Source organism: Streptomyces millisiae (genome assembly GCF_031845425.1).
Taxonomy (GTDB): domain Bacteria; phylum Actinomycetota; class Actinomycetes; order Streptomycetales; family Streptomycetaceae; genus Streptomyces; species Streptomyces millisiae.
Window position 1 is genome coordinate 1 of record NZ_JAVREM010000039.1, and the last position, 57,671, is coordinate 57,671.

The 57,671-nt window shown below is 72.4% G+C and carries 46 protein-coding genes (1 of these 46 running past the window's edge); 15 read left to right on the forward strand and 31 right to left on the reverse strand.

Annotated features, from left to right (window positions below; translation table 11 throughout):
• Positions 1-94: 94 nt before the first annotated feature.
• Complete coding sequence (locus tag RNC47_RS23840; protein WP_311601622.1) at positions 95-1,072, reverse strand: ABC transporter ATP-binding protein; 978 nt, start codon at positions 1,070-1,072, stop codon at positions 95-97.
• Positions 1,073-1,208: 136 nt separating this feature from the next.
• Positions 1,209-2,459, reverse strand: a complete 1,251-nt coding sequence (locus RNC47_RS23845) for an NYN domain-containing protein (RefSeq protein ID WP_311601579.1) — start codon at positions 2,457-2,459, stop codon at positions 1,209-1,211.
• A 221-nt stretch (positions 2,460-2,680) separates the two neighbouring features.
• Between RNC47_RS23845 and RNC47_RS23850 the strand changes: the two genes are divergently transcribed.
• The gene (locus RNC47_RS23850; protein WP_311601580.1) at positions 2,681-2,836 is read left to right on the forward strand and encodes a hypothetical protein; all 156 of its coding nucleotides are present in this window, start codon (positions 2,681-2,683) and stop codon (positions 2,834-2,836) included.
• Between the two features lie 96 nt (positions 2,837-2,932).
• Here RNC47_RS23850 and RNC47_RS23855 read toward each other — a convergent pair whose 3' ends face one another.
• Together RNC47_RS23855 and dnaE are read right to left on the reverse strand one after the other, a co-directional pair.
• A complete protein-coding gene (locus tag RNC47_RS23855; RefSeq protein ID WP_311601581.1) occupies positions 2,933-3,172 on the reverse strand; it encodes a hypothetical protein in 240 nt (79 codons plus the stop codon).
• A 93-nt stretch (positions 3,173-3,265) separates the two neighbouring features.
• On the reverse strand, positions 3,266-6,805 hold the full coding sequence (dnaE, locus tag RNC47_RS23860; RefSeq protein WP_311601582.1) for a DNA polymerase III subunit alpha: 3,540 nt from the start codon (positions 6,803-6,805) through the stop codon (positions 3,266-3,268).
• 267 nt (positions 6,806-7,072) lie between these two features.
• On the opposite strand from dnaE, the gene RNC47_RS23865 reads away from it, so the two are divergent.
• From RNC47_RS23865 to RNC47_RS23875, 3 genes are all read left to right on the forward strand, one after another.
• Positions 7,073-7,747, forward strand: a complete 675-nt coding sequence (locus RNC47_RS23865) for a hypothetical protein (RefSeq protein WP_311601583.1) — start codon at positions 7,073-7,075, stop codon at positions 7,745-7,747.
• 73 nt (positions 7,748-7,820) lie between these two features.
• Positions 7,821-8,663 (forward strand): DsbA family protein, encoded by an 843-nt coding sequence (locus RNC47_RS23870; RefSeq protein ID WP_311601584.1) that lies wholly within the window; start codon positions 7,821-7,823, stop codon positions 8,661-8,663.
• An 87-nt stretch (positions 8,664-8,750) separates the two neighbouring features.
• The gene (locus RNC47_RS23875; protein WP_311601585.1) at positions 8,751-10,310 is read left to right on the forward strand and encodes a serine/threonine-protein kinase; all 1,560 of its coding nucleotides are present in this window, start codon (positions 8,751-8,753) and stop codon (positions 10,308-10,310) included.
• A 14-nt stretch (positions 10,311-10,324) separates the two neighbouring features.
• Here RNC47_RS23875 and RNC47_RS23880 read toward each other — a convergent pair whose 3' ends face one another.
• Positions 10,325-10,888, reverse strand: coding sequence for a dienelactone hydrolase family protein (locus tag RNC47_RS23880; protein ID WP_311601623.1), 564 nt, complete (start codon positions 10,886-10,888; stop codon positions 10,325-10,327).
• A gap of 122 nt (positions 10,889-11,010) precedes the next feature.
• Between RNC47_RS23880 and RNC47_RS23885 the strand changes: the two genes are divergently transcribed.
• Positions 11,011-12,060 (forward strand): mechanosensitive ion channel family protein, encoded by a 1,050-nt coding sequence (locus RNC47_RS23885; RefSeq protein ID WP_311601586.1) that lies wholly within the window; start codon positions 11,011-11,013, stop codon positions 12,058-12,060.
• A 16-nt stretch (positions 12,061-12,076) separates the two neighbouring features.
• Here RNC47_RS23885 and RNC47_RS23890 read toward each other — a convergent pair whose 3' ends face one another.
• Entirely contained in the window at positions 12,077-13,096 is a 1,020-nt protein-coding gene (locus RNC47_RS23890) for a LacI family DNA-binding transcriptional regulator (protein WP_311601587.1), read from the reverse strand.
• Positions 13,097-13,332: 236 nt separating this feature from the next.
• On the opposite strand from RNC47_RS23890, the gene RNC47_RS23895 reads away from it, so the two are divergent.
• Positions 13,333-14,217: an SMP-30/gluconolactonase/LRE family protein gene (locus tag RNC47_RS23895; RefSeq protein WP_311601588.1), complete on the forward strand. Its 885-nt coding sequence runs from the start codon at positions 13,333-13,335 to the stop codon at positions 14,215-14,217.
• Between the two features lie 44 nt (positions 14,218-14,261).
• On the opposite strand, the gene RNC47_RS23900 is transcribed toward RNC47_RS23895, so the two are convergent.
• Genes RNC47_RS23900 through RNC47_RS23910 form a run of 3 tightly spaced genes read right to left on the reverse strand, consistent with a single transcriptional unit; the run spans position 14,262 to position 17,487 of the window.
• Positions 14,262-14,672, reverse strand: coding sequence for a carboxymuconolactone decarboxylase family protein (locus RNC47_RS23900; RefSeq protein WP_311601589.1), 411 nt, complete (start codon positions 14,670-14,672; stop codon positions 14,262-14,264).
• 29 nt (positions 14,673-14,701) lie between these two features.
• A complete protein-coding gene (locus tag RNC47_RS23905; RefSeq protein ID WP_311601590.1) occupies positions 14,702-15,496 on the reverse strand; it encodes an SDR family NAD(P)-dependent oxidoreductase in 795 nt (264 codons plus the stop codon).
• Positions 15,493-17,487 carry a glycoside hydrolase family 31 protein gene (locus RNC47_RS23910; protein WP_311601591.1) on the reverse strand — a complete coding sequence of 665 codons (1,995 nt, stop codon included), beginning with the start codon at positions 17,485-17,487 and terminating at the stop codon, positions 15,493-15,495. The genes RNC47_RS23905 and RNC47_RS23910 overlap by 4 nt, the downstream gene beginning before the upstream one ends.
• Before the next feature lie 257 nt (positions 17,488-17,744).
• Between RNC47_RS23910 and RNC47_RS23915 the strand changes: the two genes are divergently transcribed.
• The 3 genes from RNC47_RS23915 to RNC47_RS23925 all read left to right on the forward strand — a co-directional run bounded on the left by RNC47_RS23915 (position 17,745) and on the right by RNC47_RS23925 (position 21,049).
• On the forward strand, positions 17,745-19,052 hold the full coding sequence (locus RNC47_RS23915) for an ABC transporter substrate-binding protein (RefSeq protein WP_311601592.1): 1,308 nt from the start codon (positions 17,745-17,747) through the stop codon (positions 19,050-19,052).
• Positions 19,053-19,249: 197 nt separating this feature from the next.
• Entirely contained in the window at positions 19,250-20,131 is an 882-nt protein-coding gene (locus RNC47_RS23920; RefSeq protein WP_311601593.1) for a carbohydrate ABC transporter permease, read from the forward strand.
• 21 nt (positions 20,132-20,152) lie between these two features.
• Complete coding sequence (locus tag RNC47_RS23925) at positions 20,153-21,049, forward strand: carbohydrate ABC transporter permease (RefSeq protein ID WP_311601624.1); 897 nt, start codon at positions 20,153-20,155, stop codon at positions 21,047-21,049.
• An 87-nt stretch (positions 21,050-21,136) separates the two neighbouring features.
• On the opposite strand, the gene RNC47_RS23930 is transcribed toward RNC47_RS23925, so the two are convergent.
• Together RNC47_RS23930 and RNC47_RS23935 are read right to left on the reverse strand one after the other, a co-directional pair.
• On the reverse strand, positions 21,137-22,657 hold the full coding sequence (locus RNC47_RS23930) for a DUF5060 domain-containing protein (protein ID WP_311601594.1): 1,521 nt from the start codon (positions 22,655-22,657) through the stop codon (positions 21,137-21,139).
• A gap of 46 nt (positions 22,658-22,703) precedes the next feature.
• Positions 22,704-23,543: an NAD-dependent epimerase/dehydratase family protein gene (locus RNC47_RS23935; protein ID WP_311601595.1), complete on the reverse strand. Its 840-nt coding sequence runs from the start codon at positions 23,541-23,543 to the stop codon at positions 22,704-22,706.
• A gap of 239 nt (positions 23,544-23,782) precedes the next feature.
• Here RNC47_RS23935 and RNC47_RS23940 point away from each other — a divergent pair, with 239 nt between their 5' ends.
• Positions 23,783-26,404, forward strand: coding sequence for a family 78 glycoside hydrolase catalytic domain (locus RNC47_RS23940; RefSeq protein ID WP_311601596.1), 2,622 nt, complete (start codon positions 23,783-23,785; stop codon positions 26,402-26,404).
• A gap of 41 nt (positions 26,405-26,445) precedes the next feature.
• Here the strand turns inward: RNC47_RS23940 and RNC47_RS23945 are convergent, their stop codons facing one another.
• From RNC47_RS23945 to RNC47_RS23960, 4 genes are all read right to left on the reverse strand, one after another.
• Entirely contained in the window at positions 26,446-28,044 is a 1,599-nt protein-coding gene (locus tag RNC47_RS23945) for a Na+/H+ antiporter (protein ID WP_311601597.1), read from the reverse strand.
• 14 nt (positions 28,045-28,058) lie between these two features.
• Entirely contained in the window at positions 28,059-29,009 is a 951-nt protein-coding gene (locus RNC47_RS23950) for an RluA family pseudouridine synthase (RefSeq protein WP_311601599.1), read from the reverse strand.
• A 25-nt stretch (positions 29,010-29,034) separates the two neighbouring features.
• On the reverse strand, positions 29,035-29,664 hold the full coding sequence (lspA, locus tag RNC47_RS23955) for a signal peptidase II (protein WP_311601600.1): 630 nt from the start codon (positions 29,662-29,664) through the stop codon (positions 29,035-29,037).
• A 62-nt stretch (positions 29,665-29,726) separates the two neighbouring features.
• Positions 29,727-30,449, reverse strand: coding sequence for a TraR/DksA family transcriptional regulator (locus RNC47_RS23960; RefSeq protein WP_311601601.1), 723 nt, complete (start codon positions 30,447-30,449; stop codon positions 29,727-29,729).
• A gap of 456 nt (positions 30,450-30,905) precedes the next feature.
• Here RNC47_RS23960 and ileS point away from each other — a divergent pair, with 456 nt between their 5' ends.
• A complete protein-coding gene (gene ileS / locus RNC47_RS23965) occupies positions 30,906-34,046 on the forward strand; it encodes an isoleucine--tRNA ligase (RefSeq protein ID WP_311601602.1) in 3,141 nt (1,046 codons plus the stop codon).
• Positions 34,047-34,133: 87 nt separating this feature from the next.
• Here ileS and RNC47_RS23970 read toward each other — a convergent pair whose 3' ends face one another.
• From RNC47_RS23970 to rsmH, 16 genes are all read right to left on the reverse strand, one after another.
• Entirely contained in the window at positions 34,134-35,393 is a 1,260-nt protein-coding gene (locus RNC47_RS23970; RefSeq protein ID WP_311601603.1) for a DivIVA domain-containing protein, read from the reverse strand.
• 49 nt (positions 35,394-35,442) lie between these two features.
• Positions 35,443-35,727: a YggT family protein gene (locus RNC47_RS23975; RefSeq protein ID WP_132929912.1), complete on the reverse strand. Its 285-nt coding sequence runs from the start codon at positions 35,725-35,727 to the stop codon at positions 35,443-35,445.
• 73 nt (positions 35,728-35,800) lie between these two features.
• Positions 35,801-36,424 carry a cell division protein SepF gene (locus RNC47_RS23980; RefSeq protein ID WP_311601604.1) on the reverse strand — a complete coding sequence of 208 codons (624 nt, stop codon included), beginning with the start codon at positions 36,422-36,424 and terminating at the stop codon, positions 35,801-35,803.
• Positions 36,425-36,546: 122 nt separating this feature from the next.
• Positions 36,547-37,272 (reverse strand): YggS family pyridoxal phosphate-dependent enzyme, encoded by a 726-nt coding sequence (locus RNC47_RS23985; protein WP_311601605.1) that lies wholly within the window; start codon positions 37,270-37,272, stop codon positions 36,547-36,549.
• Positions 37,273-37,322: 50 nt separating this feature from the next.
• Positions 37,323-38,054, reverse strand: coding sequence for a peptidoglycan editing factor PgeF (pgeF, locus tag RNC47_RS23990; RefSeq protein ID WP_311601606.1), 732 nt, complete (start codon positions 38,052-38,054; stop codon positions 37,323-37,325).
• Between the two features lie 58 nt (positions 38,055-38,112).
• Positions 38,113-39,372 carry a cell division protein FtsZ gene (ftsZ, locus tag RNC47_RS23995; RefSeq protein WP_311601607.1) on the reverse strand — a complete coding sequence of 420 codons (1,260 nt, stop codon included), beginning with the start codon at positions 39,370-39,372 and terminating at the stop codon, positions 38,113-38,115.
• A gap of 304 nt (positions 39,373-39,676) precedes the next feature.
• On the reverse strand, positions 39,677-40,486 hold the full coding sequence (locus RNC47_RS24000; RefSeq protein WP_311601608.1) for a cell division protein FtsQ/DivIB: 810 nt from the start codon (positions 40,484-40,486) through the stop codon (positions 39,677-39,679).
• Between the two features lie 32 nt (positions 40,487-40,518).
• Positions 40,519-41,610: an undecaprenyldiphospho-muramoylpentapeptide beta-N-acetylglucosaminyltransferase gene (gene murG, locus RNC47_RS24005; protein ID WP_311601609.1), complete on the reverse strand. Its 1,092-nt coding sequence runs from the start codon at positions 41,608-41,610 to the stop codon at positions 40,519-40,521.
• Between the two features lie 6 nt (positions 41,611-41,616).
• Positions 41,617-43,014: a putative lipid II flippase FtsW gene (gene ftsW, locus RNC47_RS24010; protein WP_311601626.1), complete on the reverse strand. Its 1,398-nt coding sequence runs from the start codon at positions 43,012-43,014 to the stop codon at positions 41,617-41,619.
• 578 nt (positions 43,015-43,592) lie between these two features.
• The gene (gene murD / locus RNC47_RS24015; RefSeq protein ID WP_311601610.1) at positions 43,593-45,029 is read right to left on the reverse strand and encodes a UDP-N-acetylmuramoyl-L-alanine--D-glutamate ligase; all 1,437 of its coding nucleotides are present in this window, start codon (positions 45,027-45,029) and stop codon (positions 43,593-43,595) included.
• Positions 45,026-46,090 (reverse strand): phospho-N-acetylmuramoyl-pentapeptide-transferase, encoded by a 1,065-nt coding sequence (gene mraY, locus RNC47_RS24020; RefSeq protein ID WP_311601611.1) that lies wholly within the window; start codon positions 46,088-46,090, stop codon positions 45,026-45,028. The genes murD and mraY overlap by 4 nt, the downstream gene beginning before the upstream one ends.
• A complete protein-coding gene (locus tag RNC47_RS24025; RefSeq protein ID WP_311601612.1) occupies positions 46,087-47,517 on the reverse strand; it encodes a UDP-N-acetylmuramoyl-tripeptide--D-alanyl-D-alanine ligase in 1,431 nt (476 codons plus the stop codon). The genes mraY and RNC47_RS24025 overlap by 4 nt, the downstream gene beginning before the upstream one ends.
• The gene (locus RNC47_RS24030; RefSeq protein ID WP_394814856.1) at positions 47,514-49,208 is read right to left on the reverse strand and encodes a UDP-N-acetylmuramoyl-L-alanyl-D-glutamate--2,6-diaminopimelate ligase; all 1,695 of its coding nucleotides are present in this window, start codon (positions 49,206-49,208) and stop codon (positions 47,514-47,516) included. The genes RNC47_RS24025 and RNC47_RS24030 overlap by 4 nt, the downstream gene beginning before the upstream one ends.
• Before the next feature lie 71 nt (positions 49,209-49,279).
• Entirely contained in the window at positions 49,280-51,181 is a 1,902-nt protein-coding gene (locus tag RNC47_RS24035; RefSeq protein WP_394814857.1) for a peptidoglycan D,D-transpeptidase FtsI family protein, read from the reverse strand.
• Positions 51,172-51,816, reverse strand: a complete 645-nt coding sequence (locus RNC47_RS24040) for an FtsB family cell division protein (protein ID WP_311601615.1) — start codon at positions 51,814-51,816, stop codon at positions 51,172-51,174. The genes RNC47_RS24035 and RNC47_RS24040 overlap by 10 nt, the downstream gene beginning before the upstream one ends.
• Position 51,817: 1 nt before the next feature.
• Entirely contained in the window at positions 51,818-52,795 is a 978-nt protein-coding gene (rsmH, locus tag RNC47_RS24045) for a 16S rRNA (cytosine(1402)-N(4))-methyltransferase RsmH (protein WP_311601616.1), read from the reverse strand.
• Between the two features lie 232 nt (positions 52,796-53,027).
• Here rsmH and RNC47_RS24050 point away from each other — a divergent pair, with 232 nt between their 5' ends.
• The 4 genes from RNC47_RS24050 to RNC47_RS24065 all read left to right on the forward strand — a co-directional run.
• A complete protein-coding gene (locus RNC47_RS24050) occupies positions 53,028-53,543 on the forward strand; it encodes a beta-class carbonic anhydrase (RefSeq protein ID WP_311601617.1) in 516 nt (171 codons plus the stop codon).
• A 138-nt stretch (positions 53,544-53,681) separates the two neighbouring features.
• Positions 53,682-54,674, forward strand: a complete 993-nt coding sequence (locus tag RNC47_RS24055) for an AAA family ATPase (RefSeq protein WP_311601619.1) — start codon at positions 53,682-53,684, stop codon at positions 54,672-54,674.
• Positions 54,674-55,984, forward strand: coding sequence for a DUF58 domain-containing protein (locus RNC47_RS24060; protein ID WP_311601620.1), 1,311 nt, complete (start codon positions 54,674-54,676; stop codon positions 55,982-55,984). Before RNC47_RS24055 ends, RNC47_RS24060 begins: the two co-directional genes overlap by 1 nt.
• 52 nt (positions 55,985-56,036) lie before the next feature.
• Positions 56,037-57,671 carry part of the coding region annotated (locus RNC47_RS24065; RefSeq protein WP_311601621.1) for a transglutaminase TgpA family protein on the forward strand (this coding region is incomplete at its 3' end). Its footprint extends 839 nt past the window's final position, so 1,635 of the 2,474 annotated nt are shown.

Genomic DNA, 57,671 nt, shown 5'->3' on the forward strand with positions numbered 1-57,671 from the left:
GGCGGGTGGGGGAAAAAACCGCTCGGCTCGGCCGCAAGGCCACGACCGGCACGCGGCCCCCGTCCCTTCGAGGCACAAGCCGCCAGGCGCACCGTCATTCGCGGTCCAGCCCCCCACCCCGACCCCCCAGCGCGAGGTAGACGTCCTCCAGACTCGGCGTGGTCAGCGTGAAGTCGTCGAGCGCCGCGAAGGCCGGCCCCTGCGTGAGGGTGGTGACGAGGGCGCGCGCGTCCTCCGCCGGGAGGCGGAGCGTCCAGCGGCGGCCCGCGACCGTGGCCGTGGCGTGCGCCGCGGCGAGGGCCGGTACCCGTAGCGGCGGCTCGTCGCGCCAGACGAGTTCGAGCCGCACCTCGGTGCTGACCAGCGCCCGCAGTCCGGCCGGGCTGTCGCAGGCGATGACCCGGCCGGCGTCGAGCACCGCGACCCGGTCGAGGACGGTCTCGGCCTCGGTGACGTTGTGGGTGACCAGCAGCACCGTGGTGCCGTCCCGTTCGCGGCGCCGGTCGAGGGCGGCCCAGACGGCGCGCCTGGCGACGGGGTCCATGCCCGCGGTCGGCTCGTCGAGCACCAGCAGCGGCCGCTGCCCGGCCAGCGCCGCGCCCACGCAGGCGAGCCGCCGCTGGCCGCCGGAGAGCCGCTTCAGCGGGCGGCCGGCGAGCGGCCCGAGCGCCAGCTCGTCCAGCACGGCGTCCCGCTCGCGGCGGGCGGTGACCGCGTCGAGGCCGCGCAGCCTGGCGGTGGTCTCGACGGCGAGGGAGACCGTCAGCTCGTCGAGCGCCGTGGACTCCTGGCCGAGGTAGGCGAGCAGCCGGGCGGCGTTCCCGGGGTGGCGGACGAGGTCGTGGCCGAGGAGTGAGATCGTGCCGGTGTCGGGGCGGAGCAGCCCGGTGAGCTGCCGGACCAGGGTGGTCTTGCCCGCGCCGTTGGGGCCGAGGAGGCCGAAGATCTCACCGCGGGCCACGTCGAGGTCGATGCCGTCGCTGGCGACGACCGGCGGGGCGGGGGTCGCCCGGCGCCGCCCCGGGCGCCAGCCGTGGCGTCTGGCCCGGTAGGTCTTGACGAGTCCGCGCACGGTCAGCGCGGCCGGGGTGGCGGCGCGTGGCGGTGCGGGGGTTCGGGCCTCGGCCCGTGCGGTAGATGAGGCCACGGTGTACGAGCCTACGCCGCGCGGCGGGCCGGCCGGACGCCGGGGCGGGGGACAGACCGGGTCAGGAGGCGCGTTCGACGCCCGTCCTGGTGTCGACCTCGCGCCAGAAGCCGGCCCTGATCGCGTAGCGGTCCTGCTCGTCGATCTGGTCGTCCTTGTGCGCCAGCAGCCCGAACCGGGCGGCGTAGCGGAGCAGTTCGCCGTCGATGCGGTGCGGGATGCGCGGGTACTCGGTGGAGAGCCGGTCCAAGTGGTTGCCCGAGACCAGACGTTCGGCCCAGCGGCGGGCGAACACCTGGCCCACCTCGAACGGGTCGCCGCTGACGGCGGTGATGTCCTCCTCGCGGTCCGCCCACCGCTGCTCGGCGGTGGTCAGCTGGGAGAGCATCGGCAGGGCGGCGGCCTCGGCGGACTCCTCCGGCGCCCCCCGGTCGACCCAGCCGCGGTCGGAGGACCAGCGCAGGGTCGCGGTGGGCGGCGGGCCGCCGTGCGGCGCGACGGGCGCGGGGCGGCCGAGGGAGGCGAGGTCCTTGGGGGTGGGGACGCCCTTGCCCGCGGTTCCCGGGGCGCCGGCCGTGGCCGGCTCGCGGTCCGCGGGGCCGCAGCCCTCGGCGGTCTCGGGTGCCGAGCCGTTCTTGCCCGCCGTGGCCCGGGGGGTGCTGGCCGGTTCGCCGCCGGTGCCGCGGGTCTCGGGGAGCGGCGCGGCGAGGATGGCGGCGATCTCGGGGCGCGGGGTGGGGTGCCCGGGGTCGGCGGCGGGTGCCTCGTTGACGCGGACGGCGCGGGTGATCCAGGCGCGGTCGAGGACGCGGCGCTCGTCGGCCTCGGCGACCAGGTCCTCGGACTGGTTGTAGTCGCCGTCGGCGGCCTGCACGGCCCACAGGTGGACGGCGACGCCGTGTTCCTTCGCGGACATGAGGCCGGGCAGCAGGTCGCCGTCGCCGGTGACCAGGACGATGTCGGCGCAGGCGCGGTTGCGGGCCAGCTCGGTGAGCTCGGCGTGCATGGCGGCGTCGACGCCCTTCTGCGCCCAGCGGCCGTCGCTGCGGGTGAGTGCCCCGAGGCGCACGGTGACCCGCGGCATCACGCGCAACCTGCGGTGTTCCGGCTGGGGCACCCGGTCGGGCGCGCCGTCGAACCAGTAGATGCGCAGCAGCTCACGGCCCGTGTCGGCCTCGGCGCGCTCGCGAAGGGCCTGGATCAGCTCGGCGTGGTCGACGGTGATGCGTGGGCGGGCCGGTTCGCCCGCGAGCAGGCTGGCGGCGGCGCCCAGCAGATAGCCGGCATCTACCAGGACGACGCAGCGGTCCACGTTGCACCTCGCTCACCAGAACGTTCACAGAAGTGTCTTCTTCAGTCTGCCCGCCTTGAGTCTGCCCGACCGAGGCGCCGTTATCTGCGCCAACTCGATCTTCGGCGTGGCGAATCCGCCGGGCCCTCCGCCCGGAATGCGAACTATGGTGCGCCGTGCGAATCTGGTCGCGGGCCCGTGGTCTACCCCACGTTTCCGTCTGTCCCAGCCTGGAGGCGATCATGGCCAAGAACAAGAACCGCGACCGGCGGCAGCAGCAGGACGTCCGGCGAGCCGACCGGTCGAGCTCCGGTTCGGGGGCGAGTCCCTCGCCGTCCGACGCGATGACGGACCAGCCGAAGATCCGCAAGCGCGAGCGGCGGTTCGGTCACAACTGACGCGGCGGCACGGCACACGTTTCAGGGCGCACCCCGGTACGGGGTGCGCCCTGAAGCACGCGGTCGCCGCCGCGGCCGCGTTTTCCGACGCCGTTCCTAATCCGTGAAGGCGTGCCGCTCGTGCGCCGCCGCGAAATAGCGGGCGTCGGAGACCTCGGAGTGCGCCGAATAAACCGGCACCGGGGGCGCGCCGCGGTGCACGATGTCCCACGCCTCGTGCACGCAACGGATTCGGTCCTCGAATGCGGAGCCGGGGAAGTATTCCAGCAGCGCGTGCACGGCCGTCTCCCGCGAAGCGTGCGCTTCACGGACCAGGAAAACGGCCTTCTCTATCATTCGGGCATCCACGGCAGCCCACCCCTCTAACGGAGATTCGCTCATTACCGAAGGTAGACCCGCGAATGCCCCGTTCAGGTAAAGCGCTATCCATCATCCAGCCAAGCAGGTCGGCCCCAGGAGCGCTTTGAGATCGCCGAAGAGCGCCGGATCCGCCTGTACCCGGTGGCGGTCGAGCCGGAGCACGGTGGTGCTCCGTTGGCCCTGCAGCTTGACCCGCACCTCGGTGGGTCCGCGGTGCTGGCCCAGCACCTCGCCGAGCCTGGCCACCAGCGGCGGGGTGACCTTGACCGCGGGGATGGTGATGGTGACCAGCGTGTCGGCCGAGGCCTCGGAGAGGTCGGGTACCTGGAGTTCCATGGCGACGAGGCGGGGGACGTCCTCGCGTTTGTCGAGGCGTCCCTTGACGAAGACGACGGCGTCCTCGACGAGTTGGGTGGAGACGAGCTGGTAGGTGGCGGGGAAGAACATGCAGTCGAGGGAGCCGCCGAGGTCCTCGACGGTGGCGATGGCCCAGGGGTTGCCCTGCTTGGTCATCTTCCGTTGGAGCCCGGAGATGATGCCACCGATGGTGACCACGGCCCCGTCCGGGTAGTCGCCGCCGTTGAGCGCCGAGATCGCCGCGTCCGCCTTCTCGTCCAGGATGTGCTCGATCCCGAACAACGGGTGGTCCGACACGTACAGACCCAACATCTCCCGCTCCTGGGCGAGCAGGTAGGTCTTGTCCCACTCCTCCTCGGAGAACTCCACGTCGAGGCCGAAGCCGGGCCCGTCGTCGGCGCTGTCGTCGCTCATGCCGCCGAACAGGTCGAACTGGCCCTCGGCCTCCTTGCGCTTGACCTGCACCACGTTGTCGATCATGGTCTCGAAGTGGGCGGTGAGGCCCTTCCTGGTGTGGCCGAGGGCGTCGAAGGCGCCGGCCTTGATCAGCGACTCCACGGTGCGCTTGTTGCAGACCACGGCCTCGACCTTGTCGAGGAAGTCGGGGAACGAGCTGTACTTCCCCTTGCTCTTCCGGGTCGCGACGATGGAGTCGACCACGTTCTGCCCCACGTTGCGGACCGCGGTGAGGCCGAAGACGATCGTCTCGTCACCGCGCGGCGTGAAGAACGCCTCGGACTCGTTGACATCGGGCGGCAGCACCCTGATGCCCATGCGGCGACACTCGTTGAGATAGATCGCCATCTTGTCCTTGTCGTCGCGCACCGAGGTGAGCAGACCGGCCATGTACTCGGCCGGGTAATTGGCCTTGAGATATGCCGTCCAGTAGGTGACGAGGCCATATGCCGAGGAATGCGCCTTGTTGAACGCGTACCCGGAGAACGGCACCAGCACGTCCCAGACGGCCTGGATCGCCTCGTCCGAGTAGCCGCGTTCGCGCATGCCGGCCTGGAAGGGGACGAACTCCTTGTCCAGGATCTCCTTCTTCTTCTTGCCCATGGCGCGGCGGAGCAGGTCGGCCTGTCCGAGCGAGTAGCCGGCGAGCACCTGGGCGGCCTTCTGCACCTGCTCCTGGTAGACGATCAGGCCGTAGGTGACGTCGAGGACCTCCTTCAGGGGCTCCTCGAGCTCGGGGTGGATCGGGGTGATCTCCTGCTGGCCGTTCTTGCGGAGGGCGTAGTTGATGTGGCTGTTCATGCCCATCGGGCCCGGCCGGTACAGGGCGCCGACGGCGGAGATGTCCTCGAAGTTCGTCGGCTTCATCATGCGCAGCAGTGAGCGCATGGGGCCGCCGTCGAACTGGAAGACGCCCAACGTGTCGCCGCGCCCGAGGAGTTCGAAGGTCTTGGGGTCGTCGAGCGTGAGGTCGAGCAGCTTGATGTCGACGCCCTTGTTCTTCTTGATGAGCTTGAGGGCGTCGTCCATGATCGTGAGGTTGCGCAGGCCGAGGAAGTCCATCTTCAGCAGGCCGAGCGCCTCACAGGTGGGGTAGTCCCACTGGGTGACGACGACGCCGTCGTTCTTGGGCGCGAACAGCGGCACGTGGTCGACCAGCTTCTCGCTGGACATGATGACGCCGGCCGCGTGCATGCCCATCTGCCGGACCAGGCCCTCCAGGCCCTTGGCCGTGTCGATGACCTTCTTGACGTCCGGCTCGTTCTCGTACATCGACCTGACCTCGGCCGCCTCGCTGTAGCGCGGGTGGTTCTTGTCGGTGATGCCGGAGAGCGGGATGCCCTTGCCGAGGACGTCGGCGGGCATGGCCTTGGTGATGCGGTCGCCCATCGCGTACGGGTAGCCGAGCACGCGCGAGGAGTCCTTGATGGCGGCCTTGGCCTTGATGGTGCCGTAGGTGCCGATCATCGACACCTTGTCGGCGCCGTACTTCTCGGTGACGTACCGGATGACCTCGCCGCGCCTACGCTCGTCGAAGTCGATGTCGACGTCGGGCATGGAGACGCGCTCGGGGTTGAGGAACCGCTCGAAGATCAGCCCGTGGTCGAGGGGGTCGAGGTCGGTGATGCCCATCGCGTACGACACGATCGAGCCCGCCGCCGAACCACGCCCTGGACCCACCGCGATGCCCTGCGACTTGGCCCACATGATGAAGTCCGCGACCACGAGGAAGTAGCCGGGGAACCCCATCTGGATGATGATGTCCATCTCGTAGTCGGCCTGCTTCTGCCGGTCCGCCGGCACCCCGCCCGGGTAGCGGCGGGCCATGCCGCGCGCGACCTCCTCGCGGAACCAGGAGACCTCGGTGTGCCCCTCGGGCACGTCGAACCGCGGCATCAGGTCGCGGGGCTTGAACCAGTCGGTGGTGTCCACCTGCTGAGCGACCAGCATGGTGTTGGCGCAGCCTTGCTGCCAGGCGTCCGAGGAGTCGATGGCGTACATCTCCTCGGGCGACTTCAGGTAGTAGCCCGTGCCGTCGAACCGGAAACGGTCCGGGTCGGACAGGTTCTTGCCGGTCTGCACGCACAGCAGCGCGTCGTGCGCGCTCGCCTCGTGCGCGTAGGTGTAGTGCGAGTCGTTGGTGACGATCGGCGGGATGCCCAGCTTCCTCCCGATCTCCAGCAGCCCGTCCCGGACCCGGGTCTCGATGTCGAGACCGTGGTCCATCAACTCCAGGAAGTAGCGGTCCTTGCCGAAGATGTCCTGGTAGTCCGCCGCCGCCTTCAGCGCCTCCTCGGGCTGGCCGAGCCGCAGCCGCGTCTGCACCTCGCCCGAGGGGCAGCCGGTGGAGGCGACCAGGCCCTCGGAGTACTGGGAGATGGTCTCCTTGTCCATCCGGGGCCACTTGACGAAGAAGCCCTCGGTGTAGGCGTCCGAGGAGAGCCGGAACAGGTTGTGCAGGCCGGTCTTGTTGACCGCCCAGATCGTCTTGTGGGTGTAACCACCGGAACCGGAGACGTCGTCCTTCTTCTGGTGCGGCTGTCCCCACTGCACCCGCCGCTTGTGCCGCCGCGACTCCGGCGCCACATACGCCTCGATCCCGATGATCGGCGTCACCCCGGCACCCGTCGCCTGCTGGAAGAAGTCGTACGCCCCGTGCAGGTTCCCGTGGTCCGTCACGGCGATATGGGACATGCCCATGTCGTTACAGGCCTTGAACATGTCCTTGAGCCGCGCCGCACCGTCCAGCAGCGAGTACTGGGTGTGAACATGCAGGTGTGTGAACGGCTTGGTCACTCCAGGGGCCTTCCGCAGCAGGGTCAGGGGCCTTTGACCCTACCCCCACGCGGCCCCGTCGTACGCCCTCGGGGCACCCCGGCCCGCCGCGGCGTTTCCGCAGGTCAAAGGCGGCGCCTCGGACGTTTTCCAAGGTCAAGAAGGCCCCTGCGAATCCCCACCCGACACGCGCGACCCGGGTGCCGGTGGGGGCCGGCACGCCCGGGCCCCACCGGCGCCGGGGCCACCCGTTCCGTCAGCGGCCAGCGTCATGGCACACTCGGCTCGATGGGCATGTCGGCTTCCTGGATACGCGTGCTGCGCGCGGCGGTGTTCGCCGCGCTCTCCGTCACGCTCGCCACCGGGGCCCATGTGCTGCTGTCCGGCGCGCCGCTGCCGCTGCCCACCGTGGCCCTGGTCGCGGCCGGCGTCTTCGCCGTCGCGGTGCTGCTCGCCGGCGACCGCGAGCGGGGCTTCTGGCCCATCGCCGGGCTGCTCCTGCCGCTGCACCTGGCGGCCGACACCGTCTTCACCTCCGGCCAGGCCACCTGTTACGGCCCCGGCGGCGGCCCGGTCACCGGCCCGCTGCGGCTCCTCGGCCTCGACCTGATCTGCGGCGGCGGCGACCTCGGCGCCCCGCTGGCCCGGCTCACCGCGAGCGGTCCCGGGCCGCTGACCGCCAGCCCCTGGCTGCTGCTCGCCGCCCACCTGGCCGTGGGCCTGCTCGCCGCCGGCTGGCTGCGCTGCGGCGAGGCCGCGCTGGCCAGGCTGCTGCGCGCGGCCGTCGCCGCCGGCTTCCGGCCGCTGCTGCTCGCGGTGGCCGCCCGCGTCGACCGGCGGCCCGCCCGCCGGCCGCTGCCCCGCGCCACCGGCGCCGACCGCCCGGCCCCGGCGCTGCCCGCCCTCGCCCACTCCGTGCTCCGGCGCGGTCCGCCCGCCGCCCGGCGGTACGCGCCGGCGTGATCTCACGCCGCCGCGCCACCGCCCCGCGCGCGACAGCCGACCGACACACCACACACACGGAGACAACCCCACCATGAGCAAGCGCAACTCAGCCGAGGCCAAGCGGGCCGCCAGGGAAAGGCTGCGGGCCGAACGCGAGCGTCAGGAGAAGAAGGCCAGGCTGCGCCGGCGGCTGGTCGTCGGCGGCGTGGCGGTCGCCATCCTCGGCGCCGCCGGCGGCATAGGCGTCTCCGTCGCCAGCATGGGCGGCGGCGGTGACAACACCGACTGGGGCGCGGTGCGCTCCCAGCTGGAGGACGGCGCCGGCGGCGAGCAGGCCGAGTTCGCCACCGCCGCGCCCGCCAACGCGACCGGCGACGACGGTCTCACCGTCCGGATCGGCGACGAGGACGCCGCCAACACCCTCACCCTCTACGAGGACCCGCGCTGCCCGGCCTGCGCCGCCTTCGAGCAGGGCACCGGCGAGACGGTCAGGCAGGGCGTCGAGAACGGCGACTACGCCGTCGAGTACGTCTTCGGCACCTTCCTCGACGACCGGCTGACCGGCAGCGGCTCGAAGAACGCCCTCAACGCGCTGGGCGCCGCGCTCGACGTCAGCCCCGAGGCGTTCGTGGCCTACCACGACGCGCTCTACTCGGCCGAGTTCCACCCCGAGGAGTCGTCCGACGAGTTCGCCGACGACGACTACCTGCTCGAACTGGCCCAGTCGGTCCCCGAGCTCGCGGACAACCAGCAGTTCGAGGACGCCATCCAGAACAGCACCTTCGCGGTCTGGGCGCTCCAGATGTCGGACAAGTTCAACGCCGACGAGGAGGTCACCGGCACCCCGACCCTGAAGTTCAACGGCGAGGTGGTCGACACCCCGCAGACGCCGGAGGACTTCACGGCCATGGTGGAGGCCAACAGCGTCGACTGATCCGCGCCACGGGCGGGCGGCCCACCCGGTCCCGGAACCGAACACCGGGTTTCCGCCCGCCCGTTGGCTCCCCTTACGCTTCTGCCCATGCCAGGGGGAGAACCGGGACAGGTGATCGACGCCCGCTTCGAGCTGCGCGAGCGGCTCGGTCGCGGGGGCATGGGCACGGTGTGGCGGGCCATGGACCTGGCACTCCACCGGGAGGTGGCGATCAAGGAGGTCCGGCCCCCCGAGGACGCGGCCCCGGCCACCGAGGCCATGCTCAGGGAGCGGGCGCTGCGCGAGGCCCGGGCGCTGGCCAGGCTCAACCACCCCAACGTGGTGCGGATCTACCACATCGTGGACCTCCAGCCGCACCCCTGGCTGGTGATGGAGCTGCTGCCGGGCGACACCCTGGCGTCCAGGGCCGCCGGGGGCCCACTGCCCTGGGGCGAGGTGATCCGTTACGGCCGCGACGTGCTCGCGGCGCTGCGCGCCGCCCACGAGGCCGGCATCCACCACCGGGACGTGAAACCGGCCAACGTGCTGCTGCGGCAGGACGGCTCGGCCGTGCTCACCGACTTCGGCATCGCGGCGGTGGCCGACGGCGGCTCACTGACCATGACCGGCGGCATCGTCGGCTCCCCCGAGTTCATCGCGCCCGAGCGACTGCGCGGCGCCCCCGACCACCCGGCGGCCGACCTGTGGTCGCTCGGCATCACCCTCTACCTGCTGGCCGAGGGCGTCAGCCCACTGCGCCGCGCGTCGACCGTCAACACGCTCGCCGCGGTGCTCGAGGACCCGGTCCCGCCGCCGGTGCGGTCCGGACCGCTGGGCGACGTGCTCAGCGCGCTGCTGGTCAGGGACCCGGCGGCCAGGCCGACCGCCGCCCACCTGGACGCGATGCTGGCCATGGCGGCCCAGCAGGCCGCGGCCGCCCCCGCCTGGCAGCCGGCCGCCACCCCGGAGACCAGGCCGACCCGGGTCTCGCCGCCCCCGCCCGGCACCCCGGGGACCGGGCGGTCCAGGACCGCGCTGGTCGCCGGGCTCACCGCCGGCACGGTGCTGCTCGCCGGCGGCCTCGCCGCGGCCCTGCTGCTCGGCGGCGGTTCGGACGCGACCGCGGACCCCGACCCGACCGTCACCGGCGAGCCCACGGACCGCGAGGTCGATCCGGTGCCGCCCTCCCCCGGCACCCCCGAGGGGGCGACGCCCTCCCCCGGCCAGACGACCGCCGAGCCGACGGAGGAGCCCGTCGAGCCGACCGAGGAGCCCACGACCGACGCGCCGGAGGACGGCCCGGACGACGACGACGGCGGCGGCGCCGGTGCCGACGCCGGCTTCTGGATGGCCCAGCTGTTCTCCGAGCCGGTCGAGAGCGGCCCAGACGTGCGCGACCAGCGGCTGGCCGCCGTCCGCGCCGAGGGCATGCCCGAGGCCGAGGTGGTGCTGAGCGACGACTTCGCCTCGCTCAACCCCGGCTACTGGGTGATCTACGCGCCGGGCCCCTTCGCCGACGGCCGCGACGCGCTCGCCTTCTGCGCCGACCGCGGCCGCACCACCTCCAACCAGTGCATGGGCCGCTACCTCAGCGACGACCCGGCGGACGGCGTCTACATCTGCCAACCCGGGGACGACGGGCCCAGCGGCCGCTGCGAACGGGAGTGAGCCGGCTCCCGTCCTCAGTCCAGGTCGCGCAGGAAGTCCTCGGCCACCCGCCAGGTGCGCTCGGCGGCCTCCGCGTCGTGGTCCGGCAGCCCCCGGTGCGTGTAGAGGTGCCCCGCGCCCCGGTACCGGAAGACCTCCACGTCGGCCCCGGCGCCCCGCATCTTCAGGTACCAGACGGTCAGCCAGTCGTGCGGCTCGAACGCGTCCGGGTCGGCGACGTGCAGCTGCACGGGAAGCCCGTCGACGTCCGCGTCGTCCTGGACCTCCCCCGTGCCGTGCAACAACAGCAGGCCACGGGCCTTCTCGTCGCCCATCGCGATGGTCTGCGCCAGCCAGGCGCCGAGCGAGAAGCCCGCGTAGACCAGGCCGCCCTCCGAGTGCGGAGCGGCCGCGGCGATGGCCCGCCGCAGGATCTCGTCCTGGCCGATCTCGTCCTTGAGCTCCGTGCCCGCCTCGATCGACTCCGGGACGCGGCCGTCGAACAGGTCGGGGGTGAACACCCGGTGGCCCGCGGCCCGCAGCCGCTCGGCGGCCTCCTCGACGGCGGGGTGTAGCCCGACGACGGAATGAAAAAGCATGATATCGGTCACGGTCCGAAAATCCCTCGGGTGATAGCTATGGGTCGGGGCAGGCGCAATCCTGCCAGGCGGGATCGACAGGCCCCGCCACACGAAGCGGCGAAGAGGAGCTGAGAGCGCCGATGCACGACGTGTTGCGGCCGCTGCTCGCGATAGGCGGCACGATCACGCTCACCGTGGTCATTGGCTGGATGATCGACCGGGCGTTGCGCGCGGCCGACGCGCGACACCCCGACACGCGCCTGTGGGGGCTGCTGCGCCGCTGCCAGCTGCCGCTCCAGGTGCTGCTGGCCTCGGTGGGCACCCAGGTCGCCTACGACATGTTCGACCTGGAACTGCGGCGCGGCGACGTGATGCGCAGCCTGCTGGCGCTGGTGGCCATCGCGTCGACCGCCTGGCTGACCATCAGGGCGGCCGGCGCGGTCGCCGAGAACTACCTGGCCCGCTACGAGGCGCGCACCCACGACCTGGCCCGGGTGCGGCAGTTCAGAACCCAGCTGACGATGCTGCGCCGGGTGATCACCTCGGTCCTCGCGGTGGTCGCCGCCGCCGTCACCATCCTGGTGCTCTTCCCCGACCTGCGGACCCTCGGCACCTCGATGCTCGCGTCGGCCGGCGTGATCGGCATCATCGCCGGTGTCGCGGCGCAGTCGATGCTGAGCAACCTCTTCGCCGGCCTCCAGATCGCCTTCGGCGACTCGGTGAAGATCGGCGACACCGTGGTGGTGGACGGCGAGTGGGGCACCGTCGAGGAGATGTCGCTGGCGTTCCTGACCGTGCGGATATGGGACGACCGCCGGCTGACGATGCCGGTGTCCTACTTCAACAACCGCCCCTACGAGAACTGGTCGCGCGGCGGCAACGAGATCACCGGCACCGTCTTCCTCCACCTGGACCACACCACGCCGGTCTCCGAACTGCGCAAGCACCTCGGGGAGTTCCTCGAAGGCCGCGCCGACTGGGACGGCAGGCACTGGGACCTGGTCGTCACCGACACCACCCCGTCCACCATCGAGGTCAGGGCGGCCATCTCGGCGGCCAACGCGAGCGACGCCTGGTCGGTGCGGTGCGCGGTCCGCGAGGAGCTGGTCGCCTGGCTGCGCGACAACCACCCCTACGCGCTCCCACGGATCAACACCAGCCCGGCCGCGGCGCCGCCCGAGCCCGCCTGAGAACGGTGGCCCGGGGTCAGTCGGCCGCCGCGAGCGTCGAGGCACGGGGCACGAGCACCGGCTGGAACACCATCTGGGCCGGGGAGTCCCGCGGCTCCTCCCCCATCTCGTCGACGAGCAGGTCGACCGCCGTGTGGCCGAACTCCTCGTGCGGCGCCCTGATCGAACTGAGCGGGATCAGGGACGACTCCGCGAACTCGATGTCGTCGTAGCCGATGACCGCGATGTCCTCCGGCACCCGGATGCCGTGGCCGAGCACCAGTTCCTGGATCAGGCCGAGCGCGATCAGGTCGTTGACCGCGAAGACGGCGTCCGGCCGGCGCTGCGGTCGACGCGCCGCCAGCAGCCGGGCCACGGCGCGGCCCTCCGCGATGGTGCGGTGCGCGACGTTGATCACCTCCAGCGTGCCCTCGGCGCTCTGGCCGATCACGCTGCCGGCGCCGTCCAGCCGGTCGGCGACCTGGCGGATGCCGAGCGGCCCGCCGACGAAGGCGATCCGGCTGCGCCCGAGCTCCAGCAGGTGGGCCGCCGCCATCCGGCCACCCGCGACGTCGTCGACGGACACCGAGGGCTGGTCCGCGAAGGTCCCCCGCTGGCCGACCAGCACCGAGGGAACGCCGCGCTGCCGCAACGTGATCAGGCGGTCCTCGATCGGCTCGTGCGAGGCGACGAGCAGTCCCTGCACGCGCTGGGCCTGGAACATCTCCAGATACGCGTCCTCCCGGGCACGGCTGCGGTTGGAGTTGGCGATGAACACCGACAGGTCGTGCGCGGCGGCCCGCTGCTCCACGCCCTCCGCGATGGCGGCGAAGAACGGGTTGCTGACGTCGGGGACGATGTAGGCGATCGTGGTGCTGCGCCCGAGTCGGAGCTGCCAGGCGGCGTTGTTCCGGACGAAGCCGAGCTTGTCGATGGCCCGCTGGATGCGTTCGCTCTTCTCGGGCGAGACCCGGGACGGATGGTTGAGGTAGTGGGAGACGGTGCCGACGGACACCCCGGCCAGCGTCGCCACCTCTCGAATGCCGACCCTCGCCACGCCATCCTCCCTGACCGCCGAGACTTCCCGTGTTCCGCCCGCGGTGGAGCACGCGTCCACCGGCGGCGCGTCGCCCATCCTGCCGCACGACGGCCCGGTGGCCGTAATCCGTGCGCGCCCGGCCGTCGGCGGCCGCGGGCGGTCGCGCCCCGGGCGACCGCACCGGGGTTTGAAACGTATCAAGATGTTATCGCCGATCGCAAGCCGCACGTGGCAGCCGCTGTTACCCTCCCCGCATGACCCATGAGGCGACGAGTTCCCTGGTGGTGGCGGGTGCCGTGCTCGAGCACCTCTACCACGGCGCGGCGTGGACCGAGGGCCCGGTCTGGCTCGCGGAGTCCCACCGGATACGTTTCAGCGACATCCCCAACGACCGGATCCTCGAGTTCGACGCCGCATCGGGGAGCACCTCGGTGTTCCGCCGATCGGTCGGGTACGCCAACGGCCGGACCCTCGACCGGTCCGGGAGGGTGGTCGAGTGCAGCCACGGCCGCCGGGCCGTGGAGCTGGCCGACCGGGACGGGACCCCGCGCACCATCGTCGACCGGTGGGAGAACCACCGGTTCAACTCGCCCAACGACGTGGTGGTCGCCTCCGACGGCGCGGTCTGGTTCACCGACCCGCCGTACGGCATCCACTCCTCGGGCCGCGAGGGGTACCCCGGGGAGCCCGAGTACGAGGGCTGCTTCGTCTTCCGGCACGACCCCGCCACCGGGACGACCCGCCCCGTCATCACCGACATGACACACCCCAACGGGCTCGCCTTCTCCCCCGACGAGTCCGTGCTGTACGTGGCCGACTCCGGCCGGCTGTGGATCGACGACGGCCCGCACCACGTCCGCCGGTACCGGGTCTCCGGCACCGAGGTCGGCGAGGGCGAGGTGTTCGCCGTCGTCGAGCACGGCGTGCCCGACGGGATGCGGGTCGACGAGCACGGCCGCCTGTGGGTCGCCGCCGCCGACGGCGTGCACGTCCTCCGCCCGGACGGCACGCCCGCCGGTTTCGTGCCCGTGCCCGAGGTGGTCGGCAACCTGTGCTTCGGCGGGCCGGACGGCCACGACCTCTACATCACCGCGTCGACCAGCCTGTACCGGATCCGCACCACGACGCGGTCCGCCTGACCGGTCGGGCCGCCCGGGCCGACCGGGCCGGAGGGCCGGGCGGCTCAGTCCGTCGCGGCCTCGCGCCCGGGCGGCAGCTCGACACCGAGGTCGACCAGTTCGTCCGTGACGACGCGGATGGCGTTGAGGGCCTTGGGGAACCCGCAGTACTGCACGGTGTGGATCACCGTCTCCAGGATCTCCGTCGCCGTGCAGCCCACCCGGACGGCGCCGCGCGTGTGGCCGCGCACCTGTGGTTCGAGACCGCCGATGGCGACCAGGGCCGCGAGGGACAGCAGTTCACGCTGGGCGAGCGTGAGCCCTGGCCGGGAGTAGATGTCCCCGAAGTTGACCTCGATGCCCAGCCGCGCCAGGTCGCGTGCGAGTCCGGACTGCATGTCGATCAGCCCCTCCGCCCTCCCCTCCCCGTACACCTGGTCGAACCAGTACCGACCGGCCTCCAGCCGCTCGTTCATGACACACCACCTCCTGTGACCGTCGACGTTCAGATCGAGTGGCCGCCGTCGAGCGGCAGGATGACGCCGGTGACGTTGACGGCGGCGGGCGAGGCGAGGAAGAGCACCGCCTCGGCCAGGTGCTCCGGCTCACCGAGCAGGCGGGTGGGGATCTGCGCGAGCAGGGCCGCGCGCCGTTCCTCGGTGTCCCGCTCGCGGCCGGGGGTGGCCTGCGCCCCCGGTGCCAACGCGTTGACCGTCACGCCGTGTTCGGCCACCTCCACCGCGAGGGCCTTGGTCAGCCCCACGACACCCGCCTTGGCCGCGGCGTACGCGGTGGCGCCCCTTACCAGGCGGCCACCGGAGACGGCCGCGACCGAGGCGATGTTGACGATCCTGCCGAACCGCTGCTCCAGCATGGCGGGCAGCACCGCCCGGGTCACGTGATAGACGCTGTCGAGGTTCCGGGACATCATCGCGTGCCAGGTCTCCGCCGACATCTCCGCGAACGGCGCCACCACGCCGCCCCCGGCGCCGTTGACCAGCACGTCGACCCCACCCCATGTGGTCAGGACCCGGCCGGCCGCGGCCTGGACGGCCGCGTGGTCGGTGAGGTCGACGCCGATCGGCAGCGTCCGCCGGCCCAGGCGCGCCACATCCCGGCACACCTCGCCCGCGCCCGCCTCGTCCAGGTCGAGGACCGCCACGTCGGCGCCGGCCCCGGCCAGCCGCCGCGCGATCACGCTGCCCAGCGCGCCGGCGCCACCCGTCACCAGGGCCCTGCGGCCAGCCAGAACGGCCGACCCGGTGGGCTCGACGCCCGCGCCCGCACCCGGCCCGGTCACGCGGCCACCTCCTGCCAGGCGGCGCCGGTGTCCGCCGCGCCCTCCCTGGCGAAGACCGGGATCCGCCGCAGGGGGGCGGGGACGGTCACCGTGGTCCCGCCCGGGTGGGTCCGGCCGGTGGCGACGTCGCGCCAGTCGGCACCCGCGGGCAGGTACACCGCTCGTTCCCGCACGCCGGGGCCGAGGACGGGCGCCACGAGCAGGTCGGGCCCGAACAGGTAGGCGTCCGCCACGTCCCAGGCGGCCGGGTCGTCCGGGTAGTCCACGAACAGGGGCCGCATCAGCGGCACGCCCGTGCTGCTGACGTTCGCCATCTCGCGGTGGATGTAGGGACGGAGGGACTCCCGCAGGCTCAGCTGGCGGCTGAGGATCTCGTAGACCTCGGGGCCGAACGACCAGACCTCGTTGGGCCCTCCGGTCATGTCGGGCCCCGGGGCCATCCGCGGCTCCCGGTCCCCGTGCAGGCGGGTGATCGGGCAGAAGACCCCGAACTGGAACCAGCGGGCCATCAGTTCGCGGAACTCGGGGGAGTCCGGGTCGCCGCCGTGGAAGCCACCGATGTCGGTCGTCCACCAGGGGATGCCGCTGACGGCCATGCTGAGGCCGGCGCGCACCTGCTGGGCGAGCGAGTCCCAGTCGGCCCTGATGTCCCCGGACCACACCGCGGCGCCGTACCGTTGGCTGCCGGCCCAGGCCGAGCGGTTGAGCGTGAGGATCTCCTCGTCCCCCACCTCCTGCATGCCCTCCCAGATCATCCTCGCGTTCTCGCGGGGGTACAGGTTGCCCACCTCCTGTCCTGGCCCGGCGTGGTAGAGCAGGTTGTCGGGTGCCGCGGGCCGCATCTCCGGCTCGCTCGCGTCGAGCCAGAAGACGCGGACGCCGTGGTCGTGGTAGCCGCGCTTGACCTGCTCCCAGACGTAGGCCCTGGCCGCCGGGTTGGTGGGGTCGTAGAACTGCATGTAGGTGCGGTTCTCCACTCCCTTGTCGCGGGAGAGCACGCCGACCTCCACCCCGCGCTCGTTGCGCACGAAGTAGCCGCGTTCGAGCATCTCGTTGAAGTTGACGGAGACGGCGGTCACGGAGGGCCACACGGACATCATCAGCCTGACGCCCATCGCGGCCAGTTCCTCGACCATGCCCCGCGGGTCGGGCCACTCGGCCGGGTCGAGCCGGAAGTCCCCGATGTGCGGGCCGTGGAAGAAGTCGCAGACGATCACCGAGAGCGGCAGGCCACGTCGGCGGTACTCCCGGGCCACCGTCATCAGCTCGTCCTGGGTGCGGTAACGGAGCTTCGACTGCCAGAACCCGCTGGCCCAGGCGGGGAAGGTGGGCGCCCTGCCGGTCGCGTCGGCGTAGGAGGACAGGATCTCCGCCGGGGTCCCGGCCGTCACCCAGTAGTCGATCAGGCGGGCGCTGTCCGCCACCCAGCGGGTGCCGTTCCCGGCCAGCTCCACCCGGCCGACGGCGGGCGAGTTCCACAGGAACCCGTAGCCGCGGCTGGACAGCAGGAACGGGATGGTCACCTCACCGTTGCGCTGCACCAGGTCGACCACGGCGGTCTTCTGGTCGAACATGCCGTGGGTGTGCTGACCGAGGCCGTAGAACCGTTCCCCGTCCGCGGCGGCGAACCGCTGCTCGACGCGGTGGTAGCCGTTCCCGGTGGCCGCGAACAGCCGGGCTCCCGGCCACCAGAAGTGGGCCGCCTGCTCGGCGAGGAACGGCTCTTCCGCGCCGGGACGGGCGAAGGACACCTCGCCCGCCCCGGTGACGGTCACCTCGACGCCGGCGTGGACGAAGCGCGCGGTGTCCGTGTCGATCGTGACCTCGACGGTCGGGCTCCCCTCCCGGTCCAGGAGCGCGGCCGGCGGGCCCTGGGGGATCTCGTGGAGACCCGCCACCACCCGGATGCCGCGCCCCCAGGCACGCACCACCAACGTCTCGTGTCCGGACCGCCGTTCGACGCCGTCCGGACGTGCCGTGAGGCAACCCATGATCATCAGCCTTCTGGTCGTAACCCCTGTTGCCCTTTAAACGTTTCACCTGCGGGCGCGAGAATGTCAACACCTCGGACGGCACTCGCCACAGGCACGGGCCGACGACCGCACGGAACCGCTTCTCGTCACGTCAGACGGCATCCGGCCGGGTGAGCGAGGCGCCGTGTGAGCATCCTTGACACCCCCCTGGGCCGGGGCTAGCATGCCGCGCACTTGAAACGTATCAATGCATGGCGGCAATTCGAGGAGGAGCTGTGGCCAGAGCGTTTGGGGTCCGGGGGCGCCGGGTGGCCCTCGTAGGGGTGTCGGGCATCGCTCTGGTGCTGTCGGCCTGCGGCGGGACCGGTGGCGGAGGCGGCGCCACGCCCGAGTCCCTCACCTATCTCCGCAATGTCGAGAACGGGAACATCGAGCCGGTCCTCCAGACCCTGGCCGACGGGGCCTGCAGCGAGCAGAACGAGCGGCTGCCGCTCGAGGTGAGCACCATCCCGCAAGCCGAACTCGACGCACAGATACAGATGCTGGGCGGCCAGGACGCGCTGCCGGTGATGTTCGCGGCGGGTGGCACGCCGGCCGAGGGAGCCCGGCTCTGGGACGCCGGGATGCTGGTCGACTTCGAGGCGGAACTCGAGGAGCTCGGCGTCCTGGACATGATCGAACCGGCCGCGATATCGACCATCGAGTCCCTCTACGGCGGAGCGTTCAACTTCCTGCCGTTCCAGTTCAACATCGAGGGAATCTTCTACAACAGGGAGTACTTCACCGAGAACGGCTTCGAGGAGCCACAGACCTGGGACGAACTGCTTGACATCGCGGCGGCCTTCGAGGCGCGGGGCATCACGCCCTTCGCCGCCTCGGGCGAGCAGGGCTGGCCCATCACCCGGCTGGTCTCCGGCTATCTCTACCGCTCCCTCGGCCCGGACGCCCTCCAGGCCGTGGCCGACGGCGACGCCAGGCTCACCGACCCCGAGTACGTCGAGGCCGCGGCGGCCGTCGCCGACCTCGGCGCCCGGGGCTACTTCGGCGAGAACATCGCCTCCCTGGACTACGACAGCGCCCAGAACGAGTTCCTCACCGGCAACGCCGCCATGTTCTACATGGGCACCTGGGCCCTCACCGCGATCAACGACCCCGAACAGAACCAGATCGGTCTGGACAACGTCGGCTTCATGCCGTTCCCGGCGGTGGAGGGCGGGGCCGGAAGCATCGACCAGTACCCCTCCAACGTCGGCCTGCCGTCGACGTTCAACGCCCGCACCTACACCCCCGAGGTGGGCGACTGGCTGCGCTGCATCACCGAGAACTTCGGTGAGCTGTCCCTGCGCGACGAGCAGACCATCTCCGGCTTCAAGCCTCAGAACCCGGTGCCCGACCTCCCCGAGCTGACGCAGGACGTGCAGCAGCGCATCGCCGACAGCTCGGAGACCGTGCTGTGGTTCGAGGCCCTGTTCAACGCCAAGGCCGGACAGGACTCGTCGAGCAACGCGGCCCTGTTGGTCAACGGGCAGCTGAGCCCCGAGGACTTCATGTCGACGCTGCAGACCGACCTCGACACCGACTGACGTGGCCCGCGGTCTCCGCACGCGAGGGCGCACGCCCCGGCGTCGTGTGCCCTCGCCCGACGGCCCCTCGTCGAAGGAGCGCGCGTGAGCGACGCTCCCCCGCGAGCGGGGGACGCCCCCGACGCGGCCCCCCGCCCCCGTCTCCCACACCACCCGCACCCACGCCGCGCGGGCGGAGAAGCGCACAAGGAGAACACGTGACACCCGTCCTCGGCGACCGGCGCGCCATCCTCATCCTGCTCGGGCCGGCGCTGCTCGTGTACACGCTCGTCATGCTGGTCCCCGTCATCTGGTCGTTCGGCTACACCTTCGTCACCGGCAACGCGATCGAGGGCTTCACCTTCACCGGCCTCGACAACTTCCAGCGGCTGGCGGAGGACCCCGACGTCCGCGACGCGCTCTGGTTCACGCTGAAGTACGCGATCTGCGTCACCGCCGGTCAGATCGCCCTCGGCTACGCGCTCTCGCTGCTCTACGTGTTCGTGCTGCGCAAGTCCTCGGCGATCATGCGCACCCTGGTCTTCTTCCCGGTGGTCGTGCCGACCGTCGCGATCTCGCTGCTCTACCAGAAGCTGTTCCAGTCCGCGCCGCGTGACGGGATCGTCAACGAGCTGCTGGTCAACGTCGGCCTGGGCAGCGTCGACTGGCTGGGCTCCGGCACCACGGCGTTCCTCGTCATCGTCATCATGGACGTCTGGCGGTCGGTGGGCTTCTACGGTGTCCTGATCTACGCCGGACTGCTGGACATACCGGGGGAGATCCTGGAGTCGGCGCGCATCGACGGCGCGCGGGCCTGGACCCTGTTCCGGCACATCATCCTGCCGCTGTCGCTGCCGATCCTGCTGTCCTCGGTCATCCTCAGCATCAACGGCACGATCAAGGTGTTCGACTCGGTGCTGGCGCTGACCAACGGCGGCCCCGGCACCAGCAACACGCCTCTCACCCTGTACATGTACCGGACCGCCTTCGCCTTCGGCGACTACGGCTACGGCAGCACCATCGCCCTGCTGCTGACCATCCTGTGCTTCCTCGTCACACTCGTCATCTTCCGGTCGGCGCGCCGCGACATCACAGCCTGAGAAGGATCGCCCGTGTCCATCATGACTCGCACTCCCGGCCCGCAGGTGGCGACGCCGGCATCCCCCCGGGCATCGAGGCCCCGGCGGCTCGGGCCGAGGCTCCGGCGCGCCCCGGTCGTCCTGGTGATCCTGCTGCTCCTCGCGGTCGAGGTCTACCCGCTGTTCTGGCTGGTGATGAACTCGCTCAAGTCCAGCCAGGAGTTCCTCAACACGCCCTCGTGGCAGCTGCCGACCGAGTTCCGCTGGGACAACTACGCGACCGCGTGGGAGCAGGGGATGCTCGCGACGACGATCAGGAACAGCCTGGTCGCCACCATCCCGTCCCTGCTCCTCATCATCGTCCTCGGCGTGGCCGCGGGCTTCGCGCTCGAGGTCATGGTGTGGCGGGGGCGGCACGCGGTGCTGCTCGCCGTGCTGGGCGGGATCATGATCCCCGGCCAGATGATCCTGCTGCCGCTGTTCACCATCTACCTCAACCTCGACCTGACCGGCAGCCTGTGGCCGCTGATCATCACCTACACGGCGCACGGGCTGCCGTTGACGATCTTCATGATGGCGACCTACTTCCGGGCGATCCCCCGGGAGATCTTCGAGGCCTCGACCATCGACGGGGCGAGCGTCCTGCGGTCGTTCGTGTCCATCGGCTTCCCCATGGTGCGCAACGCGGTGCTGACGGTCACGCTCGTACAGTTCTTCCTGATCTGGAACGACCTGCTGTTCGCCATCACCTTCGCCAACCGCCGGGAGCTGAACACGGTCCAGGCGGGACTGTTGAACTTCAGCGGGCAGTACGGCGCTCTGGACTACGGTCCGCTGTTCGCCGCGATCTGCATCGCCATCGGCGGAGTCCTGACGCTGTACCTGTTCCTCAACCAGCGGATCATGCAGGGCCTGGTGGCCGGTTCGGTGAAGGGCTGACCGGGTCGCGCCGCGGGGCGTGGAGAAGGGGCCCGGGTGGCCGGCGGGAAACGCCGGCCACCCGGGCCCTCTCGTGTCCGGTGCCCGTCAGCCCACCCGGCGGATGCGCAGGGCCAGCGGCCGGCCGGCCGGCAGTTCGATCGTCGCGTCGGCCCTCGCCCCGTTGCGCTCCACGGTCGTGAGCGTGAAGGTGCCCGGCACGGTCTCGACGGACATCTCCCAGGTGTCGATGACATCGACCGCGAACCGGTCCCCCACCACCAGGCGCTCCCCGGTCACCCCCTGGGGCAGGGCGAACCGCCAGCGGGCCGGCGCCGAGGGGCCCAGGTAGCGCAGGTACTCCACCCTGGGGACCCCGGCGGTGTGGGTGGTGTCGTCCCACTTGTCGATCGGGTCGAGGCCCACTCCCCGGACCTCCTCCAGGATCCGGCGCAGGAAGGCCAGCCGGGGCGGGCTCTCGCCCCGGAAGGCGCCGCCCTCGACGATCGAGAGGCTGCCGCTTTCGGTCAGGAAGCTCTCGCCGTGGCTGGCGTAGGTGCCGCTGACGGTGGCGACCCAGAAGCGGTGCACCAGCTCGGGCCCTGACAGGTGTCCCCAGCGCTCCGGGATGTCGCCCTCGTACTTGATCTCGTCGAGGACGATCGGCTTGCGGTACACGTCCCGGTAGAGCAGTGCCCGCCCGAAGTCGGCGACCGCGAAGCCGTTCTGCAGGGAGACGTGCGTCACCCACGGCTTGTTGTGGTCGTAGATGTCGATCCAGTTGTGGATCGACCGCGGCCGTTCGTGCGCGTCGTGGTCCCGCACGACCTGGAAGGCCCGGTCCCAGCGGTCCTCTGGGCGTTCCATCTGGTCGTACTCGTTCGCCATCGACCACCAGACGTTCCGGTACGCCGACAGCCGGGCCACCACGTGGCGCAGATAGGCGGCGTCCTCTTCCTCGGACAGCGCGTCGAGCCCGTAGTCGCCCTGGTCGTAGGGGTGCAGGAGGATGACGTCGGCCTCGATCCCGGTGGCCAGCAGATCGGCGACGGCGCGGTCGAGGGCCTGGAAGTAAGCGACGTCGACGGCACCCACGTCCCAGCGGCCGTCCGCGTCGCGGGCGAACGGGAAGCGGTCCGGGCGGTGGGCCACGTGCCCGCCGCCCTGGGGGAACACCAGGAAGCGCAGCTTGTTGAACCCGGCCCCCGCCACCGCCTCCAGGGTCGCCCGGTACCGCTCCTCGGGCTGGTGCAGCCAGTTGTACACGGTCGTGCCGACCGGCCGGTACGGCGTGCCGTCCGCGTGGGCGAAGTGGTACGTCCCCGCCACTCGGACCGGGCCGTGGTTGCCCGCCGCCGGCGGCACGCACCTCAGGCGTCCCTCGTGCCCGTCGAGCGCCGGTTCGGCGGAGCGGGTCAGGTAGCTCCAGGTGCCCTCGGCGTCCGGCGAGAAGCGGATGACGTACTCCCCCGCGCCGTCGTGGAAGCCGGGGGCGGAGACCACTCGCTCGCCGTGTCGGAACTCCACGGTGAGTACGGTGTCGAGCGGGCGCTCCGGCTCCGGCGCCGAGAACCGGCGTTCGAACACGCCCCAGCGTTCGACCTCGTCGTCGCTCGGTTGTGCCGCCATGCTGTGGTCCTTCCGTGGATCGGGATCGCTTGGCCCGGCGCGCGGGTCAGCGTTCGGCACGCCAGAGATGACGCGGCTCGAAGCCGAGGTCCCGGCGCGCCGCGTCGATGCTGACGAGCGTCTCGAACTCGCCGAGCGGCCTGGTGACGGGCGTGTCGGGGAACCAGGTCCGCGCCAGTTCGGCGGACGGCACCGAGAGGCCGGTGTCGGAGGCGGCGATGTCGTACACGGCGAAGCCCGGCCGAGCGGACCGCAGCGCGAGGTCGATCGCCCGCGCGCAGTCGCGCACGTCGACGTACGAGCCGAGCAGGTCACGCCGGTAGCCCGGGTCGCCGGGCGGCCCGAACCCGGCGTACCCACCCGGGCGGACGATGTTGGTGAAGCGCAGTGCCGTGACGGACAGTTCGGGGTCCCAGCGCACCAGCTGGCGCGCCATCCCCTCCTCCATCGTCTTCACCAGGCCGTAGGTGCAGTAGGCCGCGACCACCCGCTCGTCCACGGGCAGATAGGGCGGCGGCTCGTCGAAGGGGAAGCCCATCGCCGTGATGCTCGACGCGTACACCACCGTCCGGATGCCGGCCCGCAGCGCCGCGTGGAACACGTTGAACGAGATGGTCATGTTGGTGTGGAAGGTGGTCGCGTCCGGCACCAGTCCGTTCACGGGGATCGCCGCGAGGTGCACGAGCGCGTCCAGGCCCCGGTGGCGTGCCGTCACCCCGTGGAACGTGTCCAACGTCTGCCCGTAGTCCGTGAGGTCGACGCGGGTGAACCCCGGGCCCGCCGGCCCCGACAGGTCGACGCCGAACACGGCGTGCCCCTCCTCGGACAGCAGCGACACCGTGGACCCGCCCAGCGTGCCCGCGCTGCCGGTCACTGCGACTCGCACGTCCCGGCCTCCTCGTCCCGACCTCGTCGGCGCCCGCCCGAACGGCGCCCCACGCGGGGCTTCCTCGCCGGGCGACGCGCATTCACGGGCTCGATCCTCTCCCCGATATTGAAACGTGTCAATCCCTTCGACCCCGGTGAGATGCCACACAGAAGCCGAGACGAGGAGGCGCTATTGAAACGTGTCATCATCCATTACCGTTGCGTTCCGCCACGTCGAGCGAAAGGACAGGACGCCCGATGGTCGTTCCCAGCCCGCCCCGTTTCGAGCACCATCGGGAAGCCCTGGGTATCGGAGAACCGACACCCCGACTGTCCTGGAAGACCGTCGCGCCGCCCGGCTGGCGACAGGCCGCGTACGAGCTCCGGATCGCCCGGGGAGAGGACGTCTGGCACAGCGGGCGCGTGGAGTCGCCCGACTCGGTGCTGGTGCCGTGGCCCGATCGACCGCTGACCGCACGCGAGACGGCCACGGTGTGGGTGCGGCTGTGGGGCCGGCACGACGACGAGCCCGGCGCCTGGAGCGAACCCGGCACGGTCGAGGCCGGGCTGCTCTCCCCGGACGACTGGACGGCGGTGCCGGTCGGCGGCGGCTGGCCGGAGGACCCCGAGTCGGACACGCGGCGCCCCGCACGGGTCCGCCGGGAGTTCCACGCCACGGCCCGCCCCCGCTCGGCCCGCCTCTACGTCACCGCCCACGGGCTCTACGAGGTGGAACTGAACGGCCGTCGGGTCGGCGACGACACCCTCTCCCCGGGGTGGACCCCGTACCACCAGCGGCTGCGCTACCACACCTACGACGTCACCGACCTCGTCACGGCCGGCCCCAACGCCATCGGCGCCTGGCTCGGCGACGGCTGGTACCGGGGCCGACTCGGCTGGAACGGCGGCTTCCGCAACCTCTACGGCTCCGACCTCTCCCTCATCGCGCAGCTCGAACTGCGCTACGAGGACGGCACACTCCAGACCGTGGCGACCGACGCCACGTGGCGGGCGGCGGTCGGCCCGATCCTGCACTCGGGCCTCTACGACGGCGAGTGCCACGACGCCCGCGCCGAGACCCCCGGGTGGTCCTCCCCCCACCACGACGACAGCTCCTGGTCGCCGGTGCGCGTCGGCTCACGCGACCCACGCACCCTCGTGGCCCCGCAGGGCCCGCCGGTGCGGTGCACGGAGGAGGTCGCGCCGGTCGCGGTGCTGACGACGCCGAGCGGGGCGCTGGTCCTGGACTTCGGACAGAACCTCGTGGGTCGGCTTCGGATCACCGTGGCCGGCACCGGAGCCCGGGGCAGCGAGATCACCATCAGGACCGCGGAGGTGCTGCAGGAGGGCGAGATCTACACCCGCCCGTTGCGGGGCGCCAGGTCCACGGACCGCTACGTGGTGCGCGGCGACGCGCGGGAGACCTGGGAACCGCGCTTCACCATCCACGGCTTCCGCTACGCGCGGATCGACGGCTGGCCAGGGGACCTGGAGGCGGCGGCGCGGCGCGGCGACGTCGTGGCGCGCGTGCTCCACACGGACATGGCGCGGACCGGCTGGTTCACCTCGTCGAACGAGCTCGTCAACCGCCTGCACGAGAACGTCGTGTGGGGCATGCGCGGCAACTTCGTCAGCATCCCGACCGACTGCCCGCAACGCGACGAACGCGTCGGCTGGACCGGCGACATCCAGGTCTTCGCGCCGACCGCGAGCTTCCTGTACGACGTCTCCGGCATGCTGGCGGGCTGGCTGCGGGACGTGGCCGCCGAGCAGCTGCCCGACGGCACGGTGCCCTGGTACGTGCCCGTCATCCCGGCACACGAGCGGTGGACCCCCATCCGTCCGGGGGCGGTGTGGGGCGACGTCGCGGTTCTCACCCCCTGGGTGCTGTACGAACGCTTCGGAGACGCGGGCCTGCTGCGGGACCAGTACGGGTCGGCGCGGAAGTGGGTGGACCTGGTCGACCGGCTGGCGGGCGATGACCACCTGTGGAACGAGGGCTTCCAGCTAGGGGACTGGCTGGACCCGACGGCGCCCCCGCAGGACCCGGCCGCGGCGAGGACCGACCGGTACCTCGTCGCCACGGCCTATTTCGCGCGCTCGGCCCAGCGGTTGGCGGACATCGCGGAGGTGCTGGGGGAACGGGCCGACGCCGAGCACTACGGCGCGCTGGCCGCCCGGGTGCGGGACGCGTTCGCGAGCACGTACGTGCGGCCCGACGGCCGCATGACCAGTGACTCGCAGACGGCCTACGCCCTGGCCATCGTGTTCGGGCTGATACCGGACGAGGACCGCCGTGGGGCGGCGGGCCGGCGCCTCGTCGAGCTGGTCGCCGAGGCGCGCAACCGGGTCGCCACGGGCTTCGCGGGCACCAACATCATCTGCGACGCGCTGACGGAGGTGGGCGCCGTCGACACCGCCTACGACCTGCTGCTCGAGGAGGAGTGCCCCTCCTGGCTGTACGCGGTCCGGCAGGGCGCCACCACCGTCTGGGAGCGGTGGGACAGCCTGCTGCCGGACGGCACCGTGAACCCCGGCACGATGACCTCGTTCAACCACTACGCCCTGGGCTCCGTCGCCGACTGGCTGCACCGGGTGGTGGCCGGGATGCGGGCCACCGCGCCCGGGTACCGCAGCGTCCTGTTCCGCCCGCGGCCGCGCCGCGGGTTCACGCACGCCGGGGCTCGGCACGAGACGCCGTACGGGCTCACCTCGATCGAGTGGCGGCTGGTCGGGGACGAGTTGCGGGTGACGGTCGTGCTGCCCACCGGCGCCGACGGCGTCGTGGAGCTGCCGGGTCAGGAGCCGGTCGCGGTGCTGAGCGGCCAGCACCACTTCCACGTCCGTTACGAGGCCGCCACCCTCGACGAGGGGCGCTGACCGGCCGCGGCCGGGTCCGACCCGATCGACGGGGCGACGGGCTAGAGACCACCGTGGTGCGGCAGGCTGCGCTGGTCGAGCTCGCGCAGCACCCGGTCCACCACCTCGGGGTCGGCGCCCGGCTCGCGGCGTGCCTCGAGCACCTCGTGGCGGGCCGCGGACAGCAGCTCGCCGTAGAGGCTGTGCAGCTGCCGCAGCCGGTGGACCCTCGCCCGCACGCTCTCCCGGCGCTCCTCCTGGGCCACCCGCGGGGAGATCCGGGCGCCGATGTCGTACGCCCGCTTGGCGAGCGCGTCGATCAGCTCCTCGGGCACGTCGGGGCGTGACTCGATCTCCCGCAGCCGCTGCTTGGCCGCCTTGGCGGCGCGCACCGCGAGCTCGTGCTCCAGGCGCTCCTCGGCCGATGTGTCGGCCTCGACGCCGAGCCGGCCGGCCAGCCAGGGCAGGGTGAGCCCCTGGATCAGCAGGGTGCCGATGACCGCGGCGAAGGCCACGAAGACGATGGCGTCCCGCTCGGGGAAGTCGCCGCCGCCGTCCACCTCGAACGGCAGCGCGAGGACCAGCGCCACGGTCACCACCCCGCGGATCCCGGCCCACCATATGACCATGGTCTCGCGCCAGGTGAGCGGGATCTCCTCGACGTAGTCGGGCCGGTGCAGCCGCCTGGCCACCCAGGCGGCGGGGAGCAGCCAGAGCAGCCTGACCACGACCAGCGTCGCCAGCACGAGCGCGGCGGCCGGCAGCAGCTCCCGCCAGCGGTCGGTGACGGTGCCGAAGACCACGCTGAGCTCCAGGCCGATCAGCCCGAAGGCGATGCCCGTGACCAGGGTGTCGATCACGGCCCAGAAGCTCCGGCCGGTGATCCGCCCCGAGACGTCGTCGGGGTCGGCGGCCCAGTCGGCGAGGAAGAGCGCGCACACCAGCACGGCGAGCACCCCCGAGCCGCGCAGCTCCTCGGCGAGGGTGTAGGAGGCGAAGGGCACGAGCACGCTGAGCCCGGTGCGCAGGGTGGCGTCCCCCAGCAGGTCGAGCAGCCTGGCCGTGGCCCAGCCCAGCACCAGGCCGACGACGATCGCCACCACGGCCGACAGCACCAGCTCGGCGCCGGCGCCGAGGGCGGAGAACGAGCCGCTCACGGCCGCCGCGACGGCCACGTGGTACAGGGTGATGGCGGTGACGTCGTTGAACAGGCCCTCGCCCTCCAGGATGGACACCATCCGGCGGGGCAGCCCGATCCGGCCGGCCACCGCCGTGGCGGCGACCGGGTCGGGCGGGGCGACCAGCGCGCCGAGCGCGATCGCCGGAGCCAGCGGCAGACCGGGCACCACCAGCTGCGCCACGGCGGCCACGGCCGCGGTGGTGACGAAGACCAGCGCGACCGCGAGCAGCAGGATCGGTCTGACGTTGGCGAGGAACTGCCGCCAGGAGGTGCGCTGGGCCGCCGCGTAGAGCAGCGGGGGCAGCACCAGCGGCAGGATCAGCTCGGGCGGGAACTCGATCGCCGGCACGAACGGCAGGATGGCGAGCACCCCGCCGAGCAGCGTCATCAGCACCGGCGGCGGCACCGCCCACCGGTCGCCGAGCGGCACGGTCAGCACGGCGCCGAGGCCCAGCACGAAGAGCAGGGTGAGCTGGCCCATGACAGCTCCCTCCGCTAGGCGCTCTCCGCCCGCAGCGCCTCGAGCGCGAACCGCAGGTCCTCGGGGTAGTCGCTGGTGAACTCCGCCCACTGCCCGTCGGCGGGGTGGGTGAAGCCGAGCCGCACGGCGTGCAGCCACTGCCGGCCCAGCTTGAGGCGGCGGGCCAGCGTCGGGTCGGCGCCGTAGGTGAGGTCCCCGACGCAGGGGTGGCGGTGCGCCGCCATGTGCACCCGGATCTGGTGGGTGCGGCCGGTCTCCAGCTTGATGTCGAGCAGGCTGGCGGCGCGGAACGCCTCGATCAGGTCGTAGTGGGTGACGGCCGGCTTGCCGTCGGCGGTGACAGCCCACTTGTAGTCGTGCTGCGGGTGGCGGCCGATGGGCGCGTCGATGGTGCCGCTGAGCGGGTCGGGGTGGCCCTGGACCAGCGCGTGGTACCGCTTGTCGACGGTGCGGTCCCGGAACTGCTGCTTGAGCAGCGAGTAGGCGCGCTCCGACTTGGCGACCGCCATCAGCCCCGAGGTGCCGACGTCGAGCCGGTGCACGATGCCCTGCCGCTCGGCGGCGCCCGAGGTCGCGATGCGGTAGCCGGCGGCGGCCAGGCCGCCGATGACGGTGGGGCCGCTCCAGCCCGGGCTCGGGTGGGCGGCGACGCCGACCGGCTTGTCGACGACCACGAGGTCGTCGTCGTCGTGCACGATCACCATGCCCTCGACCGGCTCGGCCACCACCCGGATCGGCGTGGGCGGCGGGGGCATCTCGACCTCGATCCAGGAACCGCCGGTCACCCGCTCCGACTTGCCGACCTCCGCACCGTCCAGTCTGACCTTGCCCGCGGCGGCCAGTTCGGCCGCCTTGGTCCTTGAGAAGCCCAGCATGCGGGCGAGGGCGGCGTCGACGCGCTCCCCCTCAAGGCCCTCCGGTACGGGCAGTGCGCGGATCTCGGGGGTTTCGGGAAGCGTGCTCACCTGATCGAGTATGCCGGACGGCGGGTCAGTCCCGGTGCACGGAGCCGTCCGGATCGAGGCCGCGGAAGGAGAGCAGCACGATCAGGAAGCCGCCGCAGACGATGGCGGAGTCGGCCAGGTTGAACACCGCGAAGTTCCGCGGCGCGATGAAGTCGACGACGTGCCCCTGGAGCGCGCCGGGCGACCGGAAGATCCGGTCGGTGAGGTTGCCGAGGGCGCCGCCGAGCAGCAGCCCGAGCGCGATGGCCCAGGGGGTGCTGTACAGCCGGCGGGCGAGCCGGATGATCACCACGATGACGGCGGCCGCGATGCAGGTGAAGACGATGGTGAAGGCGGAGCCGATGCCGAAGGCCGCGCCGGCGTTGCGGACGGCCTCGAAGCGGAGCCAGTCGCCGATGACGTCGATGCTCCTGGGCGGCGTGGGGTTCTCCAGGTACTCCACCGCGAGGATCTTGGTGATCAGGTCGAGGGCGTAGGCGAAGGCCGCCACGCAGGCGACCACGGCGATCCGCCGCCGGCCCCGGTCGGCCGGGACACCCTCGGCCCCCTCGTCCTCCTCGACCGACTCCACCTCGGCCGATTCACCCGGTTCGCCCGGCTCCTCGGCCGTGGGGCGCTCGTCCGGTGTCTCGATGATCCGCTCCGCCTCGCTCACGGGAATGAGGGTACGACACTCCAGTGCGACAAACGTCAGCCTGAGTCGATCCGCTGGGTCCGCTAGAACCGCCGCTCCTGCTTCTGCTTGCAGTCCACGCACAGAGTGGCCCTCGGGAACGCCTGCATCCTGGCCTTGCCGATCGGCCGCCCGCAGTTCTCGCACAGGCCGTAGGTGCCGGCGTCGATGCGCTGCAGCGCCCGCTCCGTCTGGTACAGCATCTCGCGGGCGTTGGTGGCCAGGGCCATCTCGTGCTCGCGGGTGACGTTCATGGTGCCGGTGTCCGCCTGGTCGTCGCCCGCGCCGTCGCCGGAGTCCCGCATCAGGCCGGTCAGGGCGGCCTCCGCGGCGGCGATCTCGGCACGCAGCCGCTCGGCGTCGGCGGCGAGCTCGCCGCGGGCCTCGGCCACCTCCTCCGGGGTCCAGGGGTCCTCGCCGCTGCGCACCGCGAGGTCACCGGGCGCGGCGGTGGCCGAGACGCGGGCCTGGGGCACCGCCGCGCCGCCGTCCACCGTGTCCACCGGGGCGTCCTTCGTGGTGCTCTTCTTCGCTGCCACCTTCTTGGCTCCCGTCTTCCCTGCCGTCGTGCGCTTGGCGGTCGTGGTGCGCTTGCTGCTGCTGGTGGTACTGGTGGTGCCGGTGGTTCGCTCGCCCGCGGCGGGCTCGGCCCCGGCGGCCTTCTTCGCCGCGCGCCTGCCGCTCGTGGCCTTCTTGGCGGCCCCCGCCCGCCGCTCGTCGTCCTGCTCCGCCGTCGCCTGCTGTGTGGTCTTCTTCGCTGCCACCATGGCGGCGGCCCCTTCACATAGTGTGATCTTGCTCGCGAATCGTGACCGGAACGATAAATCGACTCCCCGCGCGCGGCAACGAGGGCGCGCCGGTCTCCAAGCGTTGTGCCCCGCCCGGCCCCGGGATAACCGGTCGTCGCGCCCCGGCCGCGCCCCGTACACTGGCCGAAGCGACAGGCGTTGAAGGGGACGAGTAGCGTCGGCCGGCAGCCGTGAGCGACCTGGGGACGGTGTGAGCCCAGGGGCGTGCGCGGCGTGAAGATCACCCCCGAGTCGTCGGAAGAAAGCCCCCGGTTTCGGCCGGTCACGGCGAGTAGACCCGGCAGTCGCGGCCCAATGAGTGGGCCGAGGTCACCGCCAGCAGAGGCGGGCCCGGCCAAGGAGGGTGGTACCGCGGGAGCGCTCGCTCTCGTCCCTCCGACGGAGAACGCAGAGTGTGTGTCCGCCGGAGGACCGATGACGCAGTACCGCCACGTACCGGCCCAGGTCGACCTGCCAGCGCTCGAGCACGAGGTGCTCGACCTCTGGCAGCGGAACCAGACCTTCGCCCGCAGCCTCGACCAGTCCAAGGGCCGCCCCGAGTGGGTGCTCTTCGAGGGCCCACCCACGGCCAACGGCATGCCGGGCGCCCACCACATCGAGGCCCGCGTCTTCAAGGACGTGTTCCCCCGCTTCCGCACCATGCGCGGCTACCACGTCCCCCGCAAGGCCGGCTGGGACTGCCACGGCCTGCCGGTCGAGCTGGCCGTCGAGAAGGAGCTCGGCTTCAGCGGCAAGCCGGACATCGAGGCGTACGGCATCGCGGAGTTCAACGCCAGGTGCCGTGAGTCCGTCACCCGGCACACCGACGCCTTCGCCGAGCTGACCCGGCGCATGGGGTACTGGGTCGACCTGGACGAGGCCTACCGCACCATGGACCCGGAGTACATCGAGTCCGTGTGGTGGTCGCTGAAGCAGATCTTCGACAAGGGCCTGCTCGGGCAGGACCACCGGGTCGCCCCCTGGTGCCCGCGCTGCGAGACCGGCCTCTCCGACCACGAGCTGGCCCAGGGCTACGAGACGGTCGTCGACCCCTCGGTCTACGTCCGGCTGCCGCTGCGCTCCGGGCCGCTGGCCGACAAGGCCGCGCTGCTCGTGTGGACCACCACACCCTGGACCCTGGTCTCCAACACGGCGGTCGCCGTCAACCCCGACGTCACCTACGCCGTCGCGACCGACGGCACCGACCGCCTCGTGGTCGCCGAGGCCCTGCTCGACAAGGCGCTGGGCGAGGGCTGGTCGGCCACCGGGCAGACCTTCACCGGCCGCGAGATGGAGCGCTGGGCCTACCAGCGCCCCTTCGAGCTGGTCGACTTCGGCGACACCGAGGCCCACTTCGTGGTGCTCGCCGACTACGTCACCACCGAGGACGGCACGGGTCTGGTCCACCAGGCCCCGGCCTTCGGCGAGGACGACCTGCTGACCTGCCGCGGCTACGGGCTGCCGATGGTCAACCCGGTCCGCACCGACGGCACGTTCGAGGCGGAGCTGCCGCTGGTCGGCGGCCAGTTCTTCAAGAAGGCCGACGAGGCGCTGGTGGCCGACCTGGCCGAGCGCGGCCTGCTCTTCCGGCACGTCGCCTACGAGCACAGCTACCCGCACTGCTGGCGCTGCCACACCCCGCTGCTCTACTACGCACAGCCGTCCTGGTACATCCGCACCACCCGGGTCAAGGAGGCCCTGCTGCGGGAGAACGAGGCGACCAACTGGTTCCCCGACTCCGTCAAGCACGGCCGGTACGGCGAGTGGCTCAACAACAACGTGGACTGGGCGCTCTCCCGCAACCGCTACTGGGGCACCCCGCTGCCCATCTGGCGCTGCGCGGAGGACCACCTGACCTGCGTGGGCTCGCTGGCCGAGCTGAGTGAGCTGACCGGCGCCGACCAGTCGGGCCTCGACCCGCACCGGCCGTTCATCGACGAGGTCACCTTCGGCTGCCCGGCCGAGGGCTGCTCGCTGACCGCCACCCGGGTCCCCGAGGTCATCGACGCCTGGTACGACTCGGGCTCCATGCCCTTCGCCCAGTGGGGGTACCCGCACCGCAACCGCGAGGAGTTCGAGCGCCAGTACCCGGCCCAGTACATCTGTGAGGCCATCGACCAGACCCGCGGCTGGTTCTACACGATGATGGCCGTCGGCACCCTGGTCTTCGACCGCTCCTCCTACGAGAACGTGGTCTGCCTCGGCCACATCCTCGCCGAGGACGGCCGCAAGATGTCCAAGCACCTGGGCAACATCCTGGAGCCCATCCCGCTGATGGAGCGGCACGGCGCGGACGCGGTCCGCTGGTTCATGGCGGCCAGCGGCTCGCCCTGGTCCGCCCGCCGGGTCGGGCACGGCACCATCCAGGAGGTGGTCCGCAAGACCCTGCTGACCTACTGGAACACCGTGGCCTTCCAGGCCCTGTACGCCCGCACCGGCGGCTGGGCGCCCAGCGACTCGGACCCGGCCCCCGCCGACCGGCCGCTGCTCGACCGCTGGCTGCTCAGCGAGCTCAACGCGCTGGTCGAGGCCGTCACCAAGGCCCTGGAGAGCTACGACACCCAGCGCACGGGCAAGCTGATCTCCACCTTCGTCGACGACCTGTCCAACTGGTACGTGCGGCGCTCGCGCCGCCGCTTCTGGCAGGCCGAGCCGGCCGCGCTGCGCACCCTGCACGAGGTGCTGGAGACCGTGACCCGGTTGATGGCCCCCCTGGTGCCGTTCATCACCGAGCGGGTCTGGCAGGACCTGGTGGTGCCGGTGACCCCGGGCGCCGCCGACTCGGTGCACCTGACCGACTGGCCGGAGGCCGACCCGGCGCTGGTCGACCCCGACCTGTCCAGCGACATGCTGCTGGTGCGGCGCCTCGTCGAGCTCGGCCGGGCCACCCGCGCCGAGTCGGGCGTGAAGACCCGCCAGCCGCTCTCCCGGGCGCTGGTCGCCGCTCAGGGCTTCGAACTGCTCGGGGACGACCTGCGCGAGCAGATCGCCGAGGAGCTCAACGTGGCGGGCCTCGCCGCGCTCTCCGACATGGGCGACTCCCTCGTCGACACCACGGCCAAGGCGAACTTCCGGGCGCTGGGCCGCCGCTTCGGCAAGGGCACCCAGCCGGTGGCCAGGGCCATCGCCGAGGCGGACGCGGCCGAGCTCTCGGCCGCGCTGCGCGCCGGCACGGCCTTCGTCGAGGTCGATGGCGAGCAGGTGCCGCTCAGCCCCGAGGAGGTCATCATCACCGAAACCCCGCGCGAGGGCTGGTCGGTGGCCTCGGACGCGGGCGCCACGGTCGCCCTCGACCTGGAGATCACCCCCGAGCTGCGCCGGGCCGGCCTGGCGCGGGACGTGATCCGGCTGGTCCAGGAGGCCAGGAAGAACAGCGGCCTCGACGTGGTGGACCGGATCGCGGTGCGCTGGACGACCGAGGACCCGGAGCTCACCCGGGCGTTGGCCGACCACCAGGCGCTGATCAGCAGCGAGGTGCTGGCCACCGACTTCGCGGAGGGCGAGGGCGACGAGAGCTTCGGCGCCCCGTTCGGCGACGAGGCCCTGGGCGGCTCCTTCCGGCTCAGGAAGAACTGACGCACGGCGAAAGGGGCGGGGCCCGGATCGACGATCCGGGCCCCGCCCCTGTTCGTGCGCCCTATGCGCCGGCGCGCGTGCGACGCGTCAGTTGTCGTCCTCGTCGATGAGGAATCCGCGCATCGGGGACGGCGCCTGCTGCATCGGCTGCGGGCCCTGCGGCCTGACCGGTGCCATCGGCTGGGTCATGGCCGGCGACATCTGCTGCTGCCCGCCGTAGGAGCCGGGACCGCCCTGGCCCACGTGGCCCGGGTGCCCGCCGTGCGGCGCGAGGCCGGACATCGGCTGACCGCCCATGGACTGCTGACCACCCATCGGCCCCGGGCCCGTCGGCGCGCCGGCGGAGGCCAGCGAGGGCGACGGCGAGGGCGGCAGGGAGGGCGCGGACGGGGACGGCGTGCGCGGCGGGGCGAGCGAGTCGTCGGACTGGCTCTCCAACTGGCGCAGCTGGCTCTCCAGGTAGGACTTCAGCCGGGTGCGGTACTCGCGCTCGAAGCCACGCAGGTCCTCGACCTTGCGCTCCAGGGTGGCGCGCGCCGACTCGAGGGAGCCCATCGCGACGCGGTGCTTCTCCTGGGCGTCCCGCTCGAGCGCGTCCGCCTTGGCGCGGGCGTCCCGCTCCAGACCCTCGGCGCGGCTGCGCGCCTCACCGACGATCTTGTTGGCCTCGGAACGCGCCTCGGCGATGGCCTGGTCGGCCGTCTGCTGCGCGAGCGACAGCACGCGGGCGGCACTCTCGTTGCCACCGGGCTGCTGCATCTGCGGCGGGCCGCCGAGACCCGGGTTGCCCATGCCGGGCCCACCCATGCCGTGGCCGCCGGGACCCATCGGGCCGCCCTGGCCCATGCCCTGACCCATGGGACCACCCTGGCCCATCGGCACGGGACCGCCAGGACCCATGGGACCGCCCTGGCCCATCTGCCCCGGACCACCGGGACCCATCGGGCCGCCCTGGCCCATCTGCCCCGGACCACCGGGACCCATGGGACCACCCTGGCCCATCTGCCCCGGACCGCCAGGCCCACCAGGACCCCCGGGACCCGCGGGCAGCTGTGGAGGGCCGCCCATCTGCTGGGTCTGCGGGCCGCCCTGCGGTCCAGATATGGCGGGCATGGGCCCGCCAGGACGGTCCTGCTGCTCGGGTTTACGCATGTTCTGCTGGTTCTGGGCTGCCGCCCGGGTGGCCGCGGCCAGCTTGGCGCGAAGGTCCTCGTTCTCCCTCAGCAGCCTGGTCAGCTCTGCCTCGACCTCGTCGAGGAAGGCATCGACCTCGTCCTCGTCGTAGCCTTCTCGCAGACGGACGGTTGTGAACTGCTTGTTCCGCACGTCCTCGGGGGTCAACGGCATCTCTTCACCTCAACGTGATTCGTCGGCATATCGGCAAGACCGTACTCGTTCACAGCCCGCCCACGACGCTGATCAGGATGTAGACGATGATCATGAGTACGAAGAACGACAGATCAAGCGCCACCCCACCGAACCTCAGGGGAGGGATGACCTTCCGTAGCGCCTTCAGCGGCGGATCGGTGACAGTGTAGGTGGCCTCCAGGGCGACCACCATGGCCTTGCCGGGGTGCCAGGAGCGCGCGAACATGAAGACGTAGTCCATCACCAAACGGAAGAGCAGCAGGCCGAGCAAGCAGTACAAGGCAATCAGGATCACCTGTTGAACGATGCCCATCCTGCCTGTCCCTCTCCCCTGTTCTCATGCCCCGGCCGCTCGGCCGGAACTCGCGCTTCCGGTACTGCTGTCGTCAGCTCTGGTTGAAGAACCCGCCCTCCGCGATGCGGGCCTTGTCCTCCGCCGTTACGTCGACGTTAGCAGGCGACAGCAGGAACACCTTCTGCGTCACCCGCTCGATGCTGCCATGGAGACCGAAGACGAGACCAGCCGCAAAGTCGACAAGTCGCTTTGCGTCCGTGTCATCCATCTCGGTCAGATTCATGATCACCGGGGTCCCCTCGCGGAAGTGTTCCCCGATAGTACGGGCTTCGTTGTACGTCCTGGGGTGGAGCGTGGTGATCCGGTACGGCTCCCGCTCTGACACGACCTTGGGCATGATCACCGGTGCGCTCTTCTCCACGTTCTGTCGTTCTGATGTGATGGATGACACGGGAGCGATCCTCCCGGGTCGTCTGCTTTCCGCCAGAATCGGAGCGGGTGTTGGCTCCGTCTCGCGCTGGGCCGGCGGGTGGACCACCCGCACCGGCTCCTCGGCCCGCTCCCTGCGCGGCGGTTCGTGCGTCTCCTGACGCCGTGGCCGCTCCGGCTCGGGCTCGGGCTCGAACTCGTCATCGGGGCCGTACCCCGGGCGGTCATAGCCGTCGTCCTCCACGAGGCCGAGGTAGACCGCCATCTTGCGCATCGCGCCAGCCATCGACTGCGTCCTCCGCTCTGTGGTGGATCGGCTCCGAACCTCCGGGGCCCTGGATCCACGTAACCTGCCCGAATGCTTCGGGAATGACCATATTTTCGGCTGTGGTCCTTTGCTTGGCGACGTTACCCGAGGGCAGGGCGGACTCCGAGTACCGCGCTGCCTACACGCACGTGTGTCGCCCCGGCGACGATCGCCTCCTCCAGGTCCGCGCTCATCCCCGCCGAGACCATGTTCGCAGCAGGATCGACCTCACGCAGGTCCCTCGCCAACTCCATCAGCCGCTCGAACGCGGCACCGGGCGACCCCGCGTACGCGCCGGCGAGCGGCGCCACCGTCATCAGCCCGGCCAGGCGCAGCCCGGGCGCGGCCGACAGCGCGGCCGCCAACTCGAGGACCCCGCCGGGGTCAACGCCGCCCCGGCCGGCGCCCTGGCCGGATTCCTTCTCCAGGGCGACCTGGATCAAACAGCTGAGCGGGGCGCGCTCCCGTTGCGCGACGGCGCGCGAGAGCGCGTCCACCAGGCGCGCGCGATCCACCGAGTGCACGAAATCCGCGTAACCGGTCACGGAACGCGCCTTGTTCGTTTGCAACTGCCCCACGAAGTGCCAGGTGAGGGGAAGATCCGCGAGCGCCGCCGCCTTGGCGGCCGCCTCCTGGTCCTTGTTCTCCGCGAAGTCCCGCACGCCGAGCCCGGCGAGCAGCCTGACGTCCTCGGCGGGATAGGTCTTGGTGACGACGATCAGGGTCACGTCGTCCCGGCTGCGCCCCGCCGCGTCACAGGCGCGGGCGATGCGCTCCTCCACCCGGGCGAGGCCGGTGGCCAACTCGATCTCGCGCGCCGGGCGCACGCGCCGCGCATTGTGGGACGTGGGCGCTTCGCCCGGTTCGCGCTCACCACTCACGGGGCGATCCAGACGTAGCTGGCCTGCCGGCCGGTGGTCCGCTCGCGGCGGTAGGAGTAGTGGTCGGCCGACTCCCGGGTGCAGACCGGTGAGCGGACGACGTCCTCGACGCCGAGGTCGGCGAGCTGCCGCCGCACCCCCGCCGGGATGTCGATCGCCGGGGTGCCCTCGCGGGTCGTCGCCCCGCTGCCCGGCACCGCCAACTCGGCGGCCTCCCGCATCTCCGCCGGCACCTCGTAGCAGAGGCCGCAGACGGTGGGGCCCGTCCGGGCGAGGATCCGCTCGGGACGCGCCCCGAGTCGGCACATCTCCTCGACGGTCGCCGGCACCACACCGGCCAGCAGCCCCGGGCGTCCGGCGTGCGCCGCGCCCACGATCCCCGCCTCCGGGTCGGCGAGCAGCACCGGGGTGCAGTCGGCGGTCAGCACGGCGAGCGCGAGACCCCGGCGCGCGGTGACCATCCCGTCGGCCTCGGGCGGTTCGCCGGCCGGCCACGGCTGGTCGGCCACCGCCACGGCACGGCCGTGCACCTGTCGCATCCAGCGCACCCCGGCCGGGTCGAGGCCGAGCTCCTTCGCCGCGAGCTCCCGGTTGGCCAGCACGGCCGCCGGGTCGTCGCCGACCGCGCCGCCGAGGTTGAGCGTGTCATACGGAGCGGCGCTCACCCCGCCCCACCGGTCGGTGAAGGCGAAGTGGGCGCCGCTGTCCGTGTTCTGTCGATCTATCACGGGTCCATCACGTCGGGCTCACATGGCGGTTCCGATGAACCACCGTCGACACTGTCGGTCACTTCAGGAAGTCGGGGACGTCGAGCTCCTCGACCTGGCCGCCGTCGTACGGGCGGGCCGAGGGCACCTGCGGGGCGCTCTTCGGCGCCTCGCGAACGGGCTCCGCCGCCGGCTCGACGCCGCCGACCGGCGAGGAGTCCCGGTCGCCGAGCGGGCCCGGGTCCCGGGAGGGCAGGGTGCCGAGGCCGCCGAACGAGAGCCGCTCCGGCTCCGGTTCGGGCGCGGTCCGCTCCTGGCCGAGCGAGGACGAGCCGCTCTCCTCCTTGGAACCGTACGAGCCGAGCACCCGGTCCCTGCTGCGGGCGGGCGGCTGGCCGCCGTCGAAGCCGGCCGCGATCACCGTGACCCGCACCTCGTCGCCGAGGGCGTCGTCGATGACCGCGCCGAAGATGATGTTGGCCTCCGGGTGCGCGGCCTCGCTGACCAGCTGGGCGGCCTCGTTGATCTCGAAGAGGCCGAGGTCGGAGCCGCCGGAGATGGAGAGGAGCACGCCGCGGGCGCCGTCGATGGATGCCTCGAGCAGCGGGGAGGAGATGGCCATCTCGGCGGCGGCCACCGCGCGGTCGTCGCCGCGGGCCGAGCCGATGCCCATCAGGGCGGAACCGGCCTCCGACATCACGGACTTGACGTCGGCGAAGTCGAGGTTGATCAGACCGGGGGTGGTGATGAGGTCGGTGATGCCCTGGACGCCGGAGAGGAGCACCTGGTCCGCGGACTTGAAGGCGTCGAGGACGCTGACCTGGCGGTCCGAGATGGACAGCAGCCGGTCGTTGGGGATGACGATCAGGGTGTCGACCTCGTCGCGCAGGCTGGCGATGCCGTCCTCCGCCTGGTTCGCCCGGCGTCGGCCCTCGAAGGTGAACGGGCGGGTGACCACGCCGATGGTCAACGCGCCCAGGGACCGAGCGATGTTCGCCACGACCGGAGCGCCGCCGGTGCCGGTGCCGCCGCCCTCGCCCGCGGTGACGAAGACCATGTCGGCCCCCTTGAGGACCTCCTCGATCTCCTCGCGGTGGTCCTCGGCAGCCTTGCGGCCCACGTCGGGGTTGGCACCCGCGCCGAGGCCGCGGGTGAGCTCCCGACCGACATCGAGCTTGACGTCGGCGTCGCTCATCAGCAGCGCCTGCGCATCGGTGTTGATCGCGATGAACTCGACGCCCTTGAGACCGACCTCGATCATCCGGTTGATGGCGTTCACGCCACCGCCGCCGATGCCGACGACCTTGATGACTGCGAGGTAGTTCTGCGGTGCTGCCACGTCGAAGGCCTCTCGCCTCGATTTACGTGTCGCCGCTCCGCGTGAGCCGCAGTGCGCCGACTGATGCCTGTGGGGACGGTAGGGATGACCGCCCCGAACCCTAACGCTTCAGTTTAGGGTTACCCGTGCTTGTCGTTCCCGGGAATCCTAGGAACGGACACTAAGTCGACAAGTGGTACGCGTTCAACGAACACGCCGAACCTCCTGTTTTTCTTTTCACCCTATGTGATCACGCTCCGGCATCGCCAACCAGGGTGTTGGCCTGCGGCGATGGCCCTGACCCCCGCGCGTTTCCGACGCCTCGTCAACCATTCGAGGCCGCCGGCACGGTGGGGGCGCTGACGTCGAAGTGCCGTGCGTCGCCGGCCGCTTCCATCACCGCCGCGAGTGCTTCCGCCTTGGCCTCCGGCTGCTCGGAACTGCCCCAGACGACGGTGCGGTCCCCGGTCAACTCCAGGGTGATGGAGTCGAAGGAGGAGGCCCTGATGGTTCTGAGGTCCTCGCGCACCGCGTCGGGCAGCGAGAGCGCCACGGCCACCGCCTCGCGACGGATCCCGTCCTCGCCGAACCGGCGCAGCCCGGGCCCCTCGTCGAGGTCGAGTTCGAGCAGCGGCACCCCGTCGATCGGTTCGGCGACCTCGCCGAACCGGACGCCGTCCTCGTCCACCTCGAGATAGCGGTCACCGACGGGGATCAGCGCCTCCGCCTCCCGCTCGGTCAGCCGCAGGCCCACCCCGTGCGGCCAGGCGCGGACCACCTCGACCGACTCCAGCCTCGGCAGCCGGTCGAGCAGCCGGCGCCGGATGGCGTCCTTGTCCAGCGAGATCATCGGGGAGTCGAGCGGCACGCCCGCCGCCTCCAGCACCTGGTCCCGCGTCAGGTTCCGCGGCCCGTCGTCCCGCCAGCGCACCGAGACGTGCTCGATCCGCAGCCAGTCGGAGCCGTAGAGCGCCCAGCCGCCGAAGCCGCCGAGGGCGGCCGCGAGCACCGCGAGCACGACGGCGAGGCGACGGCCCGGCAGCCAGCGGCGGCGGCGCGGCGGCCGGGACGAGGGCGGGCCGGGTTCCGACCGCCGTCGGTCCGCTTCACGCTGGGCGGTGGTCGCCTCGGCCACGCTCTCGTCTCCCCGTTCCCGCGCCGACCGGGCTAGGCCCGGCGCGCCGCGATCGCCTCGTACACCATCCCGACCAGCAGGTCGTCGGCGTCCCTGCGACCGAACTCGGCCGCGGCCCGCGACATCGCGAGCAGCCGGCCGGGATCGGTCAGCACCGGCAGGACGTTGCCCCTGACCCACTCCACCGTCAGCTCGGCGTCGTCGACCAGCAGGCCACCGCCGGCCTTCACCAGCGGCTGGGCGTTGAGCCGCTGTTCGCCGTTGCCGATGGGCAGCGGCACATAGGCGGCGGGCAGCCCGACCGCCGACAGTTCGGCGACGGTCATCGCGCCGGCGCGGCAGAGCATCATGTCGGCCGCGGCGTACGCGAGGTCCATGCGGTCCACATACGATAGCGGGATGTAGGGGGGCATTCCCGGCATCGTGTCGACCTGGGGCAGTTCGTTCTTCGGGCCGACCGCGTGCAGCACCTGCACCCCGGACTGCTGGAGCACCGGCACCACGCTGGCGATGACCTCGTTCAACCGGCGCGCGCCCTGCGAACCGCCGGAGACGAGCAGGGTGGGCAGGTTGGCGTCGAGGCCGAAGAAGGCGCGGGCCTCGTGCCGGGCGCGGGCCCGGTCGAGGGTGGCGATCGAGCGGCGCAGCGGAATGCCGAGGTACCGGGCGTTGCGCAGCTTGCTGTCGGGCGTCGAGACGGCGACGAAGCGCGTGTAGCGGGCGCCGATCCGGTTCGCCAGCCCGGGGCGCGCGTTGGCCTCGTGCACCACGATCGGCACCCGCAGCCGCTTGGCCGCGAGGTAGCCGGGCATGGCCACGTAGCCGCCGAAGCCGACCAGGCAGTCGGCCTTGGTGCGCTCCAGGATCTCCTCGGCCGCCTTCACCGTGCCGCGCAGCCTACCCGGCACGGTGAAGAGCTCGGGGGTCGGTTTACGCGGCAGCGGAACGGCCGGGATCAGGCCGAGCTCGTAGCCCCGCTCGGGCACCAGGCGGGTCTCCAGGCCGCGCTCCGTGCCGAGGGCTGTGATGCCCACGGTGGGATCGCGCCTGCGAAGGGCGTCCGCGAGGGCGAGCGCCGGCTCGATGTGGCCGGCGGTCCCCCCGCCGGCGACGACAACATGCACCGAATTTCACCGCTCTCCGGACGGTGCCGCGACGCGGCGCCGTCTCATCGTCTTCCATCTGTGCCCGGGGTCCCGCGCGGCCAACGCCGCCCTGGCCGACGGCTCGCTGCGCGCGAAGGCGATCAGCAGCCCGACGGCGAACATGGTGGGCAGCAGGGCGGAGCCCCCGTAGGAGAACAGCGGAAGAGGCACCCCGGCGATGGGCAGCAGGCCCAGCACCGCGCCGATGTTGATGACGGTCTGGACCATCAGCCACGCCGTCACCCCTCCCGCGGCATACCTCACGAAGGCATCCTCCGTGCGTCCGGCCACGCGGATACCCGCATAGCCTAGAGCCGCGAAGAGACCGAGGACCGACAGCGTCCCCGCTAGGCCCAGTTCCTCGCCCGTGATGGCGAAGATGAAGTCCGTGTGGGGCTCGGGGAGTTCGCCCCATTTCTCCACGCTGGCCCCGAGTCCCGAGCCGAACCAGCCGCCCGAGGCGAGCGCGTAGATCCCGTGCACGGCCTGCTGGCAACGCTCGGCGTCGCCGGCGCCGAGGCAGGTGATCCGGTCCATCCGGTGCGGGCTGTTGGCGATGAACACGGCGCCGAGGACCGCGACCACGGCGAAGGCGCCGCCGAACAGCCGCACCGGCGCGCCGGAGAGCCAGAGCAGCGCGAGGACGACCGCCACCAGGATGACGACCGTGCCCATGTCGCCGCCGACCATCACCAGGCCGCAGACCAGCAGCGCGCCGGGCAGCAGCGGGATCAGCAGGTGCCGCCACTGGGTGAGCAGCCGCAGCTCGCCCTTCCTGGCCAGCAGGTCGGCTCCCCACAGCACGAGGGCCAGCTTGGCGAGCTCGCTCGGCTGGAGCTGGAACGAGCCGCCCACGGCGATCCAGTTGGTGTTGCCGTTGACCGAGACGCCGATGCCCGGCACCTGGACGAGAACCAGCAGGACCACGCTGCCGGCCAGGAACGGATAGGTGAGGGCGCGCAGCAGCCGGATCGACATCCGGGACGCGATCAGCAGCAGCACGGCGCCGAGCGCGGCGGCGAGCAGCTGCTTGCGGAAGTAGAAGGTGGCCGGCAGGTCCCAGCGGAGCGCCTGGATCTGCGAGGCGGAGAAGACCATCACCAGGCCGAGCAGGGTGAGCAGCAGTCCGGTGCCGAGGACGACGTAGTAGGCCGTCAGCGGCCGGTCCCAGGCGCGCCGCAGCCGGTTGACCGGGCTGGTGCGGGGCGGCCCCTTGGGCCGCGGTGGCCGCCGCGAGCCCTGGGCGGGCGGTCTGGTGCGCCCGCGGGGCGGCGCGCTGCCGCCCCGCCCAGCGGCGGGCCGCTGGGCGGGGCCGCGGCGCGTGCCGGCGGCGCCGCGCGCACCGCGCTCGGCACGCGACGCGACGCCCCACGGGCGCGGCATGCGCCGCGGCACCGCCGGCACGCCGGCCAGGGCCGGCGCCGGCCAGCCGAAACCGAGGCCCTTGCCGGGCGCCACCAGGCGCCGCTCCTGACCACCGGCCAGGGCGTCGGCACACCGACCGGCCAGCCGCCGCAGCGATCCGGGGACGCCCGCCATGTCCGCCGGCGGCGAGACCTCGGTCCGTCGCAGCGGAGCCGGCAGGCGCAGGGCGTCGGCGCACGCACCCGCCCACCGCCGAAGCGGCCCCGGGCCCTCGGTGCGCGGCGCGGTGGCCCGGGACGCCGACCGCGCCGAAAGACCGTCGGTGGCGGCCCACGGCGAGGGCTCGGCCCGCGGGGACGTGATCGGGTCGGCCGGGGCCGGCTGGCCCGGGGCGTTGGCACGCCGAGGCACCAGCCGCCCCGGCAGTCCCCCGGTGCCCCCCGAGGCCGACGACGCGCCGCCGGCGGTCGTGGCCTGGCCGGCGGCAGCCGAGTGGTGCGGCGGTGCGGCGCACCGCGTGCTGCTCGTGTCGTCAGCCGTCATCCTCGGCCCCTCCTCCGACCCCGCGCCGGCGGGCCCGTGGGAGGGGCCGCTGGCTACTGCTCTCCCTGGCCGGCGGCCAGGGCCTGGACGGCGGCGGCGAAGACGTCGCCGCGTTCGTTGTAGTTGGTGAACATATCCATCGAGGCGCAGGCCGGTGCCATCAGGACGGTGTCTCCGGGACGGGCCAGCCGCGTCGCTTCGTGGACCGCCGCCGCCATCGCCCCAGTGTCCGTCCGGTCGAGGTCCACGACCGGCACATCCGGCGCGTGTCGCGCCAACGCCTCGGCGATCAGGCCGCGATCGGCGCCGATCAGCACCACGCCCCGCAGCCGTCCCGCCGCGCCCGCGACGAGTTCGTCGAAGGTGGCGCCCTTGGCGAGGCCGCCGGCGATCCAGACGATCGGCTCGTAGGCGGCCAGCGAGGCCGCCGTGGCGTGCGGGTTGGTGGCCTTGGAGTCGTCGACGTACAGCACGCCGTCGACCTCGGCCACCCGCTGGACGCGGTGCGGGTCGGGCCGGAAGGCTCGCAGCCCGTCCCGCACGGCGCGCGGCTCCACGCCGTAGGCGCGGGCGAGGGCCGCGGCGGCCAGCGCGTTGGCGATGTTGTGCGGGGCGGGCGGGTCGACGTCGCCGACCTCGGCCAGCTCCTGGGCCCGCTCGCGGCGGTCGGGAACGAAGGCCCGGTCGGCCAGAACGCCATCCACCACGCCGAGTTGGGAGAGCCCCGGGGTGCCGAGCGTGAAGCCGATCGCCCGGCAGCCCTCGACCACGTCGGCCTCGGTGACCAGCGCCTCGGTGGCCGGGTCGGCCACGTTGTAGACGCAGGCGACCTCGTTGCCCTGGTAGACGCGGCCCTTGTCGGCGGCGTAGGCGGCCATCGAACCGTGCCAGTCCAGGTGGTCGGGCGCGAGGTTGAGCACCACGCCGGAGTGCGGCCGCACCGAGGGCGCCCAGTGCAGCTGGTAGCTGGACAGCTCGACGGCGAGCACGTCGTAGGGCGGGTCCGCGAGCACCGCGTCGATGATCGGGTCGCCGATGTTGCCCACGGCCGCCGCGCGCAGGCCCGCCGCCCGAAGGATGGCGGCGAGCATGCGCACGGTGGTGGTCTTGCCGTTGGTGCCGGTGACCGCGAGCCACGGCGCGGGCCGCTCGCCACGCAGCCGCCAGGCGATCTCGACGTCGCCCACGACCTCGACGCCGGCCGCCGCGGCGGCCGCGAACAGCGGGCTCTCGGGCCGCCAGCCGGGCGAGGTGACCACCAGCTCCGTGCCCTTGGGCAGGGTGGCGCCGTCGCCGAGCCGGGTCTCGACGCCGGCGGCGGCGAGCTCGGCCGCGGTGGCCCGCTGCCGCTCGCCGTCGCCACCGTCGACGACCGTGACCTCGGCGCCGAGCCCGGCCAGGGCGCGGGCGGCGCTGACGCCGCTCACGCCCAGGCCGGCGACGGTGATCCGGCGGCCGGCGAAGTCCGGTCGTCCGGCGGGGGCGCTCACCAGCCGGCCACCCAACTGCCGTAGAAGACGCCGATGCCCACGATCACGCACATGCCCTGGATGATCCAGAACCTGACCACCACCAGCACCTCGCTCCAGCCCTTCAGCTCGAAGTGGTGCTGGAGCGGTGCCATCTTGAAGACGCGGCGGCCGGTGAGCCGGAAGGAGCCGACCTGTATGACCACCGACATCGTGATCAGCACGAACAGGCCGCCGAGGAGGGCGAGCAGCAGCTCGGTGCGGGAGACGATGCCCAGGCCGGCCAGCGCGCCGCCGATGGCGAGCGAGCCGGTGTCGCCCATGAAGATCTTGGCCGGTGAGGTGTTCCACCACAGGAAGCCGAAGAGCGCCCCCATCAGGGCCGCGGCGACCACCGCGGTGTCCAGCGGGTCGCGGACCTCGTAGCAGCTGGCCCCGGCGGTCAGGACGTTGGCGCAGGACTGGCCGTACTGCCAGACGCCGATGAAGACGTAGGCGCCGAAGACCATCACCGCGGCGCCGGTGGCCAGGCCGTCGAGGCCGTCGGTGAGGTTCACGCCGTTCGACATGGCGAGCACCATGAACAGCGCCCACAGCACGAACAGCACGGGCCCGATGGACCAGCCGAAGTCCTGGGTGAACGACAGGTGCGTGGAGGCCGGGGTCAGGTCGCGGGAGTCGGCGAAGTTCAGCGAGAGGATCGCGAACACCACGCCCACGATGAACTGGCCGAGCATCTTCGCGCCGGCCCGCAGGCCGAGGCTGCGCCGCCGGACGATCTTGATGTAGTCGTCGAGGAAGCCGACCAGGCCCATCCCGGCGAAGAGGAAGAGCACCAACAGGGCCGTGATGCTGGGCTCTTCGCTGGTGACGACCTTGGTGACCGCGTAGGCGATCAGGGTGGCCAGGATGAACGCGATACCGCCCATGGTGGGGGTGCCGCGCTTGCTGTGGTGGTCGCGCGGGCCGTCGTCCCTGATGTACTGGCCGTATCCCTTGCGGGCCAGCAGCTTGATCAGCAGCGGGGTGCCGACCAGGGTGAGGAAGAGTCCGATCGCGCCGGAGAAGAGGATCTGCCTCATCGGGCGGCGACCTCGCCATCCGCGTCGCCCGCCAGAAGCGCGTCGGCGACCTGCTCCAGGCCCACCGACCTGGACGCCTTCACCAGCACCACATCTCCCGGCCGCAGCTCACCGCGCAGCAACTCGACCGCCGCCCGAGCGTCGGACACGTGCACCGACTCCTCACCCCACGAACCCTCGTTCTTGGCGCCCATGTCCATCCAGGCCGCCTCCTGACCGCCCACGGACACGAGCTTGTTGACGTTGAGTCGGACGGCCAGCCGTCCGACAGCGTCGTGCTCGGCGAACGTCTCGTCCCCGAGCTCGGCCATCGGGCCGAGCACCGCCCAGGTGCGCCCCCCGTCCGCCTTGGCGGTCTCGCCCATGGCGGCGAGTGCGCGCAGCGCCGCGCGCATCGAGTCGGGGTTCGCGTTGTAGGCGTCGTTGACGATCGTCACGCCGTCCGCTCGCTCGGTGACCTCCATCCGCCACTTCGAGAGCGGGCCCGCGGCGGCGAGTGTTTCAGCGATCGCCTCCGCGGACATGCCTACCTCATGCGCAACAGCCGCAGCGGCAAGCGCGTTCGACACATGGTGCTCACCGTACAACCGCATGGTCACGTCGGCGTACCCGGTGGGGGTGGTCAGGCGGAAGCTCGGCCTGCCCTGCGGGGTGAGGCGGATGTGTTCGGCGCGGATCGTGGCGTCCTCGGATTCGCCGAAGAACACGGTCCTGGCGCGCGTGCGCGCGGCCATGGCGCGCACCAGCGGGTCGTCGGCGTTGAGGATGGCCACGCCGCCCTCGGCGGCCGGCGGCAGCGCCTCGACCAGTTCGCCCTTCGCCTGTGCGATGGCCTCGCGCCCGCCGAACTCGCCGATGTGCGCGGTGCCGACGTTGAGCACCAGCCCGACGCGGGGTGGGGTCAGCTCGGTGAGATGGCGGATGTGTCCGATGCCCCTGGCGCCCATCTCGAGCACCAGATAGCGGGTGGCCTCCTCGGTGCGCAGCGCGGTGAGCGGCAGTCCGATCTCGTTGTTGAACGAGCCCGGCGTGAACACGGTGGGGCCGACGCGCTCCAGCACCTGTGCGACCAGGTCCTTGGTGCTGGTCTTGCCGGCGGATCCGGTGAGGGCGACGACGGTGGGGTCGAGCACGCGGACGGTGTGTCTCGCGAGCTCGCTGAGCGCGACGACGACGTCGTCGACGACGACCGCGGGCACGCCGACCGGTCGGGCGGCGAGCACGACGGCGGCGCCGGCGGCGACGGCCGCGGCGGCGAAGTCGTGACCGTCGACCCGCTCGCCCGGGAGGGCGGCGAAGAGGGAGCCTGGCTCGACCAGCCGGGAGTCGATGACCACGGGACCGGTGATGAGGGGTGGCGACTCCGGTATGTCATGCGGTTCTCCCCGCACGACATGGATGAGCTCGGCAACGGAAAGGGGGATCACTGCAACGGGCCTCGCCTGGCGTTGGGGCTTGGGTGGGAGTGCGAGCAGCGGCGCTCGATGGCGGCGCGCAGCTCCGTTCGATCGTCGAAGGGCCGGATGACTCCGGCGATGTCCTGGCCGCGTTCGTGTCCCTTGCCGGCCACCAGGACGACGTCGCCCGCCTCGGCGCGGGCCACGGCGGCGGCGATGGCGGCCGCCCTGTCCTCCTCGACCAGCACGGTGCCGCGCTCGTGAGCCGGCACCTCGGCGGCGCCGGCCAGCATGGCGGCCAGGATGGCGAGCGGGTCCTCGGAGCGCGGGTTGTCCGAGGTGAGCACGGCCGTGTCGGCGAGCCTGGCGAGCGCGGCGCCCATCCTCGGCCGCTTGTGCGGGTCACGGTCGCCGCCGCAGCCGAGCACGGCGTGCAGCCGACCGTCGGTCACCTTGCGCAGGGCGTGCAGCACCGACTCGACGGCGTCCGGCTTGTGGGCGTAGTCGACCACGGCCAGGTAGGGCTGGCCGGCGTCCACCCGCTCCAGGCGGCCGGGGACGCCCGGCACGGCGGCGATGCCGTCGGCGGCCGTTTGCGGGTCCGCGCCCGCCACGACGAGCGCGGTGAGGGCGGCCAGGGCGTTGGCCACGTTGAAGGGGCCCGGCAGCGGCGCGGCGGCGCGCACCCGCAGGCCGTCGGGGCCGACGGCGGTGAAGGTGGAGCCGAGCGGGCCGATCTCGACGCCCTCGGCGCGCCAGTCGGCGTCCGGGTGGCCCTCGGCTGAGTAGGTGGTGACCGGGATCTCGGCCTCGGCGGCGAGCCGGCGGCCGTACTCGTCGTCCAGGTTGACCACGCCGACCCTGGCGCGGGCCGCCGTGAACAGCTGGGCCTTGCTCCGGAAGTAGTCCTCCATGCCGTGGTGGAAGTCGAGGTGCTCCGGGCTGAGGTTGGTGAACACGGCGACGTCGAAGACGCAGCCGTCGACCCGGCCCATCACCAGGGCGTGGCTCGACACCTCCATGGCGACCGAGCCGACGCCGCGCTCGCGCATCACGGCGAACAGGGCCTGCAGGTCGGTGGCCTCCGGGGTGGTGTGGGTGGACTTGATGACCTCGTCGCCGACGCGGGTCTCGACGGTGCCGATCAGGCCCGTGGTGGCGCCGTCCGCGGCCCCGCCCCTGCCGAACGCGGCTCGCAGCCCGCCCTCCACGAGGTAGGTGGTGGTGGTCTTCCCCGAGGTGCCGGTGGTGCCGATCTGCAGCAGGTCGCGGCCGGGGTCGTCGTAGACGGCGACGGCGAGCGCCCCCATCCGGGCGCGCGGCTCGGGCACGGTGAGCACCGGGAGGCCCGTGGCGGCGGCGCGCTTGGCGCCGGCCGGGTCGGTGAGGACGGCGACGGCGCCGTTGCTCGTGGCCTGGGAGACGAAGTCGGCCCCGTGGAAGCGGGCGCCGCCGAGCGCCACGTACAGGTCCCCGGGGCGGACGGCGCGCGAGTCGTGCGTGATGCCGGTGACCACGGCGGGCGCGGCACCGGCCCCGGCGCCGGCCGGCGCGGGTGTCTCGATGCCGAGCAGCCCGGCCAGCTCCGCCAGGGACACCGGCCTGGCGTGTGCCGGGCGCGGTGCCGCGAGAGTGTGATCAGCGTGAGGCACGGCGGTGAGCGTACCCGTCGGGGTGGGGGTCGAGCTAAACGAGGTGGACCCGTCGGTGATGGTTCTCACGTAGCTGTGCTCCGCTCGTTCGGGGGGTTCGTCAGGGCCTTGCGGCGGCGTTCCGGCGGTCTTCTGGCAGGTCAGTCGGCTGTTCGGGCCCCGGAGCCGAAGGTGACCGGGAGACCGTCGAACTCCTCGCCGGTGGGCGGCACCCTGAGGGCCGACAGGGTGAACCGCATGACCTCGTTGAAGACGGGGCCGCAGACCTCGCTGCCGGTGTAGGCGCCGCGGGTGGGGTTCTGGACGGCGCAGTAGACGGTGACGCGGGGGTCGTCGGCCGGCGCGAAGCCGGCGAACGAGGAGGTGTAGCCGTTGTAGCGGCCGGTCTCCGGGTCCACCCGGTTGGAGGTGCCGGTCTTGCCCGCCACCCGGTAGCCGGGGATGCGGGCCGCCTGCCCGGTGCCCTCCTCGGAGGCCACGACGGTCTCCAGCATCTGGGTGAGCTGGTCCGCGGTCTCCTCGCTGACCACCCGGCTGCGCTCGGGCTCGGGGGCGGCCTCGTACTCGCCGTCGGGGCCCGTGGTGCCGCGCACCAGGCGCGGGGTGATGCGCTCGCCGCCGTTGGCGATGGTCGAGTAGACGGAGGCGGCCTGGACGGCGTTGACGGACAGGCCCTGACCGAACGGGATCGTGTACTGCTGGGAGGCGTCCCAGTTCTCCGGGTCGGCCACGATGCCCGGGGTCTCGCCGGGGAAGCCGAGCCCGGTGGGCTGACCGAAGCCGAAGGCCGTCAGGTAGCGGTAGAGGATCTCGTTGGCCTCCGGCTGGTTCTCGCCCAGCTGCTCGGCGGCCAGGATGGTGCCGATGTTGCTCGACTTGGCGAGCACCCCGGCCAGGGTCAGGTACCAGGTGGGGTGCTCGATGTTGTCGCCGAAGTTGCGGTCGGCGCGCGGCAGCCGGTTCGGCACCACGACGTTGGTGGAGGGGGTGGCGGCGCCCTCCTCCAGGACGGCGGCCATGGTGATGACCTTGCTGGTGGAGCCCGGCTCGTAGGCGTCCTCCAGGGCCGGGTTGCGCAGCTGGCCGGCGCCGGCCGAGCCGATGTCGTTGGGGTCGTACCCGGGGGCGCTGGCCAGGGCGAGGACGTCGCCGGTGACGGTGTCCTGGACGACGACGTAGCCGCTGGTCGCGTCGGACTCCTCGACCTGCGCGGCGATGGCCTGCTGGGCGGCCCACTGCACGTCCCGGTCGAGGGTGAGCTCCATGTCGGTGCCGGGCACGGCCGGGTCCTCGCTGCCGCCCGCGGTGGGCACCCGGCGGCCGCCGGACTGGGCGTAGGTGATGCTGCCGGCCTCGCCGGCCAGCTCGGTGTCGAGCTGGGCCTCGAGGCCGCCGCCGCCCCGGCCCTCGCTGTTGACGAAGCCGAGCACGGCGGCGGCGAGGTCGCCGTTGGGGTAGACGCGCCTGGGGTTCTCCTCGGCGAAGACGCCGTTCAGCACCTGGTCGCCGGTGCCCTTGGTGGACTGCTCGGCGAGGTTGCCGCGCAGGTCGCGGATCTGGGTCCAGACCTGGGGGGTGCGCTGGCGGGCGAGCAGCGCGTACTTCTCGTCCGGGTCGTCGAGCAGGTCGGCGAGCTCGGCCTCGTCGCGGTCGAGGATGGGCGCGAGGAGGGCGGCGGCCTGCGCGGGCGCGTCGGGGACGCCGGTGGCCTCCTCGGTGAACATCGAGGGGTCGGCGGTGATGTCGTAGGCGTCGACGGTGGTGGCCAGGGCGTTGCCGTGCCGGTCGGTGATGTCGCCGCGCTCGGCGGCGAGCGGCACGGTGACGATCCGGTTGCGGGCGGCCTCCTCGGCGTAGGAGGCGGCGCCCATGGCCTGGACCTGCACGAGGCGGCCGCCGAAGACGAGCATCACCAGGGTGAGGCCGATGCCGACGAACCGGAGCCGCGGCCGTGGGTTCCCCAACCGCAGCGAGCCGGCGTCCCGCCGGACCCCGGCCGTACCGCGCCCGTTGCGACTGTTGCGACTGTTGCTCACGACCACGTCCCTCCGTCGGTGGCGGTGGCTTTTTCGGTGGTCTGACGGCTGGTGAGGCGGCGGCGGGCCGCCAGGACCACCGCGCTCAGTCCGAGGGCCGCGCCGCCCGTGCCGGGCGACGGCGAGTCGTCGACGATCGTGCCGGGGGGAGTCGACAGGGGCGGCGCGGCCGGGTCCTCGGTGTCCTCGGTGCTCTCGGCCGCCGGCGGGGCGGACGCCTCGCCGTCGGCTCCGGCCCGCGGGACGGCTTCTTCGGCGCCCTCGGCGCCGCCCGCGCCGCCCGCGCCGCCCGCCCGGGTGGCGACGTCGCCGAGCAGGCTGCCGTCCGGGCCGAGGAAGACCGGTGGGCCGTCGGGGACCATGCCGAGCTCGCGGGCGCGCTCGGCGAGCGCGTCGGGCGCCGAGTAGCCGTCCACCTCGGCCTGCAGCTCCTGTTGCTGGTCGGTCAGCTCCTGCGTCTCCCGCCGCAGCTCGCTCAGCTCGAAGGAGCCCTCGTTGAGCGAGGCGTTCAGGAAGAGCAGGCCGAGCATGCCGGAGCCGAGCAGCAGCACCACCAGGAGGACGAACGGGGTTCTGGCGGCCGTCGACGAGCCCTTGGGGACGAGGCCGGCCAACCGGCCGAGACGCTGCCGCTGGCTCATCTCAGGTCGCCTCCCTGATCCGTTCCGCCGCGCGCAGCCGGGCCGGCGCGGCACGCTTGTTCTCGGCGAGCTCCGTCTCGTCCGGCTGCTCGGCGCCGCGGGTCAGCAGCCGGAGACGGGGCTGGTACTGCTCGGGGATCACCGGCAGCCCGGGCGGCGCGGTGTTCTCGGCGCCCTCCCCGAGCACCCGCTTGACCAGCCGGTCCTCCAGCGAGTGGTAGGCGAGCACCGCGATCCGCCCGCCGACGGCCAGCGCCGCGACGGCCGCCGGGAGGGCGCGTTCCAGGACGGCCAGTTCGCCGTTGACCTCGATGCGCAGCGCCTGGAAGGTGCGCTTGGCCGGGTTGCCGCCGGTGCGCATGGCGGCCTGCGGCAGGGCCTGGCGGATCAGCGCGACCAGTTGCGCGCTGCCGCTGATGGGGGCGCGGGCGCGCTCGCGCACCACGGCGTCCACGATCCGGCGCGCGAACCGCTCCTCGCCGTAGACGCGCAGCACCCGGACGAGTTCGCCCGGCGGGTAGGTGTTGAGGACGTCCGCGGCGCTCGGCCCGGTGCTCTGGTCCATCCGCATGTCGAGGGGGGCGTCCTGCGCGTAGGCGAAGCCGCGGTCGGCCTCGTCCAGCTGCATCGAGGAGACCCCGAGGTCGAACAGGACGCCGGCCACTCGGGGGACACCCAGTCGGGCCAACACGTCGGGGAGTTCGTCGTAGACCGCGTGCACCAGCGTGGCCCGGTCGCCGAAGCGGGCGAGCCGCTCCCCGGCCAGGGCCAGCGCCGCCGGGTCGCGGTCGAGGGCGACGAGCCGGATGTCGGGGAAGGCGTCGAGCAGCGCCTCGCTGTGGCCGCCGAGCCCGAGGGTGCAGTCGACCGCCACGGCGCCCGGCCGGTCGCGCAGGGCGGGGTCGAGCAGTTCCAGGCAGCGCCGGAGCATGACGGGGCGGTGCCGGGCTTCCGGCGGCCGGTCGTTGCTGGTCGTCATGCGCCTTCCGGGGAGCTTCCGAGGGAATCCGAGGGAGGGAGAAGAAGGTGACGGGCGAAGACGGCGGCTTACGGGATCGTGCACACGCCTCCCAGTGCGCGTCACACTAGCCCACCTGTTTCCGCGGTCAATCACTGAGGTTGATCGGGCGCCGCGTTTCGGAGCGGCTCTGTGAGCCGCGTCACCTCCCTGGGGGAGACGACCTCCCAGTACTCGTATTAACGTCACGGATATGCCTCATACCGTCACAGACGAACTGGTCAGCGCCAACCACCGTTACGCCGAACGGTTCACCGATCCCGGAATGGACGCCAGGCCCGTGCGGAAGGTGGCGATCGTCGCCTGCATGGACGCCCGGCTCGACCTGCACGCCGCCCTGGGCCTCCAGCTGGGCGACTGCCACACCATTCGCAACGCGGGCGGCGTGGTCACCGACGACATCATCCGTTCGTTGACCATCAGTCAGCGCAAGCTCGGCACCCGTTCCGTGGTGCTCATCCACCACACCGGCTGCGGGCTGCTGAACCTCACCGAGGACTTCAGGCACGAGCTGGAGCACGAGGTCGGGCAGCGGCCGAGTTGGGCCGTTGAGGCGTTCACCGATCTGGACCAGGACGTGCGGCAGTCCATGGCGCGCGTGCGTACCTCGCCTTTTCTCCCGCACACTGATGACGTGCGCGGCTTCGTCTTCGATGTGACGACGGGTCTGCTGAGGGAGGTGGATCCGGCCAGCGAGGCGGCGAGGTGACGAGCGAGCGCCGTAGTGTGAAGAATGCTGGGCGGAGGAAACCACCCGGTGAGGATCCGATGTCCGGGTAATCGGTACGGTCCGGGTCGCGCTTCGAGCCGGGCCCTGGAGTGAGCGAGAAGGGCCGAGGAGGGCCGGGTGACGACCTATGAGGAGCAGACCAAGCTCACCGATCTGAGCACCACGGCGGAGCAGGTGCGCCGCGCCGTGGAGAGCGTGATCGAGGGCAAGCCGGAGGTCGTGCGGCTCTCGCTGACGGTCCTGCTGGCCGGCGGACACCTGCTCCTCGAGGATGTCCCCGGCGTCGGCAAGACCATGTTGGCGAAGGCGCTGGCGAAGTCGATCGACTGTTCGGTGCAACGCATCCAGTTCACGCCAGATCTGCTGCCCACCGACATCACGGGCGTCAGCGTCTACGACCAGCAGCGCAACGAGTTCGAGTTCAAGCCGGGCGCGGTGTTCGCCCAGATCGTCATCGGCGACGAGATCAACCGGGCCTCGCCGAAGACCCAGTCGGCGCTGCTCGAGTCGATGGAGGAGCGTCAGGTCACCGCGGACGGGCGGACGTACGAGCTGCCGAGCCCCTTCATGGTGATCGCCACCCAGAACCCGGTCGAGATGGAGGGCACCTACCCGCTGCCCGAGGCCCAGCGCGACCGGTTCATGGCCCGGGTGTCGATGGGCTACCCGTCGCCCGAGGCCGAGATGCGCATGCTGGCCACGCACGGCGGGGCCTCCCCGCTCGACGCGCTGCGGCCGGCGGCGCACGCGCACGACGTGCTGCGGCTCGTCGAGGCGGTGCGGGAGGTCCACGTGGCCGACCCGGTGCGGCGGTACGCGGTGGACCTGACGGCCGCCACCAGAACCCATCCCGAGCTGCGGCTCGGCGCCTCGCCCCGGGCCACCCTGCACCTGCTGCGGGCCGCCAAGGCGGCGGCGGCGCTCGCCGGCCGGAACTTCGTGCTGCCGGACGACATCCAGCAGCTCGCGGTGCCGGTGCTCGCCCACCGGCTGCTGCCCACCGCGCAGGCCCAGTTGAACCGCCACAGCACCGAGCAGTTCGTCGCCGACATCGTGCGCAGGACACCGGTGCCCGACCCGTATGCCGCCAAACCGCAGCGGGGCTACTGATGACCCTGCCCCATCTCGCCGGGACGGGCGAGGGTGCGGGTGAGGGTGACCGGGGGCCGCTGAGGGCCGCGTTCGGCGGACTGACCACCAGGGGCAGGTCCTTCCTCGCGGCGGGCGGCGCCGCCGCCGTGTGCGCCTACGTGCTCGGCCAGCCCGACCTGCTGCGGGTCGGCGTGCTGCTGGCCGCGCTGCCGCTGCTGTGCGTGCTCGTGCTGCACGGCACGCGCAGCCGGGTGACGGCGGCGCGCAGCCTGACGCCGGCCCGGGTCGCGGCCGGCGGCGAGACCCGGGTGCACCTCAGGGTCGACAACGTGGCGCGGATCCCCAGCGGGCTGCTGCTGCTCCAGGACCGGGTGCCGTACGTGCTCGGGCCGCGGCCCCGGTTCATGCTCGACCGGATCGAGCCGGGCGGCCGCCGCGAGGTGACCTACCGGATCCGCTCGGAGCAGCGCGGCAGGTACCCGCTCGGCCCGCTCCAGCTGCGGCTCGCCGACCCCTTCGGGATGGTCGAGCTCAACCGGTCGTTCACCACCTTCGACGTGATGACGGTGCTGCCCAGGATCGAGCCGCTGCCGCCGGTGCGGCTCGGCGGCGACGCCAACGGGCACGGCGAGGGCCGGCAGCGCGCCCTCGCGGTCGCCGGGGACGACGACATCATCCCGCGCGACTACCGGCGCGGCGACGACCTGCGGCGGGTGCACTGGCGCTCGACGGCGCACCGCGGCTCGCTGATGGTGCGCCGCGAGGAGAAGCCGCTCAAGGCGCGCTGCACGGTGCTGCTCGACACCCGGCGCGGCGGCTACGTCTCCTCGGGGCCCGACTCGGCGTTCGAACGCGCGGTGTCGGGCGCCGCCTCCGCGGTGTTCCACCTGGTGGCCCAGGGCTACGAGGTGCGCCTGGTCACCGACACCGGGCTGCTGGTGCCGGGGCCCGAGAGCCAGGCGGGCGACACCGCGGAGCTGACCGCGTTGATCATGGAGACGCTGGCGGTGATCGGCCACTCGGCCGGCACCTCGCTCGCCGACGCCAAGGCGGCGCTGCGGGCCGCCGACTGTGGGCTGCTGCTCGGCTTCCTCGGCTCGGTGGGCGCGGCGGAGGCCCCGGTCCTCGAAGCGCTGCGGCAGCGGGCCACGGGCGCGGTCGGGTTCGTGGCGGCGGGTCAGCTGCCGCCCGAGGTGGAGGGCGAGCGGCTGCGGAACGTCGCGCTGGCCGGCTGGACGGCGCTGCCGCTGCTGCCCGGCGTGCCGCTCGGGCAGCCCTGGCAGCAGGCGGCGCTCGAGCTGGCGGCGCGCGGCACGGGGGCACGATGACGGGGCGGCACGGGTGGTGGCCGAGCCGGAGGACGAGCGGGGAGCCGGTCGGATGAATGGGCTGATAGACGGCAGGATCCGGATCGCCTGCGCCGCCTGGCTGGCGACCGTCGCGGCGGCCGGCGCGCTGCTGCCGCTGATCGACGGCTCGGACTGGATGGTCCAGGCGGCGGTCCTGCTGGCCGCCCAGACCGGCGTCGGCACGGTGCTGCGCTGGCGCGGGCTGCACCCGGCGGTGACGGTCGGCGCGCAGGCCGCGGCGTCGTTGATGCTGCTCACGCTCGTCACGGCCCCGACGTACGCGGTGGGCGGCGCGTTGCCGACCCCGACGACCTTCGAGCGGTTCGGGCTGCTGCTGCGGCAGGGCGCCGAGGACATCGGGCGCTACGTGGCCCCCGCGCCCGCCACCGACGGCATCCGGTTGATGGTGTTCGGCGGGGTGCTGCTGATCGGGCTGCTGGTCGACGTGCTGGCCGTGACGACGCGCAGCGCCGCCTCGGCCGGCCTGCCGCTGCTCGCCCTCTACTCGGTGGCGGCCGGCGTCGCCCAGGACGGCCCCGGCTGGCCCTACTTCCTGCTCGCGGCGGCCGGCTACCTCCTGTTGCTGCTCGCCGAGGGCCGGGACCGGCTCACCCGGTGGGGCCGGTTCTTCGCCGGGCACGGCCCGGGGCACGGCATGACCCCGCACGACCACACGGTGACGGCCGGCCCCCGGGCCCGCGCCGGCCGCCGGATCGGCGCCGTGACGCTGGGCATCGCGGTGCTGGCACCGGCCGGCCTGCCGTCGTTCGGCGAGGGCCTGCTCGACCTGGACGGCAGCGGCGGCAACGGGCGCGGCGGCACCGGGGACGTCGTCTCGGTCAACCCGATCGTGGCGCTCCAGGACCAGCTCAACCAGCAGCAGGACCGGCCGGTGCTGACCTACCGCACGACCAGCGGCGAGCAGTCCGACATGTACCTGCGGCTGATCGCGCTCGACCAGTTCACTGGGCAGGAGTGGCGCTCCTCGCGCTGGTACGAGAGCGAGAGGCCGAACCCGCCGTGGCAGGTCCCCGGGCTCTCCGACGAGGTGGCCGCCACCCCGGTCACCACGACCGTCCAGGTCGCCGACTACTACGCGCAGGACTCGCTGCCCGTCCCCTACCCGGCGACCTCGGTCACCGTCGAGGGGAACTGGCTCTTCGACCGCGGCACGCAGACGCTGGTGAGCAACCAGAACGGGCGCACCAGCGCCGGCGCCAGCTACGAGATCGAGCATCTGCTGGTGGAGCCGACGGCCGACCAACTGGCTGCGGCGCCCCCCGCCTCCAGGGAGCTGGTCGACTACTACACCCGGGTGCCGGACGACCTGCCGGAACAGGTGGCGCTGACGGCGCTGGACGTGACGTCGGGCGCGGCCAACGACTTCGAGCGGGCGATGGCCCTCCAGGACTGGTTCACCCAGGACGGCGGCTTCCGCTACGACACGACCGTCGCCTCGGGCAGCGGCACCCAGGCCATCGTGAACTTCCTCCAGCAGAAGGAGGGGTTCTGCGTCCACTTCGCCTTCACCATGGCCGCGATGGCACGCACGCTCGGCATCCCCACCCAGGTCGCCGTCGGCTTCACCCCGGGCACGCGGCAGCCCGGCGGCGCCTACGAGGTGGGGGTCCACAACGCCCACGCCTGGCCCGAGCTGTACTTCCAG

Bases quoted from the DNA above. Each gene is read 5' to 3' on its own strand.
- RNC47_RS23850 (WP_311601580.1), top strand. From the start codon at position 2,681: ATGGCCAAGAACAAGAACCGCGACCGGCGGCAGCAGCAGGACGTCCGG.
- RNC47_RS23855 (WP_311601581.1), bottom strand. From the start codon at position 3,172: ATGATAGAGAAGGCCGTTTTCCTGGTCCGTGAAGCGCACGCTTCGCGG.
- RNC47_RS23865 (WP_311601583.1), top strand. From the start codon at position 7,073: ATGGGCATGTCGGCTTCCTGGATACGCGTGCTGCGCGCGGCGGTGTTC.
- RNC47_RS23870 (WP_311601584.1), top strand. From the start codon at position 7,821: ATGAGCAAGCGCAACTCAGCCGAGGCCAAGCGGGCCGCCAGGGAAAGG.
- RNC47_RS23875 (WP_311601585.1), top strand. From the start codon at position 8,751: ATGCCAGGGGGAGAACCGGGACAGGTGATCGACGCCCGCTTCGAGCTG.
- RNC47_RS23880 (WP_311601623.1), bottom strand. From the start codon at position 10,888: ATGCTTTTTCATTCCGTCGTCGGGCTACACCCCGCCGTCGAGGAGGCC.
- RNC47_RS23885 (WP_311601586.1), top strand. From the start codon at position 11,011: ATGCACGACGTGTTGCGGCCGCTGCTCGCGATAGGCGGCACGATCACG.
- RNC47_RS23895 (WP_311601588.1), top strand. From the start codon at position 13,333: ATGACCCATGAGGCGACGAGTTCCCTGGTGGTGGCGGGTGCCGTGCTC.
- RNC47_RS23900 (WP_311601589.1), bottom strand. From the start codon at position 14,672: ATGAACGAGCGGCTGGAGGCCGGTCGGTACTGGTTCGACCAGGTGTAC.
- RNC47_RS23910 (WP_311601591.1), bottom strand. From the start codon at position 17,487: ATGGGTTGCCTCACGGCACGTCCGGACGGCGTCGAACGGCGGTCCGGA.
- RNC47_RS23925 (WP_311601624.1), top strand. From the start codon at position 20,153: ATGACTCGCACTCCCGGCCCGCAGGTGGCGACGCCGGCATCCCCCCGG.
- RNC47_RS23930 (WP_311601594.1), bottom strand. From the start codon at position 22,657: ATGGCGGCACAACCGAGCGACGACGAGGTCGAACGCTGGGGCGTGTTC.
- RNC47_RS23940 (WP_311601596.1), top strand. From the start codon at position 23,783: ATGGTCGTTCCCAGCCCGCCCCGTTTCGAGCACCATCGGGAAGCCCTG.
- RNC47_RS23945 (WP_311601597.1), bottom strand. From the start codon at position 28,044: ATGGGCCAGCTCACCCTGCTCTTCGTGCTGGGCCTCGGCGCCGTGCTG.
- RNC47_RS23960 (WP_311601601.1), bottom strand. From the start codon at position 30,449: ATGGTGGCAGCGAAGAAGACCACACAGCAGGCGACGGCGGAGCAGGAC.
- ileS (WP_311601602.1), top strand. From the start codon at position 30,906: ATGACGCAGTACCGCCACGTACCGGCCCAGGTCGACCTGCCAGCGCTC.
- RNC47_RS23970 (WP_311601603.1), bottom strand. From the start codon at position 35,393: ATGCCGTTGACCCCCGAGGACGTGCGGAACAAGCAGTTCACAACCGTC.
- RNC47_RS23975 (WP_132929912.1), bottom strand. From the start codon at position 35,727: ATGGGCATCGTTCAACAGGTGATCCTGATTGCCTTGTACTGCTTGCTC.
- RNC47_RS23980 (WP_311601604.1), bottom strand. From the start codon at position 36,424: ATGGCTGGCGCGATGCGCAAGATGGCGGTCTACCTCGGCCTCGTGGAG.
- ftsW (WP_311601626.1), bottom strand. From the start codon at position 43,014: ATGCCGCGCCCGTGGGGCGTCGCGTCGCGTGCCGAGCGCGGTGCGCGC.
- mraY (WP_311601611.1), bottom strand. From the start codon at position 46,090: ATGAGGCAGATCCTCTTCTCCGGCGCGATCGGACTCTTCCTCACCCTG.
- RNC47_RS24040 (WP_311601615.1), bottom strand. From the start codon at position 51,816: ATGAGCCAGCGGCAGCGTCTCGGCCGGTTGGCCGGCCTCGTCCCCAAG.
- rsmH (WP_311601616.1), bottom strand. From the start codon at position 52,795: ATGACGACCAGCAACGACCGGCCGCCGGAAGCCCGGCACCGCCCCGTC.
- RNC47_RS24050 (WP_311601617.1), top strand. From the start codon at position 53,028: ATGCCTCATACCGTCACAGACGAACTGGTCAGCGCCAACCACCGTTAC.
- RNC47_RS24060 (WP_311601620.1), top strand. From the start codon at position 54,674: ATGACCCTGCCCCATCTCGCCGGGACGGGCGAGGGTGCGGGTGAGGGT.